45 protein-coding genes, 4 tRNA genes and 6 pseudogenes (2 of these 55 running past the window's edge) are annotated in these 57,671 nt (G+C 73.0%); 42 read left to right on the top strand and 13 right to left on the bottom strand.

The annotated features are described in order from the left end of the window. From E4N63_RS13520 to E4N63_RS13475, 10 genes and pseudogenes are all read left to right on the top strand, one after another. Positions 1–337 (top strand): annotated as a pseudogene (locus E4N63_RS13520) (ATP-grasp domain-containing protein); its annotated part reaches 881 nt to the left of the window's first position; the annotation flags it as partial. Positions 338–800: 463 nt separating this feature from the next. Further along, positions 801–1,994 carry an FAD-dependent oxidoreductase gene (locus E4N63_RS13515; RefSeq protein WP_125622917.1) on the top strand — a complete coding sequence of 398 codons (1,194 nt, stop codon included), beginning with the start codon at positions 801–803 and terminating at the stop codon, positions 1,992–1,994. Positions 1,995–2,267: 273 nt separating this feature from the next. Next, the gene (locus E4N63_RS13510; protein WP_125622918.1) at positions 2,268–3,278 is read left to right on the top strand and encodes a polyprenyl synthetase family protein; all 1,011 of its coding nucleotides are present in this window, start codon (positions 2,268–2,270) and stop codon (positions 3,276–3,278) included. A gap of 385 nt (positions 3,279–3,663) precedes the next feature. After that, positions 3,664–5,031, top strand: a complete 1,368-nt coding sequence (locus E4N63_RS13505; protein WP_230240779.1) for a DUF2092 domain-containing protein — start codon at positions 3,664–3,666, stop codon at positions 5,029–5,031. Between the two features lie 156 nt (positions 5,032–5,187). After that, on the top strand, positions 5,188–6,303 hold the full coding sequence (locus E4N63_RS13500) for an ABC transporter ATP-binding protein (RefSeq protein ID WP_125622920.1): 1,116 nt from the start codon (positions 5,188–5,190) through the stop codon (positions 6,301–6,303). Between the two features lie 247 nt (positions 6,304–6,550). Then, the gene (locus E4N63_RS13495; RefSeq protein WP_230242468.1) at positions 6,551–7,387 is read left to right on the top strand and encodes an ABC transporter permease; all 837 of its coding nucleotides are present in this window, start codon (positions 6,551–6,553) and stop codon (positions 7,385–7,387) included. A 159-nt stretch (positions 7,388–7,546) separates the two neighbouring features. Then, complete coding sequence (locus E4N63_RS13490; RefSeq protein ID WP_230240777.1) at positions 7,547–8,767, top strand: FAD/NAD(P)-binding oxidoreductase; 1,221 nt, start codon at positions 7,547–7,549, stop codon at positions 8,765–8,767. A 224-nt stretch (positions 8,768–8,991) separates the two neighbouring features. After that, a complete protein-coding gene (locus tag E4N63_RS13485) occupies positions 8,992–10,380 on the top strand; it encodes a rhodanese-like domain-containing protein (RefSeq protein ID WP_230240776.1) in 1,389 nt (462 codons plus the stop codon). A gap of 274 nt (positions 10,381–10,654) precedes the next feature. Then, positions 10,655–11,251, top strand: a complete 597-nt coding sequence (locus E4N63_RS13480) for a rhodanese-like domain-containing protein (RefSeq protein ID WP_125622923.1) — start codon at positions 10,655–10,657, stop codon at positions 11,249–11,251. Beyond that, positions 11,248–12,309, top strand: a complete 1,062-nt coding sequence (locus E4N63_RS13475) for a sulfite exporter TauE/SafE family protein (RefSeq protein WP_308188688.1) — start codon at positions 11,248–11,250, stop codon at positions 12,307–12,309. The genes E4N63_RS13480 and E4N63_RS13475 overlap by 4 nt, the downstream gene beginning before the upstream one ends. Before the next feature lie 175 nt (positions 12,310–12,484). On the opposite strand, the gene E4N63_RS13470 is transcribed toward E4N63_RS13475, so the two are convergent. Further along, positions 12,485–13,759: a M28 family peptidase gene (locus E4N63_RS13470; protein ID WP_230242467.1), complete on the bottom strand. Its 1,275-nt coding sequence runs from the start codon at positions 13,757–13,759 to the stop codon at positions 12,485–12,487. A 538-nt stretch (positions 13,760–14,297) separates the two neighbouring features. On the opposite strand from E4N63_RS13470, the gene E4N63_RS13465 reads away from it, so the two are divergent. The 3 genes from E4N63_RS13465 to E4N63_RS13455 all read left to right on the top strand — a co-directional run bounded on the left by E4N63_RS13465 (position 14,298) and on the right by E4N63_RS13455 (position 16,200). After that, entirely contained in the window at positions 14,298–14,960 is a 663-nt protein-coding gene (locus tag E4N63_RS13465) for an alpha-ketoglutarate-dependent dioxygenase AlkB (RefSeq protein WP_230240775.1), read from the top strand. A 151-nt stretch (positions 14,961–15,111) separates the two neighbouring features. After that, positions 15,112–15,711: a Uma2 family endonuclease gene (locus E4N63_RS13460; RefSeq protein WP_230240774.1), complete on the top strand. Its 600-nt coding sequence runs from the start codon at positions 15,112–15,114 to the stop codon at positions 15,709–15,711. A gap of 78 nt (positions 15,712–15,789) precedes the next feature. Then, positions 15,790–16,200 carry an ester cyclase gene (locus E4N63_RS13455; RefSeq protein ID WP_230240772.1) on the top strand — a complete coding sequence of 137 codons (411 nt, stop codon included), beginning with the start codon at positions 15,790–15,792 and terminating at the stop codon, positions 16,198–16,200. A 61-nt stretch (positions 16,201–16,261) separates the two neighbouring features. Here E4N63_RS13455 and rarD read toward each other — a convergent pair whose 3' ends face one another. From rarD to E4N63_RS13425, 6 genes and pseudogenes are all read right to left on the bottom strand, one after another. Beyond that, positions 16,262–17,344: an EamA family transporter RarD gene (gene rarD, locus E4N63_RS13450; protein WP_230240771.1), complete on the bottom strand. Its 1,083-nt coding sequence runs from the start codon at positions 17,342–17,344 to the stop codon at positions 16,262–16,264. A 182-nt stretch (positions 17,345–17,526) separates the two neighbouring features. Next, positions 17,527–18,666 (bottom strand): 2-oxoacid:ferredoxin oxidoreductase subunit beta, encoded by a 1,140-nt coding sequence (locus tag E4N63_RS13445; protein WP_374112757.1) that lies wholly within the window; start codon positions 18,664–18,666, stop codon positions 17,527–17,529. Beyond that, positions 18,659–20,608: a 2-oxoacid:acceptor oxidoreductase subunit alpha gene (locus E4N63_RS13440; RefSeq protein ID WP_230240769.1), complete on the bottom strand. Its 1,950-nt coding sequence runs from the start codon at positions 20,606–20,608 to the stop codon at positions 18,659–18,661. The genes E4N63_RS13445 and E4N63_RS13440 overlap by 8 nt, the downstream gene beginning before the upstream one ends. 625 nt (positions 20,609–21,233) lie before the next feature. Beyond that, positions 21,234–21,893 carry a response regulator transcription factor gene (locus tag E4N63_RS13435; RefSeq protein ID WP_039820580.1) on the bottom strand — a complete coding sequence of 220 codons (660 nt, stop codon included), beginning with the start codon at positions 21,891–21,893 and terminating at the stop codon, positions 21,234–21,236. Between the two features lie 220 nt (positions 21,894–22,113). Beyond that, a pseudogene (locus tag E4N63_RS13430) lies at positions 22,114–23,450 on the bottom strand (sensor histidine kinase). A 274-nt stretch (positions 23,451–23,724) separates the two neighbouring features. Further along, a pseudogene (locus tag E4N63_RS13425) lies at positions 23,725–25,001 on the bottom strand (sensor histidine kinase). 258 nt (positions 25,002–25,259) lie between these two features. Here E4N63_RS13425 and E4N63_RS13420 point away from each other — a divergent pair. The 13 genes and pseudogenes from E4N63_RS13420 to E4N63_RS13360 all read left to right on the top strand — a co-directional run bounded on the left by E4N63_RS13420 (position 25,260) and on the right by E4N63_RS13360 (position 39,940). Further along, positions 25,260–25,670, top strand: a complete 411-nt coding sequence (locus E4N63_RS13420) for an NADH-quinone oxidoreductase subunit A (RefSeq protein ID WP_019707791.1) — start codon at positions 25,260–25,262, stop codon at positions 25,668–25,670. Beyond that, positions 25,661–26,407: pseudogene (locus E4N63_RS13415) on the top strand (NADH-quinone oxidoreductase subunit B); the annotation flags it as partial. The gene E4N63_RS13420 and the pseudogene E4N63_RS13415, both read left to right, overlap by 10 nt. 151 nt (positions 26,408–26,558) lie before the next feature. Then, the gene (locus E4N63_RS13410; RefSeq protein ID WP_230240768.1) at positions 26,559–27,905 is read left to right on the top strand and encodes an NADH-quinone oxidoreductase subunit C; all 1,347 of its coding nucleotides are present in this window, start codon (positions 26,559–26,561) and stop codon (positions 27,903–27,905) included. Further along, positions 27,902–28,867 carry a complex I subunit 1 family protein gene (locus E4N63_RS13405; protein ID WP_230240766.1) on the top strand — a complete coding sequence of 322 codons (966 nt, stop codon included), beginning with the start codon at positions 27,902–27,904 and terminating at the stop codon, positions 28,865–28,867. Before E4N63_RS13410 ends, E4N63_RS13405 begins: the two co-directional genes overlap by 4 nt. Further along, positions 28,867–29,448: an NADH-quinone oxidoreductase subunit I gene (locus E4N63_RS13400; protein WP_125626566.1), complete on the top strand. Its 582-nt coding sequence runs from the start codon at positions 28,867–28,869 to the stop codon at positions 29,446–29,448. The genes E4N63_RS13405 and E4N63_RS13400 overlap by 1 nt, the downstream gene beginning before the upstream one ends. Continuing rightward, the gene (locus E4N63_RS13395) at positions 29,445–30,191 is read left to right on the top strand and encodes an NADH-quinone oxidoreductase subunit J (RefSeq protein ID WP_230240764.1); all 747 of its coding nucleotides are present in this window, start codon (positions 29,445–29,447) and stop codon (positions 30,189–30,191) included. Before E4N63_RS13400 ends, E4N63_RS13395 begins: the two co-directional genes overlap by 4 nt. After that, positions 30,191–30,592 (top strand): NADH-quinone oxidoreductase subunit NuoK, encoded by a 402-nt coding sequence (gene nuoK, locus E4N63_RS13390; protein WP_230240762.1) that lies wholly within the window; start codon positions 30,191–30,193, stop codon positions 30,590–30,592. Before E4N63_RS13395 ends, nuoK begins: the two co-directional genes overlap by 1 nt. Next, positions 30,589–32,750: pseudogene (locus E4N63_RS31485) on the top strand (NADH-quinone oxidoreductase subunit L). Before nuoK ends, E4N63_RS31485 begins: the two are co-directional and overlap by 4 nt. Before the next feature lie 30 nt (positions 32,751–32,780). After that, entirely contained in the window at positions 32,781–34,406 is a 1,626-nt protein-coding gene (locus E4N63_RS13380; RefSeq protein WP_230242466.1) for a NuoM family protein, read from the top strand. Further along, positions 34,403–36,034: an NADH-quinone oxidoreductase subunit N gene (locus tag E4N63_RS13375; RefSeq protein ID WP_230240761.1), complete on the top strand. Its 1,632-nt coding sequence runs from the start codon at positions 34,403–34,405 to the stop codon at positions 36,032–36,034. Before E4N63_RS13380 ends, E4N63_RS13375 begins: the two co-directional genes overlap by 4 nt. A gap of 442 nt (positions 36,035–36,476) precedes the next feature. After that, positions 36,477–37,334: a zinc metalloprotease HtpX gene (gene htpX / locus E4N63_RS13370; protein ID WP_228429321.1), complete on the top strand. Its 858-nt coding sequence runs from the start codon at positions 36,477–36,479 to the stop codon at positions 37,332–37,334. Between the two features lie 628 nt (positions 37,335–37,962). Beyond that, positions 37,963–39,348, top strand: a complete 1,386-nt coding sequence (locus E4N63_RS13365; protein ID WP_308188780.1) for an SGNH/GDSL hydrolase family protein — start codon at positions 37,963–37,965, stop codon at positions 39,346–39,348. Between the two features lie 199 nt (positions 39,349–39,547). Then, positions 39,548–39,940: a YccF domain-containing protein gene (locus E4N63_RS13360; RefSeq protein WP_125623117.1), complete on the top strand. Its 393-nt coding sequence runs from the start codon at positions 39,548–39,550 to the stop codon at positions 39,938–39,940. Positions 39,941–40,034: 94 nt separating this feature from the next. Here the strand turns inward: E4N63_RS13360 and E4N63_RS13355 are convergent, their stop codons facing one another. Continuing rightward, entirely contained in the window at positions 40,035–40,682 is a 648-nt protein-coding gene (locus E4N63_RS13355) for a GNAT family N-acetyltransferase (RefSeq protein WP_230240759.1), read from the bottom strand. A 349-nt stretch (positions 40,683–41,031) separates the two neighbouring features. Here E4N63_RS13355 and E4N63_RS13350 point away from each other — a divergent pair, with 349 nt between their 5' ends. Further along, the gene (locus E4N63_RS13350; protein WP_230240757.1) at positions 41,032–41,925 is read left to right on the top strand and encodes an AAA family ATPase; all 894 of its coding nucleotides are present in this window, start codon (positions 41,032–41,034) and stop codon (positions 41,923–41,925) included. A gap of 180 nt (positions 41,926–42,105) precedes the next feature. Here E4N63_RS13350 and E4N63_RS13345 read toward each other — a convergent pair whose 3' ends face one another. Then, positions 42,106–42,594: a YajQ family cyclic di-GMP-binding protein gene (locus tag E4N63_RS13345; RefSeq protein WP_125623149.1), complete on the bottom strand. Its 489-nt coding sequence runs from the start codon at positions 42,592–42,594 to the stop codon at positions 42,106–42,108. Positions 42,595–42,786: 192 nt separating this feature from the next. Between E4N63_RS13345 and E4N63_RS13340 the strand changes: the two genes are divergently transcribed. Beyond that, positions 42,787–42,868, top strand: a tRNA-Tyr gene (locus E4N63_RS13340). A gap of 97 nt (positions 42,869–42,965) precedes the next feature. Here the strand turns inward: E4N63_RS13340 and E4N63_RS13335 are convergent. Both E4N63_RS13335 and E4N63_RS13330 read right to left on the bottom strand, forming a co-directional pair. Continuing rightward, positions 42,966–43,628, bottom strand: a complete 663-nt coding sequence (locus E4N63_RS13335) for an NAD(P)H-binding protein (protein WP_125623134.1) — start codon at positions 43,626–43,628, stop codon at positions 42,966–42,968. 122 nt (positions 43,629–43,750) lie between these two features. Next, positions 43,751–45,066 (bottom strand): annotated as a pseudogene (locus tag E4N63_RS13330) (amidohydrolase family protein). Between the two features lie 235 nt (positions 45,067–45,301). Here E4N63_RS13330 and E4N63_RS13325 point away from each other — a divergent pair. From E4N63_RS13325 to E4N63_RS13300, 6 genes are all read left to right on the top strand, one after another. Then, positions 45,302–45,374: transfer RNA gene (locus tag E4N63_RS13325), tRNA-Thr, on the top strand. A 46-nt stretch (positions 45,375–45,420) separates the two neighbouring features. Further along, a tRNA-Met gene (locus E4N63_RS13320) sits at positions 45,421–45,493 on the top strand. Between the two features lie 83 nt (positions 45,494–45,576). Further along, complete coding sequence (gene rpmG / locus E4N63_RS13315) at positions 45,577–45,741, top strand: 50S ribosomal protein L33 (RefSeq protein WP_003948671.1); 165 nt, start codon at positions 45,577–45,579, stop codon at positions 45,739–45,741. 158 nt (positions 45,742–45,899) lie between these two features. Further along, positions 45,900–46,352, top strand: a complete 453-nt coding sequence (locus E4N63_RS13310) for a MaoC family dehydratase N-terminal domain-containing protein (protein ID WP_125623136.1) — start codon at positions 45,900–45,902, stop codon at positions 46,350–46,352. 1 nt (position 46,353) lies between these two features. Next, positions 46,354–46,788 (top strand): MaoC family dehydratase, encoded by a 435-nt coding sequence (locus E4N63_RS13305; RefSeq protein WP_230240755.1) that lies wholly within the window; start codon positions 46,354–46,356, stop codon positions 46,786–46,788. Positions 46,789–47,020: 232 nt separating this feature from the next. Further along, positions 47,021–48,076 carry a UDP-N-acetylmuramate dehydrogenase gene (locus E4N63_RS13300; protein ID WP_125623137.1) on the top strand — a complete coding sequence of 352 codons (1,056 nt, stop codon included), beginning with the start codon at positions 47,021–47,023 and terminating at the stop codon, positions 48,074–48,076. Between the two features lie 177 nt (positions 48,077–48,253). Here the strand turns inward: E4N63_RS13300 and E4N63_RS13295 are convergent, their stop codons facing one another. Next, positions 48,254–49,312 (bottom strand): adenosine deaminase, encoded by a 1,059-nt coding sequence (locus E4N63_RS13295; RefSeq protein ID WP_125623138.1) that lies wholly within the window; start codon positions 49,310–49,312, stop codon positions 48,254–48,256. A gap of 111 nt (positions 49,313–49,423) precedes the next feature. Then, positions 49,424–50,665: a pyridoxal phosphate-dependent aminotransferase gene (locus E4N63_RS13290; RefSeq protein ID WP_230240753.1), complete on the bottom strand. Its 1,242-nt coding sequence runs from the start codon at positions 50,663–50,665 to the stop codon at positions 49,424–49,426. Positions 50,666–50,891: 226 nt separating this feature from the next. On the opposite strand from E4N63_RS13290, the gene E4N63_RS13285 reads away from it, so the two are divergent. The 8 genes from E4N63_RS13285 to rpoB form a co-directional block, all read left to right on the top strand. Next, positions 50,892–50,964, top strand: a tRNA-Trp gene (locus E4N63_RS13285). 107 nt (positions 50,965–51,071) lie between these two features. Continuing rightward, positions 51,072–51,365, top strand: a complete 294-nt coding sequence (secE, locus tag E4N63_RS13280) for a preprotein translocase subunit SecE (protein WP_019707807.1) — start codon at positions 51,072–51,074, stop codon at positions 51,363–51,365. A gap of 73 nt (positions 51,366–51,438) precedes the next feature. Beyond that, entirely contained in the window at positions 51,439–52,326 is an 888-nt protein-coding gene (nusG, locus tag E4N63_RS13275) for a transcription termination/antitermination protein NusG (protein ID WP_125623140.1), read from the top strand. Positions 52,327–52,529: 203 nt separating this feature from the next. Then, positions 52,530–52,964 carry a 50S ribosomal protein L11 gene (gene rplK, locus E4N63_RS13270; RefSeq protein WP_019707809.1) on the top strand — a complete coding sequence of 145 codons (435 nt, stop codon included), beginning with the start codon at positions 52,530–52,532 and terminating at the stop codon, positions 52,962–52,964. A 91-nt stretch (positions 52,965–53,055) separates the two neighbouring features. Continuing rightward, a complete protein-coding gene (rplA, locus tag E4N63_RS13265; RefSeq protein ID WP_030542552.1) occupies positions 53,056–53,772 on the top strand; it encodes a 50S ribosomal protein L1 in 717 nt (238 codons plus the stop codon). A 435-nt stretch (positions 53,773–54,207) separates the two neighbouring features. After that, positions 54,208–54,768, top strand: a complete 561-nt coding sequence (rplJ, locus tag E4N63_RS13260; RefSeq protein WP_019707811.1) for a 50S ribosomal protein L10 — start codon at positions 54,208–54,210, stop codon at positions 54,766–54,768. A gap of 99 nt (positions 54,769–54,867) precedes the next feature. Next, positions 54,868–55,257, top strand: a complete 390-nt coding sequence (rplL, locus tag E4N63_RS13255; RefSeq protein WP_125623145.1) for a 50S ribosomal protein L7/L12 — start codon at positions 54,868–54,870, stop codon at positions 55,255–55,257. Positions 55,258–55,870: 613 nt separating this feature from the next. Further along, on the top strand, positions 55,871–57,671 hold the 5' portion of the coding sequence (gene rpoB / locus E4N63_RS13250; protein ID WP_019707813.1) for a DNA-directed RNA polymerase subunit beta. It continues 1,682 nt past the right edge of the window; the window shows 1,801 of its 3,483 coding nt (coding positions 1–1,801); its start codon is at positions 55,871–55,873; its stop codon lies beyond the right edge, outside the window.

Here is a 57,671-nt window from a genome sequence, read left to right as displayed (position 1 = left end):
GCTCGACTTCAACCCGCGGATGGGCGCCCAGTTCCGGCTCTTCGAGAACACCGCCGGTGTCGACGTGGTCCGCGCCCTCCACCTCGACCTCACCGGCCGCCCGGTGCCCGGCGCCGCACAGCGCTCCGGGCACCGCTTCGTGGTGGAGAACATCGACCTGCCGGCGCTGCTGGCCTACCGGCGCAGCGGCTACACCACCCCGCACGCCCCGGCGCGGCCGGCCGGTACGGAGCTGGCCTGGCTCGCCCGGGACGACCTCAGGCCGTTCTTCACCATGCTCGCCCGCTTCGTCGGGCCCGGCGCCCGGCATCTGCTGCAGTGGCGGCGCGCGAGACGGCGGCGGGCGGAGGAACTGCGCGCGGAACGGCGGCGGGGTGGCGCGGGGACGGGGGCACTGGACGGTGGCCCACCGGTGGGGAGTTCGTCCGCCGGGAGCCCGGCGGCCGGAAGCCCGTGCTCCCCTGGCGGCGGGCCGCGGGGCCCGGCGGTCCCGAGCCCGGCGGTCCGCAGCGTGGCGGTCCGGCAGATGCGGACGGCCGCCGTCCGGGCGGTGTTCGGCCGCCGCGCCGCCGGCAGACCCCGGCGGAAAGCCGGATGACGTACCAGCAGCAAGCGGCCCCGCGGTGTCCTCCGCCGGTGCCGAGCCCCGTCGTGTCCCCGGGAGGGAATCGTCCGTGACCAGTCCCGCAGCCTCCTCCGCGCCGTCGCCGTCCGGTGAACCGTCGGGCCCGCACGGTCCGTCCGGCGCCCCGTCCGGTGGGTCCGGCCGGCCCGGCACCCCGGCGTCGTATCCCGGTCCCGTGGCCGTCATCGGGGCCGGCCCGTACGGTCTGTCGACCGCCGCCCATCTGCGGGCCCGCTCCCTTCCCGTGCGGGTCTTCGGTTCCCCGATGTCCAGTTGGCGTGAGCACATGCCCGCCGGGATGCTCCTCAAGTCCACCCCGGCCGCCTCCACCATCGACGCGCCGCAGGCCGGGCACACCCTCGCCGACTACTGCGACGCGGCGGGCATCCGCCGGCTCGTCACCGACGAGGACCTGGTCCCCGTGGAGACCTTCGCCGCCTACGGGGACTGGTTCCGGGAGCGGCTGGTGCCCCGGCTGGAGCAGGTCCGGGTGGTCTCCGTGGAGCGGCGGGCCGGGGGCCGGGGCTACGAGCTGAAGCTGGACTCCGGAGAGCGGTTCACCGCCCGGGCCGTGGTCGTCGCCACCGGCCTCAGCGGGCTGGCCCGGCTGCCCGCGGCGCTGGCCTCCGCCGTTCCCGGGGGCCCCTCGGCCACCGGCCCCGTCTCGCACAGCTCCCACCACCGGGATCTGAGCGGCTTCGCCGGACGGTCGGTGCTGGTCGTCGGCGCCGGGCAGTCGGCGCTGGAGAACGCGGCGCTGCTGCGGGAGGCGGGGGCCGAGGTCCGGGTCGTCGCCCGCGGCCGGGGCGCCGTCGGCTTCGGCTCCCCGCCCTGGCGGCAGCCCCGCCTCCGCCCCGATTCGCCGTTCGGACGCGCCTGGTCCCTCCACGTCGTCAGCCACTACGCGGACGCCTACCGCCTCCTGCCCGCCCGCGCCCGCCACCACCTCGTGCGCCGGGTGCTCGGCCCGCTCGGCGCCTGGTGGCTGCGGGAGCGGTTCGAGGGCCGCGTCCCGGTGACGCCGGTGCGCGCGATCCGGGCGGTCCGGATCGAGGACGGCCGCCCGGTCCTCGCCGTCGCCGGTCTCGACGGCGCCACCGCGGAGCTCTCCGCCGACCACGTCATGGCCGCCACCGGCTACCGCGTGGACCTGGCCGCGATGGACTTCCTCGGGCCCGGCCTCCGCACCGAACTGGCCGCCGACCGCGGCTCCCCGGCACTTCGCGCGGGCTACCGCTCCTCGCTCCCCGGCCTCTACTTCACCGGGCTGCCGGCGGCGTTCTCGTACGGGCCGGTGATGCGCTTCGTCTGCGGTACGGAGTACGCCTCGCCGCGGCTGGCGAAGGCGGTGGCCACCGACTGCTGGTGACGGGCGCGGGCCCCGTGACCGGCGGGCCGGGGCGGAGTGCGGGGCCCGTCCGGCGTGACCAAGAACACATCGGGGGCCGTCCGGTGCGGCGGAGTGCCGGGAGCGGGCGCGGGAAGGCGTCCCCAGCGGTCTTTCCCGGTGAACGGGCGCCCGCTGTGATCGTCGGGCGACCGGATACGCTGCGCGTGATGGTGATGGCCGTGACAGCGATACATCGACATTCCGCGGGTCGCACATGAGCCGCGGGGTCGTCCGCAGACAGGAGAACCCCTCGTGACCGTCGTCGGGCCCTTCGGGCTGAGCGTGCGGGACCAGGCTCTGGAAGCCGATGTCCAGGCCGGGTTGACGGCTGTCGAGGAGGGCCTGCTGGAGGCCACCAAGAGCGGTGTGCCGTTCATCACCGAGGCCGCCCAGCACCTCGTCCGCGCCGGGGGCAAGCGGTTCCGCCCGCTGCTGGTGACGCTCGCCGCGCAGTTCGGCGACCCGCACGCGCCGGGCGTCGTGCCGTCCGCCGTCGTCGTCGAGTTGACGCACCTCGCCACGCTCTACCACGACGACGTCATGGACGAGGCCGATGTGCGCCGGGGGGTGCCCAGCGCCAACGCCAACTGGGACAACTCGGTGGCCGTCCTCACCGGCGACTTCCTCTTCGCCCGCGCCTCGCACCTGTTGGCCGACCTCGGCCCGGAGGCCGTCCGCATCCAGGCCGAGGCGTTCGAGCGGCTGGTCACCGGTCAGATCCTGGAGACCGCCGGACCGGGCGCCGGGCGCGATCCGATCGCCCACTACCTCGACGTGATCGCCGGCAAGACCGGTTCGCTGATCGCCGTCGCCGGCCGCTTCGGCGCCATGATGGCGGGCGCCGACGAGCGGGTCGTGGACATCCTCACCCAGTACGGCGAGCGGCTCGGCACCGCCTTCCAGCTCGCGGACGACGTCCTCGACATCGCCAGCGACAGCCGCGAGTCGGGCAAGACCCCGGGCACGGACCTCCGCGAGGGCATCCCCACCCTGCCGGTACTGCATCTGCGGGCGGCGGCCGAGAGACACGGCCGCCCGGAGGACCGCGAGCTGTGCGCACTCCTGGACGGCGACCTCACGGACGACGCGGTGGTGACCGAGGCCCTGCGACGGCTGCGCGAGCACCCCGCGCTGGAGCAGGCGCGCCAGGACACCGTGCGCTACGCCGAGGAGGCCCGCGCCACCCTCCTCCCGCTGCCGGACGGCCCGGCGAAGGCGGCGCTGGAGAGCCTGTGCGACGCGGTGGTGCACCGGGCGGGCTGAGGCCGCGCGCCCGGCGGAACACCGCACGGGCGGGCCCCCGGACGCCGGCTCCGGACTCCGGACTCCGGACTCGGATCCCGGCCCCAAGCCCGGCCCGGACTCCGGGGCCCGGTCCGGGAGCGGACCCGGTCACCCCTACGGGTGGCTGCGCCTCCGGTGGTACGGAACCCGGCCGGTGGGGGAGCGTTCTCCTCCCCTGGGACTACCCGAAGTTGATGCCGCCGGTTGACGCCCCGCTCCGTTCTCTTTGATGTGATGGGAGTACGAACGCGGCGGACTCGGGAGACAATGGACCGGGTGGGCAGCGCCCCGACCGGCCGGGAAGCCCGGACGGCAGGGCCCGAAGGTGTTACGCGAACCGCCGCCGACCACGGAGGTAGGGCACATGCCAGGAAAGCGACCGACACAGGTCACCGACGAATGGGACGGCGAGGGCGCCCCGGCGGCGCCGGCTCGCGGACTGGTGCGCTGGGGGGTGCCGGTCGCGGTGGCGGGAGTGGCGGTGGCGGGCATCGGTCTCGTACCGGCCCTCGCCAGCTCGGGCAGTCCGGATCTGCCGGAGATCACCGCGGCCGAACTCATCGAGCGCATGGCCGAGTCGGACACCGAGCGGCTGTCCGGCACCGTCAAGATCAGCACCGACCTGGGCCTCCCCGCGCTGCCCGGGATGAGCGGCGGGGGCGGTGGCTTCGGCATGGGGCCGGGCCACGGTGACGATTCCGCCGAGGGCCGGGGAGACGCGGGCCGGGGGAAGGGCGGCGACGAGCAGGGCTCGCCCGCCGATCCGCAGGCGAAGCTGATGGAGCTGGCGTCCGGCACGCACACCCTGCGGGTTGCGGCCGACGGCCCCGGCAAGCAGCGCCTGTCGGTCATGGACGAGGCCGCGGAGTACAGCGTCATCCGCAACGGCGAGGACCTCTGGGCCTACGACTCGGGCAGCAACTCCGCGTACCACGCGACGCTTCCGGAGCACGACGCCGACCTGCACGCCGAGCACCACGGCAAGGACAAGGACGGCGAGCACGGCAAGCACGACCTGCCGGAGGGGCTGGCGGACGCCACCCCGCGCGAGCTCGCCGAGCACGCGCTGAAGGCCGTCGACGAGACGACCGCGGTCACGGTGGACGGCACGGCCCAGGTCGCCGGCCGCGACGCGTACCAGCTCGTGATCACGCCGAAGGCCGGGGAGTCCACGGTCGAGGCGGTCCGGATCTCGGTGGACGCGGAGAACGGCGTGCCGCTGAAGTTCACACTGACGCCCAAGAGCGGCGGCAAGGCCGCGGTCGACGTGGGCTTCACCTCCGTGGACTTCGGCAAGCCCGCGGCGGAGACCTTCGCGTTCAAGCCGCCGAAGGGCGCGAAGGTCACCGAGGAGGACCTGAGCGAGCGCGCGGACAAGCACGCCGAGCACCGGAAGAACGGCGAGCACGGCGAGGACGGCAAGCCCGGCTCCGCGGAGACGCGGGGGAACGGTCCCGCCGGGCTGAACGTCATCGGTGAGGGCTGGGCGAGCGTCGCGCAGCTCCAGGCCCCGGCCGGAAAGCGCGGCGCCGGTGCGGAGGAGCTTCCCGCCGAGGCGGAGCAGCTGCTCAACAGCTTCGGCGAGCGGGTCAGCGGCGACTTCGGCACCGGCCGGGTCTTCAGCACCCGGCTCGTCAACGTCCTGCTGACGGACGACGGCGGGGTCTACGCGGGCGCGGTCGACAAGGCCGCGCTGGTGAAGGCCGCCGAGAAGGCCGAGAAGGCGGAGTAGGGACGCGCGGTCCCGGCACCGCCGGCGCTGCTCGTCCGGATCCCGGGCGGGCAGCGCGCCGTTGACCGGGTACGGGGCGCCGGGCAGGGGCCGCCCGTCGTCCCGTACGTCCCCCGGCCCGTGCGCCGGACTCAGCCGCAGCCGGACAGGAGAACGATGAAGCAGCCGCCCGCCGCCGAGACCGGGACCGGGGCCGTGAGCCAGGACGGGACCGAGACCGGAACGGCCGCCCCGACCGCCGCCGAGAACGCCGGCGGAACGGCCGCCCGGCCCGCGGCCGCCGGACCCGCCGCCGAGGACGCGGGCGGAGCCGCCGCCGGGAGCGTCATCGTGACCCGCGGTCTCACCAAGCGGTTCCGCGGCGGGCAGCTCGCCGTGGACGGGCTCGACCTCACCGTGCCCGCCGGCTCGGTCTTCGGTTTCCTCGGACCCAACGGCTCCGGCAAGACCACCACCATCCGGATGCTGATGGGCCTGATCCGGCCCACGTCCGGCAGCGCCCGCGTACTCGGCGCCCCCATGCCGGGCGCCGCGCGCCGGGTGCTGCCGCAGGTCGGTGCGCTGATCGAGGGCCCCGCCCTGTACGGCTTCCTCTCCGGCCGGGACAACCTCCGGCGCCTCGACGCCGCCGACCCGGACGCCGACCCCCGCACCCGCGACGCCCGGATCGCCGCGGCGCTGGAGCGGGTGGGGCTGGCCGCCGCCGGGAGCAAGAAGGCGCGGGCCTACTCCCTCGGCATGAAGCAGCGTCTCGGCCTGGCAGCGGCGCTGCTGCGGCCGCGCCGGCTGCTCGTTCTCGACGAGCCGACCAACGGCCTGGACCCGCAGGGAATGCGGGAGATCCGGGCCCTGGTGCGGGAGGTGGCGGACGGCGGCACCACGGTCTTCCTCTCCTCCCACCTCCTGGACGAGATCGAGCAGGTGTGCACCCATGCCGCGGTGATGGCCCGCGGACGGCTGGTGGTGCAGGGCCCGGTCGCCGAACTGGCGGCCGGGGCGCGCGGCCGGCTCTCCGTCACCACACCGGACACGGCGGACGCGGCCCGGGTGCTCGGGGAGCACGGGGTGACGAACCTGGTGGTGGCGGGCGGCAGGGTGACGGGCGAGCCGCCGGCCGGACCGCCGGGTCCGGCCGGGGCGTTCGACCCGGCCGACCTCAACGCCGCACTCGTCCGGGACGGCGTGCGGGTCCGGGGCTTCGGGCTCGAACGGGCTTCGCTGGAGGACGCGTTCGTGGCACTGACCGGGGAGGGTTTCGATGTCGCGGGCTGACGGCAACGGGCGGGACGAGCGGACCGAACAGGCCGAACAGGCCGGACACGCCGGACACGCCGAACGGACGGGCCGGGCCCGGGGACCCGGGTCCGCCGGGACGGCGGCCGGCACGGTGGCCCGCACCACCCCGGGGCCACGGAGTACCATTCCCGCCGCCCCCGGGACGTCCACGGCACCCGGGACGTCCCCGTCCCCCGAGCCGTCCGCGGCGGACGGCTCGCGGCGCCGCACCCGGCCCAGCCCGTTGTGGACCCTCGGCCTCTTCCGCAGTGAGCTGGTGACGGTCTTCCGCCGCTGGCGGACGCTCGCCCTGCTCGGGGTGCTCGCCGCCGTGCCGCTGCTGATCGGGATCGCGGTGCGGATCGAGACCGGCGACGGCGGCTCCGTCGGCGGCGGCAACGGGGGCGGCGGTCCGGCGTTCATCGCGCAGATCACCAACAACGGCCTTTTCCTGGTCTTCACCGGCCTGGCGGCCACGCTCCCGCTCTTCCTCCCGATGGCCGTCGGCGTCGTCGCGGGGGACGCGATCGCGGGCGAGGCGAACGCCGGCACGCTGCGCTATCTGCTGGTGGCCCCGGCCGGCCGGACCCGGCTGCTGCTCGCCAAGTTCGCCGCCGTCCTGGCCTTCTGCCTGGTCGCCACGGTGACGGTGGCGGTTTCGGCGCTCGCGGTGGGGGCGCTGCTGTTCCCGCTCGGCGAGGTCACGCTGATCTCGGGGACGACCGTCTCCCTCGGCGAGGGCCTGCTGCGCGCGCTGGCCGTGGCGGTCGCCGTCGCCGCGTCGCTGACCGGGATCGCGGCGCTGGGCCTGTTCGTCTCGACGCTCACCAACAGCGGGATCGCGGCGATGGCGGCCACGGTGGGTCTGCTGATCACCGTCCAGATCGTCAACACCATCCCGCAGCTCGACGCGGTGCACCCCTACCTCTTCCCGCACTACTGGCTCAGCTTCGCGGATCTCCTCCGCGCCCCCGTGTACTGGGAGGACCTGCTGCGGAACCTGGGCCTTCAGGCCCTGTACGCGGCGGTCTTCGGCTCCGTAGCTTGGGCACGCTTCTCGAATCGGGACATCACGGTGTAGCGGCGTCCGCCGTTCGCCGGGGTCCCGGACGGCCGGACGCCGGGCCGCTGCGACAACGCCGGGCCTGTATACCCCCTGAGGTATTTGCCAACCCTGCCGCGAGTGGTTTACGCTCCCTGTCATGGATACCCATAGGGGTATCGAGAGGAGGTTCTGGACTTGTCCCCCCATTCCGCGGAGCCGACAGGCTCCGCCGGCCACCACCACGTGGTCGTCGTCGGTGGCGGAACGGCCGGCATCAGCGTCGCCGCCCGGCTCCGTCGCGCGGGCGTCGGTGACATCGCCGTACTCGATCCCTCCGATACCCACTGGTATCAGCCCCTGTGGACCCTCGTCGGCGGCGGTCAGGCCCCGCTGGAGACGTCACGGCGCTCCGAGGAGTCCCTGATCCCGGACGGCGTGCGGTGGATCCGCGACTCGGCCGTGGCGGTCGACCCGGACGCCCGTACGGTCTCCGTCGCCGGCGGCGGCCGGATCGGCTACGACTACCTGGTCCTGGCCCCCGGTCTCCAGCTCGACTGGGACAGGATCCCGGGCCTCGCCAAGGCCGTCGGCCGCGACGGCGTGGCCAGCAACTACGCGCCCGAGTACGCCCCCTACACCTGGGAGCTCATCAAGGGCATGCGCTCCGGCACCGCGGTCTTCAGCCACCCGGCCACCCCGCTGAAGTGCGGCGGCGCCCCGCAGAAGATCGCCTACCTGGCCGCCGACTACTGGCGCAAGCAGGGTGTCCTGGACGCCATCCGCATCGTCTTCGTGCTGCCCGACCCCAAGCTCTTCAAGGTCCCGGTCTGGACCAACGCGCTGGAGAAGGTCGTCGAGCGGTACGGCATCGAGGTCCGGTACGAGTCCGAGGTGACCGCCGTGGACGGCGCGGCCCGCGAGCTGAGCGTCACCGACCTCAAGACCGGCGCCGAGGAGACCCTCGCCTATGACATGGCGCACCTCGTCCCGCCGCAGAGCGCCCCGGACTGGGTGAAGGCGAGCCCCCTCGCCGAGGGACCCTACGGCTTCGTCAAGGTGGACAAGCACACCCTGCGCAGTCCGGACCACCCGGAGATCTTCGCGCTCGGGGATGTGGCGAACCTGCCCACGTCCAAGACCGGCGCGGCCGTGCGCAAGCAGTCCCCCGTGGTGGTGGAGCACCTCGTCGCCGCCATGAAGGGCGCCGAGGCCGGGGCGCGGTACGACGGCTACACCTCGTGCCCGCTGGTGACCGCGCGCGACAGGATGCTGCTCGCCGAGTTCGACTACGACCTGAAGCCCAAGCCGAGCTTCCCGCTGATCAACACCTTCAAGGAGCGCCGCGACATGTGGGTGTTCAAGCGGTACGTCCTGCCCGTCATCTACTGGCGCGGCATGATGTCCGGCCGCGTCTGATCCGGCCGTGCGGCGGTCCGGTCGCCGGTGCCCGTGGGCTCCGGCTTCCGGCTCGCCCGTTCCCTTGCCGTTCCTTGCTCCGCCGGCCTTCCCGGCCTGTTGATCCGCCGATTTTCCGCATGACCGGCCGCGGGCCGGAAATATACCCAACTGGGTATCGCTTACCTTGGTATATACCCCCCAGGGTATGAGAGTTCCGAGAGATCCCGACACGGAGGCTCCGCATGTTCTTCGCCCAGTACTACCTCGACTGCCTCTCCCAGGCCTCGTACATGGTCGCCGACGAGACCAGCGGCAAGGCCGTCGTCGTCGACCCCCGCCGCGACGTCACCGAGTACGTGGCCGACGCCCAGGACCGCGGCTTCACCATCGTGGGCGTCATCAACACCCACTTCCACGCCGACTTCATCGCCGGCCACCTGGAGCTCGCCGACCGGACCGGCGCCTGGATCGGCTACGGGCAGCGCGCGGAGACCGAGTACGAGAGCCGCAAGCTGGCCGACGGCGAGCGCATCAGCCTCGGTGACGTGACCCTCCAGATCATGGAGACCCCCGGCCACACCCCGGAGTCCGTCAGCGTCCTGGTCTACGAGCACGCCGGCGACGAGGTCCCCTACGGCGTCCTCACCGGTGACGCGCTCTTCATCGGCGACGTCGGCCGCCCCGACCTGCTCGCCTCCATCGGGGTCACCGCCGACGAGCTCGGCCGGATGCTCTACGACAGCGTCCACAACAAGCTGATGGCGCTCCCGGACGAGGTGCGGGTCTTCCCGGCCCACGGCGCCGGCTCCGCCTGCGGCAAGAACCTTTCCACCCAGCGGCAGTCCACCATCGGCGAGCAGCGCGCCACCAACTACGCCTGTGCCCCGATGGGCGAGGACCAGTTCCTGGCCGTGGTCACGGCGGGCCAGCCCTCCGCCCCCGGCTACTTCGTCTACGACGCGATCCTCAACCGCAAGTCGCACGAGCTGTTCGACCCGAGCACCACGGCGCCCTCCCTCTCCGTGGAGGAGTTCCTGGCCCGCCGGGACGCGGGTGCCGTGATCGTCGACGGCCGCGACCCGCAGGAGTTCGCCGCGGGCCACCTGCGCGGCTCCGTCAACGTCCCGGCCGACGGCCGCTTCGCCGAGCAGGCGGGCTCCGTGGTCGCCCCGGACGCGGAGATCATCGTCGTCGCCCCGGAGGACCGCGAGGAGGAGCTCGTCACCCGGCTCGCCCGGATCGGCTTCGACCACGTGGCCGGCTACCTGCGCGACCCGGAGGGCGTCTTCCCCGGCCTGGCCGCGGAGATGACCCAGGCCAGCCGGGTCACCGCGGACGAGCTCCGCAAGGTGCTCGCCTCCGGGCAGGCACCGGTGGTCGTGGACGTGCGCGGCGGCGGCGAGCGCGAGGAGGGCTTCATCGAGGGCTCCCTGCACATCCCGCTGGCCGAGCTGGCCAAGCGGCAGGACGAGATCCCGGCGGACCGCCCGGTCGTCGTCCACTGCGCGGGCGGCCACCGCTCCTCCATCGGCGCCAGCCTGCTGCGGCACGCCGGCCGTGAGGACGTCTCCGACCTGCTCGGCGGCTACGGTGCCTGGCTGCTGCTGCCCGAGCCCGCGGCCCGTTCCTGACCCGGGCCCCCAGCGCGGTCCGCGCCCGTCCCCCCGGGGCGCGGCCCGTACCGGGCGCCGGCGGCGGAGATGTCCTGCCCTGACGACACCGCCGCCGGAGCCCGCCCGGCTCGCAGGCCCCCCCATGACCGGGCGAGCCACAGGCGGGCACCCGGCCCCCGGGCGGGGTGCCCGCCCCCGGAAGACCTCCGGAGACCCGAGACCACTGGTCACCACCCCAATGACCCGGTGCATCCCCAGTGCACCCACGCCCCCGAACAGTGAGGATCCAGATATGAGCCCCAACTCCACGGGCGACACCACCACCGCGAAGCTCGGTCCGGACGCCCTGCAGGCGCTGATCCGGGACGGCGGTGGCCCCCGCCTGCTGGATGTTCGGACTCCGGGCGAGTTCCAGAGCGTCCACATCCCCGGCTCCTACAACGTCCCGCTCGACACCCTCAAGGAACACCGCCAGGAGCTGCTGTCGCACCTGGACGAGGACGTCGTGCTGATCTGCCGTTCCGGCGGCCGTGCGGCCCAGGCCGAGCAGGCGCTGGCCGAGGTCGGCCTCCCCAACCTGCGGGTGCTCGACGGCGGCATGGTCGCCTGGGAGACGTCGGGCGGCGACGTCAGGCGCGGAGCGGACCGCTGGGACCTGGAGCGCCAGGTCCGGCTGGTCGCCGGCCTGATCGTCCTGATCAGCGGCATCGCCGGGATCTTCTTCCCGGGCTGGCACCTCGTCGGCACCTTCGTCGGCGCGGGCCTGACCTTCGCGGCGCTCAGCAACACCTGCGCCATGGGGATGATGCTCTCCAAGCTCCCCTACAACCGCGGACCGAAGACGGACCTCAAGACCGTCATCCAGTCGTTGCGGGGTGACCGCGCGTGATAGCACTTGTCATCGCCGGATCGCTGCTGATCGGGATCAGCCTCGGCATCCTCGGCGGCGGCGGTTCCATCCTGACCGTCCCGATCCTGATCTACCTGGCCGGCATGGACGCGAAGGAGGCCATCGCCACCTCGCTGCTGGTCGTCGGCGTCACCTCGCTCGCCGGTCTGGTCTCGCACGCCCGTGCGGGCCGGGTCCGCTGGCGGACCGGACTGCTGTTCGGTGTGGCGGGTATGACCGGTGCCTACGCGGGCGGCCGGCTGGCCGAGTTCATCCCCGGGACCGTGCTGCTCATCGCGTTCGCCCTGATGATGCTCGCCACGGCGGTCGCCATGCTGAAGGGCCGCAAGAAGGAACTCAAGAGCAAGCACGAGGAGATGCCGGTCCTGCACGTCCTGGTGGACGGTGTGGTCGTCGGCCTGGTCACCGGCCTCGTCGGCGCCGGCGGAGGCTTCCTCATCGTCCCGGCCCTGGCCCTGCTGGGCGGACTCCCGATGGGCGTCGCCGTGGGCACCTCGCTGCTGGTGATCTCCATGAAGTCCTTCGCGGGACTGGCGGGCTACCTCTCCAGCGTGCAGATCGACTGGGGTCTGGCGGGCATCGTCACCGCCGCGGCCGTGGTCGGCAGCCTGGTCGGCGGACGGCTCGCGGGACGCATCCCGCAGGACACGCTCCGCAAGGGCTTCGGCTGGTTCGTGGTCGTCATGGGCGTCTTCGTCCTCGGCCAGCAGGTCAGCGCGGACATCCGTGAGACCGTGCTGACCAGCCCGGTCACCTGGGCCGCGGTCGCCGTCCTGGCGGCGTTCCTGATCTTCGGAATCCGGCGCAGGAACTGCGCCGCCGGTACCGCCGCCGGCCAGGACGGCCCCGGCTGCCCGGCGGAGCGCGACATCGCCGCGCGGGAGGACGCCAAGGCCGCGCGGGCTGCGGAGGACGCGAAGCCCGGCGCGGAGGGCAAGGGTCCGGACGCCGGCGAGCACGGTGCCGGCGCCGGTGCCGCCGAGGCGCGGCGGCGCGAGCGGCAGCGGGCCGGGAGCACCGGCTCCCACCGGACCTGACCCCCGGCTCCACCGGGCCCCGCCCGCCGCCGGGCTGAGATTCCGGCGGCGGGAGCCAGGGGCTCCGGACCGCACCGCCCCACGCGGCAGCCCGCGGTGGCACGGTACGCACCGTGCCACCGCGGGCTCGTGCGTGCCGGGGCGGAGCCCGGCCGGGGGTCCCGCGCCGCTCGGCTCAGAAGGTGAGCTTCCAGCTGTCGATGTAGCCGCTGTCCTGGCGGTACACGTCCCGGACCCGCAGCTTCCAGGTGCCGTTCGCCGTCTCACCGGAGACGTCGGCCGTGTAGGTGGCGATCACGTCGTCGGCGCCGTCCCAGCTGCTGGAGTCCTTCAGCCGGTACGCGGTGCCGTCCGGGGCCAGCAGGTCGATCACCAGATCGCCCCGGTAGCTGTGCTTGATGTCGACCCCGATCCTGAGCGCCGCCGGGGCGCTGCCCGGACGGTCGGCCACGGCCACGGGGGAGACCGCCTCCGAGGTGCCGTCGGGGATGGTGACGTCCTCGGTGTTCTCGTAGACGACGGACGGGTCCGTACCGCCGCCGTCGGCCGCGCCGAGCGTCCAGACGGCGTGGGCGAGGGCGTCGCTGTTGCGGTCCAGGGCGGTGTCGTCGACGTTCGCCAGGGTGTCGCAGGACGAGTGGTAGCAGCTGTCGAACGCCCGCCCGGCCGTGCCGCCCCACTTCTGCGCCTGCGCCGACGACTTGGTGCGGCTCGCGCCGGTGAACAGACCGCCGACCGGGATGCCGTAGTTCTTGAAGGAGGCGTGGTCGGAGCGGCCGTCGCCCTCGGTCTCGATCTCCGTCGGCACGCCCTTGGCGGCGAAGAAGTCCTTGAAGACCTTCTCGATGGCCGGGTCGTCGTCGTAGACGAAGTAGCCGGGGTTCGGCGAGGCGATCATGTCGAAGTTGAGGTAGCCGCCGATCGCGGACCGCTGGGTGCTCGTCAGGTTGCGCACGTAGTGGTTGGAGCCGACCAGGCCCAGCTCCTCCGCGCCCCACCAGCCGAACCGCAGGTGCCGGTCCGGCTGGTGGCCCTCGCGCGCCACGGCGAGCGCGGTCTCCAGGACGGCGGCCGAACCGGAGCCGTTGTCGTTCATCCCGGGGCCGCTGCTCACGGAGTCGAGGTGGGCCCCGGCCATGAGGACGTTCCCGGTGTCGCCGCCGGGCCAGTCGGCGATGAGGTTGTAGCCGGTGGAGCCGTTCGAGGTGAACTGCTGGACGGTGGTGGTGTACCCGGCGGCGTCCAGCTTGGCCTTGATGTGGTCGACGGCGGCCTTGTACCCGGGCCGGCCGTGGGCGCGGTTGCCGCCGTTGGCGGAGGCTATCGACTGCAGATCGGAGAGATGCGCCTTGACGGCGGAGAGCGGGATGTCCGGGGCCGCGGCGGCGGACGCCCGGGGCGCGGACTCCGCGGCGGACGCGGCCGACGCGGCGGCGGCCGGGGCGAGCAGCGCGACGGCAGCGGCGGTGGCGAGGGCGGCCGTGGAGGCCCGGCGGGGACGCGGACGTGGTCTTCGGCGGGGCGGTGCTCGCGGTGCGGGGAGTGAGGCGCATGGGGGCTCCGTTTCCGGACGTGGGTGCGAACGGTTGGATGACGGACCGCGCGGGCCGCCCCGCGCTGGGTGGGCGCGGGGCGTGAGGTTCAGCTGAACGTTCGATTGACGTGGGCATGATGGTCGGCTCCGCGTCACTGTCCCGTCAAGACGCAATCCGGACTGGGGTGTTCGGAAATCGGACACACCCTGGGCGTCGGACAGTCGGACAGTCGGGCAGTCGGGCAGTCGGGGCCGGTCGACCGGCCGTGCCCGGGGAGGAGAGGGCGGGGCGCCGGGTGCCGGCCGCCCGGAATCCGGGATGCGGTCGTCCCGCCCCGCCGCCTAGGGTCGCCCGTGGCGGAGCCGTTGAGCGGCGGAGCCGCTGAGCCGCAGAGCTGCCGTCGGCAGGAACAGCCCGGAGCAGAGGACAGGGACGGAAACGGTGAGGCCCCGCATGACCGACGCCCTCTTCCCGCCCGCCCGCCGGGAGATCGCGCCCGGTGCGGTCCATGTGCCCGGCTGGCTGGACCCGGCCGCGCAGCGCCGTCTGGTCGCCGCCTGCCGCGCGTGGGCCCGCGGCCCGGTACCGATCCGGCACACCCGGCTGCCGCGCGGCGGTGTGATGTCCGTGCAGACGGTCTGCCTGGGCTGGCACTGGTCCCCGTACCGCTACACCCGCACCGCCGTGGACGCGGGCGGCGGACGGGTCGCGGAACTGCCGGAGTGGCTGGCCGGCCTGGGCCGCCGCGCGGTGACCGAGGCCTACGGGGACCCGGCGGCCGGCGCCGCGTACGCCCCCGACACCGCGCTGGTCAACTTCTACGACGGCGCGGCCCGTATGGGCATGCACCAGGACAAGGACGAACGCTCCGCCGCCCCCGTCGTCTCCCTCTCCCTCGGCGACACCTGCGTCTTCCGCTTCGGCAACACCGAGACCCGCACCAGGCCGTACACCGATCTCGAACTGGCCTCCGGCGACCTCTTCGTCTTCGGCGGCCCCTCCCGCTACGCGTACCACGCCGTCCCGAGGACCCTGCCGGGCACCGCCGACCCGGCCCTCGGCCTCACCGGCCGCCTCAACATCACCCTCCGCGAAACGGGCCTCCCGGCGGACTGAACGCGTGGCAGGCGTCAAGCCGCCGCTGACCGCAGTAACCCGTTCGGGCGTTCCGTGCGTATCGGCCCTCGCGGATATGTCCGAAGGCCGAGACTCGGCGGGGTACAGACCTGCATGGGATGCTGTTGCCGAGACACGCGAGGAGGCGGTGATGACGACGATGAGCGTCATGAAGCACAAGTGCGTGGACGACCACGAAGGTCCCTGGACCGTGGAAGACGTCCTCGCCCTCCCCGAGCACCCGGCACGCGCCCGCTATGAGTTGGTGGACGGTGTCCTGATGATGTCCCCCGCGCCCAGTTTTGCGCACCAGATCGCTTCCTCGGCGCTCAACCGCCAGATCCGTGGAGCCATCGCTGCCGCCGGTGCGCCTTTCCTCGTCGTCGAGGCATCCAACGTGATCGGCGAGTCCCGGCTGTTCATCCCCGACATCATGGTGGTGGACCGGTCGGCCGTGCTGCGGGACACCGTCGCGGTTCCCCTGGAGGCCGTGCTGCTGCTGGCGGAGATCGTCTCACCCCACAACCGGGCGGCCGACCGCATCCTCAAGCCCGCCCTCTACGCCCAGGCCAAGGTGCCCGCTTACTGGCGGATCGAGCTCGAACCGGAGCCGGCCGTGCTGGTGCACGAGCTCTCCGGGGACACCTACCGCGAAGTCCAGCGCGTCACCGGCAAGCAGGGCGTCGAGGTCGCCGGGGCGTTCCCGGTGGATCTGGACGTCGCGGCCCTGCTGGACGACCTGGAGGACTGAGGTGAGGGGCCGAAGTGTCCCGCCCCGGTGGTGTCTCCCGGGGTGACGCGGCCCTCCGTCCGCCCCAGACTGGGCTGTATGGACCATCTCGAACAGCTCTACCGGCACTGGCTGCAGGACCTCTGGGGCGGCGACTACGACCTGGCGCCCGAGATTCTGACCCCCGGCTTCACCGGCCACTGGCCCGACCGCGAGGTGCACGGCCCGGACGGTGCCGTCGAAGCGATCCGCCGGTCCCACGCCCTCTTCGGCGACATCAACACCACCCTTGACGTCGGCCCGGTCATCGACGGGGACCGGCTCGCCGCCCGCTGGACCTTCCACGGCACCTACCGGGGCGGAATCCCCGGCACCACCGCCCCGCCCGGCACTCGTATCAGCTTCACCGGCCACGACATCTTCCGCGCCGAGGGGCGCCGCTTCGCCGAGTACTGGGTGGTCTCCGACGTCCTCGGCATGATGACCCGCCTCGGCGCGGTCGGCGGCTGACGGGCCCCGCCCCGCCCGCCCGTACGAGGCCGCGGGTGTCCCGGTCCGCCGTCCCGGCGGCTCAGGAACCCGTGGTCCCCGGGCCCTCCGCGCGGGCGGTGGCCGCCGCCTCGGTCTCCGTGACCGGGCCCGCCAGGGGGAGATCCGTACGGGGGCGGTCCGCGCCGCCGGGCCCGGTGCCCGTCCTCGCCGCCGCTTCCGCGGCCGCCGCCGCCTCGGCCGCGGCCTTCTCCGCCGCCGCGGCGCCCGCCCGGCGGAGGTCGCCCCGGGTCCGGTGCGCGGTGCGGAGCGCGTCCCAGGTCAGCAGGGACAGGGCCAGCCAGACCAGGGAGAAGCCGGCCCAGCGCTCCGGCGGCATCTCCTCGTGGAAGACGGCGACACCCAGGACGAACTGGGTGAGCGGGGTCAGGTACTGCAGCAGGCCGATCGTGGACAGCGGCAGCCGGACGGCGGCACCGCCGAAGCAGACCAGCGGGAGCGCGGTGACCGCGCCGGCGCTGATGAGGAGCACGGCGTGCCCGGTTCCCTCGGTGGTGAAGGTGCTCTCGCCGCGCGAGCCCAGGAAGAACAGGAAGCCCAGGGCCGGCAGGAACTGCAGGGAGGTCTCGGCGGCCAGGGACTCCAGGCCGTCCAGCCCCACGTGCTTCTTGACCAGGCCGTAGAGGGCGAAGGACAAGGCCAGCGAGAGGGCGATCCACGGCAGCTCGCCGTAGCCGATGGTGAGCACGAGCACCGCGACGGCGCCGATGCCGACGGCCGCCCACTGCGCGGGCCGCAGCCGCTCGCGCAGCAGCAGGACCCCGAAGGCGATGCTGACCAGGGGGTTGATGAAGTAGCCGAGGGCGGCCTCGACGACATGGCCGGAGTTGACGCTCCAGATGTACAGGCCCCAGTTGGCCGAGATGAGAGTGGCACCCAGGGCGATCAGCCCGATCCGCCGGGGCTGCCGCAGCAGCGGACGCAGCCAGGACCAGCGGCGCAGCACCAGCAGCACAAGCCCGACCACGGCCAGCGACCACACCATGCGGTGCGCCAGGATCTCCACCGCGTCGGCGGGTTCCAGCAGCGGCCAGTAGAGCGGGAAGAGGCCCCAGATCCCGTAGGCGGCGAATCCGTAGGCCAGCCCGGTCCGGTGCTCGCTCATCGGTTTCAAGGGGTTCCTCCTGGGGCGCACGGCGACAGCAACGACGGTAACGCCGCCGGGGGGCACCTGTCATGTCCGTATCGCTCCATGGTCATGACGGGAGAGGCGGGGCCCGGCACGGGTAAGGGCCGCTGCCCAGGGGCAGCGGCCCTTACCTCGGAGCCCGGTTCGGGGCGGGCGGGTCAGCCCGCGACCGTCCAGGTGTCGTTGCCGTGGAGGAGGGCGGACAGGTCGCCCTTGCCGTGGCGCTCCACGGCGGCCTCCAGCTGGTCGGCCATGAGGGTGTCGTAGACCGGGCGCTCGACGCTGCGCAGCACACCGATGGGCGTGTGGTGCAGGGTGTCCGCGTCGGCCAGCCGGGAGAGGGCGAAGGCCGTGGTCGGGGACGTGGCGTGGGCGTCGTGGACCAGGACGGCGGCGGCGTTCTCCGCCGTCACGTCGACGACCAGGAGGTCGCCGGTCGCCTGGTCGCGGACGACGCCCTTGGAGCCGAGGCCGTCGCCGCCCTCCTCCTCGCTCCACGGGAGGCCGAAGCGGATCGGCCGGCCGTGTTCGAGGCGGATGACGGCTTCCTGCGCCTGCTGCTTGTCCTTGAGCACCTCGAAGGCGCCGTCGTTGAAGATGTTGCAGTTCTGGTAGATCTCCACCAGCGCGGTGCCCGGGTGGGCGGCGGCCTGGCGCAGCACCTCGGTGAGGTGCTTGCGGTCGGAGTCGACCGTGCGGGCGACGAAGGACGCCTCGGCGCCGATCGCGAGCGAGACCGGGTTGAAGGGCGCGTCCAGCGAGCCCATCGGCGTCGACTTCGTGATCTTGCCGAGCTCGGAGGTCGGGCTGTACTGGCCCTTGGTCAGCCCGTAGATCCGGTTGTTGAAGAGCAGGATCTTGAGGTTGACGTTGCGGCGCAGTGCGTGGATGAGGTGGTTGCCGCCGATGGAGAGCGCGTCGCCGTCGCCGGTGACGACCCAGACGGACAGGTCGCGCCGGGAGGAGGCGAGGCCGGTCGCGATCGCGGGCGCGCGGCCGTGGATCGAGTGCATCCCGTAGGTGTTCATGTAGTACGGGAAGCGGGAGGAGCAGCCGATGCCGGAGACGAAGACGATGTTCTCCTTGGCCAGCCCCAGCTCGGGCATGAAGCCCTGCACGGCGGCCAGCACGGCGTAGTCACCGCAGCCGGGGCACCAGCGGACCTCCTGGTCCGACTTGAAGTCCTTCATCGACTGCGGGGCCTCGGCGCGGGGCACCAGGGAAAGCGCCTCGAACGGGGTGGCGGACCTCCCGTTCGCCGCCCCCGCGGCGGCCCCCTCCGTCGCTGTCTCAGTCATCGATGGCCTCCTTGACCACGCCGGCGAGCTGCTCGGCCTTGAACGGCATTCCGTTCACCTGGTTGTACGAGCGGGCGTCGACCAGGTACTTCGCCCGCAGCAGGGCGGCGAGCTGGCCGAGGTTCATCTCCGGTACGACCACCCGGTCGTACCGCTTCAGCACCTCGCCCAGATTCCGCGGGAAGGGGTTGAGATGGCGCAGATGGGCCTGGGCGACGGAACGGCCCCCGGCGCGGACGCGGCGCACCGCGGCCGTGACGGGGCCGTAGGTCGAGCCCCAGCCCAGGACCAGCACCTTCGCCTCACCGGACGGGTCGTCGACCACGAGGTCCGGGACCTCGATGCCGTCGATCTTGGCCTGGCGGGTGCGGACCATGAAGTCGTGGTTGGCCGGGTCGTAGGAGATGTTGCCCGTGCCGTCCTGCTTCTCGATGCCGCCGATGCGGTGTTCGAGACCGGGGGTGCCGGGAACGGCCCAGGGGCGCGCGAGGGTGTGCGGGTCGCGCTTGTACGGCCAGAACACCTCGGTGCCGTCGGCCAGTTCGTGGTTGGGGCCGGAGGCGAAGCGCACGGTCAGATCGGGCAGGTCCTCGACGTCGGGGATGCGCCAGGGCTCGGAGCCGTTGGCGAGGTACCCGTCGGAGAGCAGGAAGACCGGGGTGCGGTAGGCGAGCGCGATCCGGGCGGCGTCGATGGCGGCGTCGAAGCAGTCCGCCGGGGTCGCCGGGGCGACGACCGGCACCGGGGCCTCGCCGTTGCGGCCGTACATGGCCTGCAGCAGGTCGGCCTGTTCGGTCTTGGTGGGCAGGCCGGTGGAGGGGCCGCCGCGCTGGATGTCGACGATCAGCATCGGCAGTTCCAGGGAGACGGCGAGCCCGATGGTCTCGGACTTGAGCGCCACCCCGGGGCCGGAGGTGGTGGTCACCGCCAGCGCCCCGCCGAAGGCCGCGCCGAGCGCCGCGCCGATGGCGGCGATCTCGTCCTCGGCCTGGAAGGTGCGCACACCGAAGTTCTTGTGCCGGGACAGCTCGTGCAGGATGTCCGAGGCCGGGGTGATCGGGTACGAGCCCAGGTAGAGCGGGAGGTCCGCCTGCTGAGACGCGGCGATCAGCCCGTAGGACAGCGCGAGGTTGCCGGAGATGTTGCGGTACGTGCCGGTGGGGAACGCGGCGGCGGCCGGGGCCACCTCGTAGGAGACCGCGAAGTCCTCGGTGGTCTCGCCGAAGTTCCAGCCCGCGCGGAAGGCCGCGACGTTCGCCTCGGCGATCTCCGGCTTCTTGGCGAACTTGCTGCGCAGGAAGCGCTCGGTGCCCTCGGTCGGCCGGTGGTACATCCACGACAGCAGGCCCAGCGCGAACATGTTCTTGGAGCGGCCGGCGTCCTTGCGGGAGAGGTCGTAACCCTTCAGGGCCTCGACGGTCAGGGTGGTCAGCGGCACCGGGTGCACCCGGTACGCCTCCAGGGAGCCGTCGTCCAGCGGGCTGGCGGCGTAGCCGACCTTGGCCATGGCGCGCTTGGTGAACTCGTCGGTGTTGACGATGATCTCCGCGCCGTGCGGCAGGTCGGCGAGGTTGGCCTTGAGGGCGGCCGGGTTCATCGCGACCAGGACGTTCGGCGCGTCACCCGGGGTGAGGATGTCGTGGTCGGCGAAGTGCAGCTGGAAGCTGGAGACGCCGGGCAGGGTGCCGGCGGGGGCGCGGATCTCGGCGGGGAAGTTGGGCAGCGTGGAGAGGTCGTTGCCGAAGGAGGCGGTCTCCGAGGTGAAGCGGTCACCCGTCAGCTGCATCCCGTCGCCCGAGTCACCCGCGAAGCGGATGATCACACGGTCGAGGCGGCGGACTTCCTTGCCCGACGTGCCGGACGCACCGGCCGCGCCGGCCGCCTGGTCCCCGGCGGCTGCCCCGCCGTCCTGCTCGGCTGGGCTACTGACCTGGCTGGTCACTGAACTGGACCTCCCTTGAGGCGGCGACTCCGGGATCCGGACACGTCGGCCGGCCGTCCCGCTGGCCACTCTACGTCGGTAAGGGTGGCCTTCCCTGGATAGTTCATATGGTGGACATGATTATGAGACGGACATGAGAGGTCAGCATCGGTCATTTCCGCCATTCCCCCGTACCTTTCCGGGCTTTCTCCGGTGGTGCACCTGGCCGACTGCCTCCGCCTCTCCTTTCTCTCCCGCCGCGGTCCCTCTTCGTGCTTCCCGCGGCCGTTCCCGGCCCGTTCCGTCCCCCGCCGGGGCTCGCGCGGACCGGCCGGCCGACGGTACCCGTCCGTCCCCCCGGGACCGCGGCTCGGGCGAACCGTTTCACCGCCCCGCCCGGCCCATGGTCCAACACTCCGCTGACCGCCTCTCTTCCGCCCCCGCCGGGCGGCCGGACCGGCGGGGCGTGCGGGGCCCCGCCCGAGGGCCGCCCGGAGGGCCCGGCCGGGGCCCGCACGCCCGTACGGCCGCGCCCGGAGGCCCGCGCCGCGAACCCTCCGGGAGTGCGCCGAGGGCGCTCCCGCTCGACCTCCGAGAGGCCGCGGCGGCCTCCGGGAGACGGCCGGGACTTCGGACCGGGAGACGGTCAGGACTTCAGATAGGTGAGCACCGCCAGCACCCGGCGGTGATCCCCGTCACTCGGCGAGAGGCCGAGCTTCAGGAAGATGTTGCTCACATGCTTCTCCACCGCGCCGTCGCTCACCACCAACTGCCGCGCGATGGCCGAATTCGTCCGCCCCTCGGCCATGAGCCCGAGCACCTCCCGCTCGCGCGGGGTGAGGTTCGCCAGCACGTCCTGCTTGCGGCTGCGGCCCAGGAGCTGGGCGACGACCTCCGGGTCCAGGGCGGTGCCGCCGGCGGCGACGCGCACCACCGCGTCGACGAACTCCCGCACCTCGGCGACCCGGTCCTTGAGCAGATAGCCGACGCCCCGGCTGCTCGCCGCCAGCAGCTCGGTCGCGTACTGCTCCTCCACGTACTGCGACAGCACCAGCACCCCCACCCCGGGGTGCTCGCGGCGGAGCCGCACCGCCGCCCGCACGCCCTCGTCGGTGTGGGTGGGCGGCATCCGCACGTCGGCGACGACCACGTCCGGCAGCGCCCCGTCCGCCGCCAGCTCCCCGATGACCTTGAGCAGCGCCTCCGCGTCCCCCACCCCGGCGACGACCTCGTGGCCCCGGTCGGTGAGCAGCCGGGTCAGGCCCTCCCGCAGGAGGACCGAGTCCTCGGCGATGACCACGCGCACCCCGGTGTTCTCCCGTTCCCGCGTCCGTACCGTGCTGTCCCTGTCGTTCACGTCCTCGTCCCCCAGCTCCGCGATCCCCCGACGGTCGGCACCAGCATCCCAGGTATCGGATACGGGCGCGCGGCTGTCGCCGGCCGGACACGGAGCCGAGGGGCGGGCGGGGCCGCCGGGACGGAACGCCGCCGGGGCGGGATGACCGCCGCGGCGGACCCGCCGCCGGTCAGCCCCTCCAGGGCAGCTCGGCGGTGACCACGGTGCCGCGGCCGGCGGGGGAGTCCACGGCGAGGACCCCGTCCACCGCCTCGACCCGCTCCGCCAGCCCGGCCAGCCCCGTCCCCGGAGCCGGGCCGTCGGCGCTCATGGCCGCCGTCGCGCCGCCGGTCCCGTCATCGGAGACCTGGAGCATCAGCCGCCCGCCGGCGCGCCAGATGTCGACGGTGGCCCGGCGCGCTCCGCTGTGTTTGCTGATGTTCTGGAGGAGTTCGGAGACGGTGAAGTAGGCGATGCCTTCGATGGCGGGTGCGGGGCGGTGGGGAGGTCGGTGGTGACGGTGACGGGGACGGTGCAGCGGGCGGCGAGGTGGGAGAGGGCGGGGCCGAGTCCGCGGTCGGTGAGGATGGCGGGGTGGATGCCGCGGGCGAGGTCGCGGAGTTCGCGGAGGGCGGTTTTCACTTCGCCGTGGGCTTCGTCGACCATTTTGGCGGCGGCTTGGGGGTCTTCGAGGAGTTTTTCCTTGGCGAGGCCGAGGTCCATGGCGAGGGCGACGAGGCGGGCCTGTGCTCCGTCGTGCAGGTCGCGTTCGATGCGGCGCAGGTCGGCGGCGGCCGTGTCCACGACCCTCCCCCGGCCCGACTCCAGCTCCGAGACCCGGGCGGCCAGCCGCGAGGGCCCCAGCAGACCGCCGACCAGCCCCCGGTCCACCATCGTCATCCCGCGGAACACCCACGGCGTCGCCAGGACGACCAGCAGGCCGACGGCGCCCGTCAGCAGGATTTCGAACGGGGTGTCGAGATAGAAGGTGTTGCCGCGCCCGTCGCCGTAGAGCTGGATGCCCGACGGCCCGGCGCCGTCCGGCAGGAACCGGAACCAGACCGGGTAGAGCAGCAGCGACCAGCCGGACGTCCACAGGGAGACCGCGACGGAGAAGCCGAACACCGCCCACGGGAAGTGCACCACGGCGTAGAGCAGGTGCCGCCAGGAGACCCCGCTCTTGAGGAGTGCCCCGACCCACGCGAACATCCCGGGACTCTCCGGACGCACCGGCGCCGGCGCCCCGACGTCCAGGTCCAGCAGCATCCGTGCCCGGCCGCGCTCCACCGCGCCCAGCGCCCGGCAGCCGGCCAGGGCGGCGGCGAGCACGGGGATGCCGAGAAAGGTGACGAGCAGCCCGAGACCGGTGGCCGTCATCGAGACCGCGAAGACGAACATCACCAGCGCCATCGGCAGATTGAGCAGCAGATAGAGGAATTCGCGCCAGGTCCGGCCCTCCAGCGGCGCGCGCAGCGCCGCCGGCAGCCTGCGGACGCGGGTCTCCGATGCGTCGTACGCGGTGGCCATGGTGTCGTCCGTCCGTTCTGCCGTGGTGGCCGCGGGGCCGGTGCCGCGCGGTCCGCCGGGTGGGGGTGGTTCCATGCTGCGGCGGCGGGACCCGTCGGGACCATGGAGCGGGTCGGCGTCCGCCGGTGGGGTTTTCCCCACCGGCGGGGAGAGGCGGGCCGGGGAGACGGGTGAGGAGGCGGCCGGGGAGCGCCTCGGCCGCCGGTCCGGAGCGAGCCGGAGAGCCGGAGAGCCGGAAGGGAACCGCCGGGCCGGGCGGGCCGGTCGGGCGCGCTCAGCCCACCGGCCGCTCGCGCCACGGCAGTTCGGCCGTCACCGTGGTCGGCCCGCCCGGCGGCGAGTCCAGGACGAACAGCCCGTCCACGGCCTCCAGCCGCTCCGCCAGCCCGGTCAGGCCGCTGCCCCCGTCCGGGCTCGCGCCGCCCTTGCCGTCGTCCCGCACCTGGACCAGCAGCCGGTCGCCGCTCCGCCACATCTCCACCCGGGCCGTCCGCGCTCCGCTGTGTTTGCTGATGTTCTGGAGGAGTTCGGAGACGGTGAAGTAGGCGATGCCTTCGATGGCGGGTGCGGGGCGGTGGGGAGGTCGGTGGTGACGGTGACGGGGACGGTGCAGCGGGCGGCGAGGTGGGAGAGGGCGGGGCCGAGTCCGCGGTCGGTGAGGATGGCGGGGTGGATGCCGCGGGCGAGGTCGCGGAGTTCGCGGAGGGCGGTTTTCACTTCGCCGTGGGCTTCGTCGACCATTTTGGCGGCGGCTTGGGGGTCTTCGAGGAGTTTTTCCTTGGCGAGGCCGAGGTCCATGGCGAGGGCGACGAGGCGGGCCTGTGCTCCGTCGTGCAGGTCGCGTTCGATGCGGCGCAGGTCGGCGGCGGCCGTGTCCACGACCCTCCCCCGGCCCGACTCCAGTTCGGCGATGCGCCGCTCCAGTTCGTCCGAGGGTGACAGCAGCCCCCGCACCATCGCCCGGTCACCGTGCGTCAGCAACCGCGCCGTCCACCCCAGAACGGGCCAGGCGGCGAAGAGCGAGACGAGGGTGACGGTGAAGGTGAGCACCCCCCACGGCAGCCTGATCAGCGAGTACAGCACGGTCCGCCAGCCCACCGGGTCCTTCAGGCTGCTCCACAGCCAGGGGAAGAAACCGCCGTGCGCGCGGCCGCGGATGGGGCTGGGCTCCTCGACCGGCAGGGCCAGCAGCACCCGTGCGCGGGCCCGCTCCAGCTTGCCGAACTGGCGTGCTCCCAGAAGCCCGAGGGCCAGCATCGGCAGACCGATCACCGTCACCGAGAGCGCCGCGCCCGCGTACAGCCACACCGACACATAGGTGAACCCCGCGACGCCCAGCGGCAGATTGGCGAGGAGATGCGCGATCTCCCGCCAGGTCTGCGCCCCGTACGCGAAGCCGGGCGACGGGAGCCGCTCGCCCTCTCCCGGGTCCGCCGGGGCGCGGCCCGTGCGGCCCGCGCGGCCGCGTCCGTCCGTCCGGCCCGTCCCGTCCGCGCGTCCTCCCCGCGGCCCGGGGCGGCCGGCGGCGCGGGGAGCGGAACTCTCGGTCATGCGCTCAGCCTGCCGGAGGGAGGGGCCCGCGCCATGGGGACGCCCGGGGGCCGGGGTGGGGACAACCCACCGTTCCCCCACCAGGTGCGGTACGGGCTGCTCACACGCGGGCGGGCAGGGCCTAGACTCCCTGCGTACAGATCGTCGGACGGACGGCCGGGAGGGCGCCCGTGCGGACGTCGTGAAGAGAGTGTGGACGGCGTCGGGCAGACGTTCGGACGACGTGGAGAGAACGCAGCCGAGTAACGAGGGGCGGACGTGCTGGAGCCGACCGTACGCACGGCACCTGTCCAGTTGGCGGCGGATTACTTCGAGGGCTACGCGGTCGTCGGCGTGCTCGCCGCCGTCGGGGTGCTCTTCGTCGTCGTGGCGTTCACGGCCGGGCGGTTGCTCCGGCCGGTGGTGCCGACACCGGAGAAGCTGCTGACGTACGAGTGCGGGGTCGACCCCGTGGGCGAGGGCTGGGCGCACACCCAGGTCCGCTACTACGTCTACGCCTTCCTGTACGTGATCTTCGCCGTGGACTCGATCTTCCTGTTCCCGTGGGCGACGGTCTTCGCCGCGCCGGGCTTCGGCGGCGTCACGCTGGTGGAGATGTTCGTCTTCCTCGGCTTCCTCGCCGTCGGCCTGCTGTACGCCTGGAAGAAGGGCGTCCTGGAATGGACGTGACGAACACGACCGACGGCCCCGGCGAGCACGGAGTCCCCGCCGAGCACGGAGTCCCCGCCGGCCCCGAGTTCCTGCCGGAGCCGCGCCGTCTCGGGGTGCTCTCCCGGCTCGCGCCCGAGCCGATGAAGGTGGTCCTCAACTGGGGCCGCCGCTACAGCCTCTGGGTCTTCAACTTCGGACTCGCCTGCTGCGCGATCGAGTTCATCGCCGCGTCGATGGCCCGGCACGACTTCATCCGGCTCGGCGTGATCCCCTTCGCGCCCGGCCCGCGCCAGGCCGACCTGATGGTGGTCTCCGGCACGGTCACCGACAAGATGGCGCCCGCGGTCCGCCGGTTGTACGAACAGATGCCCGAGCCGAAATACGTCATCTCCTTCGGCGCCTGCTCCAACTGCGGCGGCCCGTACTGGGACTCGTACTCGGTGACGAAGGGCGTGGACCAGATCATCCCCGTCGACGTCTACGTCCCCGGCTGCCCGCCCCGGCCGGAGGCGCTGCTCCAGGGCATCCTCAAGCTCCAGGAGAAGATCGCGCGGGAGTCGCTGGGCGAGCGGTACGGACCCGGAACCGGGCCGGCCGCCGGGCGCCGCCCCACGGCGGCCCAGCTCCGCAGCGGACCGGTCCAGGCACCGCCCGGCCCCGCGGGGGACGGTACGGACCCCGGCGCGGGAGCGGGCGCCACGGCCGAGCCCACCCCGGCGGCAGCGGCGGCGGAGACGGCCGCCGGCGAACCGCGCTCCGGCGGCGGCACCGCTGCCAACACCACCCGCCCGAGCCGCCCGCCGACCGCCCGTCCACCACCTCCCCGGCGGACGAGAGTCCGGCGGCCGGACCCGGGCACCCCGGCAGCGCACCGAAGCCGCCGGCCGCCCCCGAGGAGGGCGACCGATGACCGAGCCGAACCGGCCCGACGAGACCGCCAGGCCCGACGAGGCCGACGGCGGCGCCGCCGGACAGCCGCCCGTCGGCTGGCTGCCCGGGGCCGCCGAAGAACTGTTCGGCGCCGGGGCGACGGCCTCGGACGCCTACGACCTGCTCACCGTCGATGTGCCGGCCGCCTCCTGGGTGCTCGCCCTGGAGATCGCCCGGGACGCGCTCCGCTGCACGTACTTCGACTGGCTGAGCGCCGTGGACGAGCCCGGCACCGGCTTCCGGGTGGCCGCGCACCTCGTCTCCCTGCCCGACGCCGCCTCCGGCACGGGCGTGCGGCGGCTGCTCGTCCGGACGACCGTCGCGCACGACGCCGCCGAACTGCCCACCGCCACCGGCGTGTACGCGGGCGCGGCCTGGCACGAGCGCGAGACGCACGAGATGTTCGGCATCGGCTTCACGGGCCACTCCGGACTGGAGAAGCTGCTGCTCCCCGAGAACTTCGAGGGGCACCCGCTGCGCAAGGACTTCGTCCTGGCGGCCCGGGTCGCCAAGGCGTGGCCGGGAGCCAAGGAGCCCGGCGAGTCCGGGCACGGCGGGCCCAAGCGGCGGCAGATGCTGCCGCCGGGCGTGCCGGACCCGAACGAGTGGGGTCCGCTGAAGGGCCAGTTGCCCCCGGCGCCCACCCGCGCCGCCCGCGGTGCGCGGGCGGCCGGTGCGGCGGGCCGGGCCGGTGCGGCGGGCGCCGCCGCCCCGGCGGGCGCGGCCGAGCGCAGGCCGCGCCGGGCCCGCAGCGCGAGCGCGGGCTCCGCGAGCCAGCGGGCGGCGGAGCGGGAGGGAACGCCCCCGGACGGCGCGGCGGCCCCGCCCGCGGCGGGAACGGATGAGCCCGCCCGGGACACCGGCACGCCGGAGAGCGGCCCGCGCGACAGCGGCCCGCGCGAGACCGGACGCGCGGCCGGGAAGCGCCCGGCGGGGGAGTCCGCCGGGCGGAAGCCGGCGCCGCGCTCCCCGGACGCGCCCTGGCTCAACCCCGGCCCGGCTCCCGCGGAGCCGCAGCCGCCGGGCGGCGAGGGCACGACCGGCGAGGGCACGGCCGGCGGTGCCGCGGCCGGAGGCGGCGGCGACTCCGGGGCGGCCACGGGAACCGGGAAGACGGCCGGTTCCACGGAGGCGGACCCCGGCAGCGCTGGGACCCCGGATTCCGGCGGGGGACCCGGCCGGAGCCCCGAAGACGGGACCGGCCGTGAACCCGGGCGCGGGGAGTCCGGTCACGGGAAGCCCGACCACGGCGAGCACGGGCGGGATCCCGGCCGGGCACCCCGCCCCGACTCCGACTCCGACTCCGCGGGAGGCGACTCGTGAGCGACGTGCTCGACGTCGTATGGCGGCTGCTCGCGGTCTTCCTGGCGTTCCTCGTCCTGCCGCTCGTGGTCGGCCAGACCGAACACAAGGTCATGGCCCATATGCAGGGCCGGCTCGGCCCGATGTACGCGGGCGGCTTCCACGGCTGGGCCCAACTGGTCGCGGACGGCGTCAAGTTCGCGCAGAAGGAGGACATCGTCCCGGCGCGGGCCGACCGGCGCGTCTTCCAGCTCGCGCCCGCCGTCGCGCTGCTGCCGTATCTGCTGGTGCTGGTCGCCATCCCGATCGGTCCGGGGGACGCCGTCGGCCAGTCCCTGGACGCGGGAATCTTCTTCGTGCTGGCGGTGCTGGGCGTCGGCGTGCTCGGCTCGCTGATGGGCGGCTGGGCGTCGGCGAACAAGTTCTCGCTGCTCGGCGGGCTCCGCACGGCCGCCCAGCTGCTGGCGTACGAGCTGCCGATGCTGCTGGCCGCCGCCTCCGTGGCGATGGCCGCCGGGACGGTGTCGCTCACCGGCATCGTGGACGGCTTCCAGTGGTGGTGGGTGCCGTGGCAGATCACCGGCGCGCTGGTGTTCTTCACGGCCGGGCTCGCGGAGCTGCAGCGGCCGCCGTTCGACATGCCGGTGGCCGACTCCGAGATCATCTTCGGCGCGTACACCGAGTACACCGGTCTGCGCTTCGCGCTGTTCCTGCTCGCCGAGTACGCGGGGATCGTCGTGCTCTGCGCGCTGACCGCCGTGCTCTTCCTCGGTGGCTGGCACGGGCCGTTCGCGGCCGACGGACTCGGCTGGGTCTGGACCCTGCTCAAGGCCGGGCTGCTCGCGTTCGTCGTCGTCTGGCTGCGGGTCAGCTACCCGAGGCTCCGCGAGGACCAGTTGCAGAAGCTCGCCTGGACCGTGCTCGTCCCGCTCGCGCTCGCGCAGATCGCGCTCACCGGTGTCGTCAAGGTGGTGATTTCCTGATGTCCCCCATGCCGGGCAGCGGCCTCGCCAAGGGGCTGGCCGTGACACTGCGGACGATGACGCGGCGCGCGCACACCGCCCGTTACCCGGATGTGCAGCCCGAACTGCCGCCGCGCTCGCGCGGTGTGATCGGGCTGTTCGAGGAGAACTGCACGGTCTGCATGCTCTGCGCCCGGGAGTGCCCGGACTGGTGCATCTACATCGACTCGCACAAGGAGACGGTGCCCCCGGCCGCGCCGGGAGGGCGTGAACGCAGCCGCAATGTGCTCGACCGGTTCGCCATCGACTTCGCGCTCTGCATGTACTGCGGCATCTGCATCGAGGTCTGCCCCTTCGACGCGCTGTTCTGGTCACCGGAGTTCGAGTACGCCGAGACCGACATCCTCGAACTCACCCACGAGCGCGACAAGCTCCGCGAGTGGATGTGGACGGTGCCCGCTCCGCCCGCGCTCGACGCGGCGGCCGAGGAACCGAAGGAGATCGCGGCGGCCCGCAAGACCGCCGACAAGATCGCGGCGGCCGAGCAGGCGGCCGGACAGCAGCCGGGGCAGCCGGAGCAGCGGCGGGAGGGCGGCGCATGACCGGGACCGGTCCGGCGCTTCTCGCCGCCGGAACCCTGGCCGCCTCCGAGCAGACCCGGGGCTTCCTGTCGACCTCCGGCGTGGAGATCGCCTTCCTGCTGGTCGGCCTGGTCACCCTGGGCGCGGCCGTCGTCACCGTCACCACCCGGCAACTGGTGCACGCCGCACTCTGGCTGGTGGTGGCGCTCGGCGGACTGGCCATCGAGTACCTGCTGCTGACGGCCGAGTTCATCGCCTGGGTGCAGGTGCTGATCTACGTGGGCTCGGTGGTGGTCCTGCTGCTCTTCGGGCTGATGCTGACCAGGGCGCCCATCGGCCGTTCCCCGGACGCGGATTCGGGCAACCGCCCGGTCGCCCTGGCGGTGGCGTCGGTGGCCGCGGTGACCCTGGTCTGGGTGGTCGTGGACGCCTTCCGCACCACCTGGATCGACCTCGGCGGGCCCGCGCGGGGCAGCACGGAGGCCTCCGGCCGGATGCTGTTCAGCCACTGGGTGCTGCCGTTCGAGGCGCTGTCCGTGCTGCTGCTCGCCGCCCTCGTCGGGGCGATCGTCCTCTCCCGCAGAAACGGCACCCCGGCCACTCCGCCGGCCGGTCCCGGCACCCCGCCCCCGGGCCGGCCCGGAGACACCACCGGCAGTGGCGGCGGCGCCGGCGGCAGTGCCGGCAGCACGCGGGGCAGCAGCGCCGGGAACGGCAGCGGCACCGGCCGGAACGGCGACCGGGACGACAAGGAGCAGGGCTGATGCATCTCGCCTATCCCGCCGTGCTGGCCGCCCTCCTCTTCTGCACCGGCCTCTACGGGGTCCTTGCCCGGCGCAACGCGATCCTGGTCCTGATGTCGGTCGAGCTGATGCTCAACGCCGTCAACCTCAACCTGGTCGCCTTCGACGTCTGGCTCCGCGACACCCTGCACGCCGGGCAGGCGCTGACCCTCTTCACCATCACCATCGCCGCCGCAGAGATCGGCATCGGCCTCGCCATCGTCCTCCTCGTGTACCGCAACCGGGGCGGCTCCGACATCGACCGGCTCCGGGACACCGCCGAACCCGGCGGACCCGGCCCGGGCACCGACCCGGACGGGACCGCCGCGGCGGCGGACGGCACTCAGCAGGCACCGGAACAGAAGGCAGAGGCCGCCGCGTGACGACCACGACCCTTGCCGTCCTCGTCCCCCTCCTGCCGTTCCTCGGCGCCGCGGCGATCCTGCTCACCGGCCGGCGGGCCCCCGGCTTCGTGCAGCCCCTCGCCGTGCTGCCGACCCTCGCGGCCGCGATCCTGGCCGGGTTCACCGCCGTGCGCCAGGGCGGCGGCGAGGCCCTGGACGCCGGGACCCGGCTGACGCCCACCGGATCCGTCCCGATCGATCTCGCCCTGCACCTGGACGGGTTCGCGGTGCTGGTCGCCGTGCTCGTCGGCACCGTCGCCACCTGTGTGCAGCTCTACTCGACCGGCTACCTCCGGGACGACCCCCGCTACGCCTCCTACGCCGCCCTGGTCTCCCTCTTCACCGCCGCGATGCTGCTCGTCGTCTACTCCGGCGATCTGATGGTGCTGCTGGTCGGCTGGGAGATCATGGGCATCTGCTCGTACTTCCTGGTCGGCCACTACTGGGAGACGGAGGCCGCCCGCGCCGCCTCCCTCAAGGCGTTCCTCGTCACCAAGCTCGGTGATGTCCCCCTCCTCATCGGCCTGTTCGCGCTCGCCGACGAGGCCGGCACCTTCCGCATCAGCGGCATCCTCACCACGGCCTCCTCCGGTGACGGGCTCGCCCATCCCACCCTGATCGCGCTGCTGCTGCTGGCGGGCGTGGCGGGCAAGTCCGCGCAGTTCCCGCTCCACACCTGGCTGCCCGACGCGATGGCCGGCCCCACGCCGGTCTCCGCGCTGATCCACGCCGCGACGATGGTCGCCGCCGGTGTCTACTTCGTCGCCCGGCTGCTGCCGGTCTTCACCTCCTCCGCCGTCGCGCTCGTCGTTCTCGGGCTGATGGCCGCCGTGACGATGGCCGGCTCCGCGCTCGCCGCGCTCGCCCAGGACGACATCAAACGCGTCCTCGCCTACTCCACCCTCGGCCAGCTCGGCTACATGACCGGGGCCCTGGCCGTCGGCGAGCGGGGTGCCGCCGTCTTCCACCTCCTCACCCACGGCGCGTTCAAGGCCCTCCTCTTCCTCGGCGCGGGCGTGCTCATCCACGTCGCCGGGACGAACTCGCTCGCCGCCATGTCCCGTATGCCGGAGCTGCGCCGACGCGCGCCCGACGCGTTCTGGACGATGACGGTCGCGCTGCTGGCCCTGGCCGCCGTCCCGCCGTTCAGTGGCTTCTTCTCCAAGGAGGCCGTGCTGGGCGCCGCCGAACACACCGCCCTCGGCGCCACCCCGGGCATCCCGGCCGCCGCGGGCTGGATCGTGCTCGCCGCCGGCCTGCTCACCGCCCTCCTCACCGCCGCCTACGCCACCCGTCTCTGGCTCCTCATGGGCGTCCCCGGCGCCCGCGCGTCCGCCGCCGCCCCGGACACGGCCTCGGCCGTCCCGGACTCCACCCCGGCCGCGGGCCGTGGCGCGGTGCTGGCCGCGGCCGCCGTACCGGACGATGGCGAGGACCCGCCGCCCGGGACCGCCGGCGCCCCCGGTCCCGCCCCGGTGCCCCGCACCACGGCCGTACGCCCGTGGTCATGAACGCCGTGCTCTGGGTGCTGTTCCTCCCCGCGGCCGGGCTCGGCGCCGCCGTGGGGTGGCTGCCCCGCTGGTTCGACGGCGACTCGCTCGCCCCGACCCTGGTCACCTCCGTCCTCGGTACCGGTCTCGCCCTCGTCGGCATCCTCCTCACCTACGCCACCTGGCGGCACACCACCGCGCTGGCCCGCCCGGCGGTCCGCCCCTTCCCGGCGGCGGCCGTGCCGGCGCACCCCGGGACCGGGGAGCCCGCCCGCTCCGAGGCGGAGGCCATCGCCACCCACGAACCGGCCTACGGGGACATCGCCTCCGCCCCCGACCCCGCCGACCCCGGACGGCTCCTCCTCGGCCCGCTGCACCGCCACGCCGCCGCCGGCTTCCACCTCGACCGGCTCTACTCCGCGGTCTTCGTCCGCCCCGTCCGCGCCGCCGCACGCCTGGTGGGCTTCCTCGACCGCGAGGTCGTCGAGACCTACGTCCGCGGTGCCGCCGCCGGACCGGGCCTCCTGGGCGCCGCCGTCCGCCGTGCCCAGACCGGCAATGTGCAGACCTATCTGGGCGCCCTGCTCGCGGGCTCCGTCGTCTTGGCCGTAGCCGCCGTCCTCGTCGCCACCGGAACCGGAGCGTGACCCGTGAGTGGCCTGCTCAATGACACCGTGATGCGGTACCTCCTCGTCGCGATCGTCCTTCTCCCCCTGCTCGGCTCCGCCGCCGCCCTGCTCCCCGCGCCCCCCGGACTCAGGGGCCGCGACCCGGAACAGGCCGTGCTCCGCCACGGCGTCACCGTCACGGGCGCCGTCCTGCTACTGTCCATCGCCCTGGCCGCGGGCTTCGACCGCGGTGACCCGGCGCGCATGCAGGCCACCACGGACGTCAGCTGGATCCCCGCCCTGGACACCCGGATCCACCTGGGCGTCGACGGTGTCTCGCTCCCCCTTCTCGTGCTGACCTCGCTGCTGACCTTCCTCTGCGCGGTCCACGCCTACTACCGCGGGCCCGGCGGAACCCCGGACGCCTCCGCCACTTCCGCTCCCTCCGGCACTTCCGCCGCTTCCTCTGCTTCCTCTGCTTCCGCCAAGGGGTATGTGGCGCTGCTCCTCCTCCTGGAGGGCGGCACCCTCGCCACCTTCGCCGTCCTCGACCTCCTCCTCTTCTTCCTGGCCTTCGAGACCGTCCTCATCCCGATGTACTTCCTCATCGCCCGCTGGGGCGGCGAGGGCCGGGAACGGGCGGCCTGGAAGTTCATCCTCTACACGCTGCTCGGCTCCGTCGTGATGCTGCTCGGCCTCCTCCTCCTCGGACTCCGCGGCGGCACGTTCGACATGGTGGCACTCGCCACTGACAACGGGTCGTCGATCGGTCACACCACGCAACTGATCGCGGTCCTCGCCATCGGCATCGGCCTCGCCGTGAAGACCCCGATGTGGCCGCTGCACAGCTGGCTCCCCGACGCCCACACCGCCGCCCCCACCACCGGCTCGGTGCTCCTCGCCGGCGTCCTGCTGAAGATGGGCACCTACGGCTTCGTGCGCATCGCGCTCCCCATCGCCCCCGACGGGATGCTGACCCTCGCCCCGTATCTGGCCGCCTTCGCCGCCGCCGGCATCGTCTACGGGTCCCTGGCCTGCCTGGCCCTGGCACGCAGCGGTGCGGGCGGCGACCTGAAACGCCTGATCGCCTACTCCTCCGTCGGCCACATGGGCTTCGTGCTGCTCGGCATCGCCACCCTCACCCCCACCGGCGTCAACGGCGCCCTGTTCGCCAACGTCGCCCACGGCCTGATCACCGGCCTCCTCTTCTTCCTCGTCGGCGCGGTCAAGGAGCGCTACGGCACCGCCGACCTGGACCGTCTCGCCGGCGTCTCCGGGGGCGCCCTCTACGGCCGCGCCCCCCGCCTCGGCGGGCTGCTCGCCTTCGCCGCCGTCGCCTCCCTCGGCCTCCCCGGACTCGCGGGATTCTGGGGCGAGATGCTGACCCTGTTCGGGGCCTTCCGGCCCGCCGAGGGACTGAGCCGCCCCGCCTTCCTCGTCTTCATGTCGGTGGGGGCCTTCGGCACCCTGCTCACCGCCGCGTACCTGCTCGTCGTCGTCCGCCGCGTCTGCATGGGCGACGGGCCCGACGGCGGCGAGGCCGCGCCCGCCGTGTTCACCGACGTCCGGGGCCACGAGTTCGCCGCCTGGACCCCGCTCGTCGTCCTCACCGTCCTCGCCGGCCTCTGGCCCGCCGTCCTCCTCGGCCTGACCGATCCGGCCGTGCAGACGCTCCTGACCGGAGGCAGCCGATGACCTCCCTCGTCCAGTCCGTCGACTGGCTCGCGATCGCCCCGCCCGCCATCGCCGCCGGTGCCGCCCTGGTGGTGCTCGTCGCCGACCTCTTCCTCTCCGAGCGCCGCAAGCCGCTGCTCGGTGCCCTCGCGCTCGCGGGCCTCGTCCTCGCGGCGCTGTCGCTGCTGCCGCTGCTCGACGGCGACCGGCGCACCTTCTGCCTCACCACCGCGCCGGACACCTGCAGTTACGCGGCCGACCCGTTCGCGCTCGCCATCCAGTTCCTCGTGCTGGGCGGGGCGCTGCTGACGGCCCTGCTGTCCGTGCACACCGTCCGGGACCTCGGCCTCCCCGCCGGCGAGTACTGGTTCCTGCTGCTCGCCTCGGCCGCCGGTGCCGCCCTGCTCCCCGCCTCGCGCGATCTGGCGACGCTGGTCGTCGCCCTGGAGGTCGCCTCCCTGCCCGCCTTCGCCCTCGTCGGCCTGCGCCGCGGGAGCCGGCTCTCCTCGGAGGCGGCGCTCAAGTTCTTCCTGTCGTCCGTGGCCGCCACCGCCGTCATGCTGCTCGGCGTGAGTTTCGTCTACGCGGCCACCGGCTCGATGCACCTCTCGCGGGTCGCGGACGGCCTCGACGCGGTGCCCGCACAGCTGTCCACCCTCGCCACCGCGGGCGTCGCCCTCACCCTCGTCGGCTTCGCCTTCAAGACGGCCGCCGCGCCCTTCCACTTCTGGGTGCCCGACACCTACGTGGGTGCGCCGGTGCCCGTCGCGGGCTATCTGTCGGTGGTCGGCAAGGCGGCAGGGTTCTCCGGGCTGATCCTGGTGACCGTACTGGCGTTCCCCTCGCACGCGGAGGTCTGGGGCCCGGTCGTCGCCGTGCTGGCCGCGCTCACCATGACGGCCGGCAACGCGGCCGCGCTGCGCCAGAACCCCGGCCGCGCGCACAGCGCCGTCCGCCTGCTGGCCTGGTCGTCCGTCGGCCAGGCCGGTTACCTCCTGGTGCCGATCGCCGCCGCCGCGTACACGGACGACCCGAACGACGCCATCGGCACCACCGTCGCCTACGCCCTGATGTACGCGGTGGTGAACCTCGGCGCCTTCGGCGTCACCGCCCTGGTCGTCCGCACGCACCCGGAGGGCCGGATCACCGACTTCCGGGGCCTGTGGGCCGCCCGGCCGCTGGCCGCGCTGTCCCTCGGCTTCTTCCTGCTCGCCCTCGCGGGGCTGCCGCCGGGGATCATCGGGCTCTTCGCCAAGGTGGCGGTCTTCTCGGCGGCGGTCGAGGCCGGGCTCGGCTGGCTCGCGGTCGTCATGGCCGTGAACGTCGTGATCGCGCTCTACTACTACCTCCGCTGGACGGCCGTCCTCTTCCGCGCCCCCGCCCCGGAGCCGACCGCGGAGCCGGTCCCGGCCGGGGCTCCGGGGGGTACGGCGGAGCCGGCGGCCGCGGCGGCCCCGGAGCCTGCTGCCGGTGGGCCCGCGGCCACCCCGGCCACCGCTTCCGCCGCCGCGCCGGCCGTCACACCGGCCCGGCCGTCGAGGGCTCCGGCTCCCCTCGCCGCCGCCATCGGCCTCGCCGCCGTCCTGGGCGTCGCTCTCTCCGGCGCACCGCAGCTCGTCCTGCGCTTCGCCACCGCCGCCCTGCTGTGAGCTGACGCAGACCCGCCCGGCCCCGCCCGGCACGGCAGGCGGGTGGGACGCGGCCGCCCCCGCACGGCCCCGCGCGGGCAGCGCACGGCAGCCGCGCGGGCCACCGGCCGCCACGCCGGCAGACCCGGCGGCCCGGCGCCCGTACGGCCCTCTCCGGCGCGTCCCGGAGCGGCCGTGAAGGGCTCCGCACGCCCGGGCACCGGGCTGTCCGTCCTGCTCCCCGGGGGCGCACGCCGGAGCGCGCTCCCCGCGGTCACGGGCCCGGAGAGCCGCGGTCCCGGGCGGCCGGACGCCCCCGCGCTTGCCCGGCGGTGCCCGTGCACCCCCGCGGCCACCTGGGAACTCACCACCCCCGCCCGGCGTTGACCGGGAAGGACAGGGGCCACTGGAAGGTGGAGCACAGAGCGGCAAGTTCCCCACCACAGCACCAGGAGGGCGTACCGTGCACCGCCGGCACAACGGGCTGAAGACCGCCGTACTCCTCGGCGCGCTGTCGGCACTGATCATCGCCATCGGTGGCCTCTTCGGCCGTACGGGCCTCGCCGTCGCGGTGCTCGTGGCGCTCGGTACCAACGCCTACGCGTACTGGAACAGCGACAAGCTCGCCCTGCGCGCGATGCGGGCCCGGCCCGTGAGCGAGTTCGAGGCCCCGCAGCTCTACCGCATCGTCCGTGAACTCTCCACCGCCGCACGGCAGCCCATGCCGCGGCTCTACATCTCCCCGACCCAGGCACCGAACGCGTTTGCAACCGGCCGCAATCCGCGCCATGCGGCCGTCTGCTGCACCGACGGGATCCTCCGCATCCTCACCGAGCGCGAGCTGCGCGGCGTCCTCGGCCATGAGCTGAGCCACGTCTACAACCGCGACATCCTGATCTCCTCGGTCGCCGGTGCCCTCGCCTCCGTCGTGATGTTCCTGGTGAACTTCGCCTGGCTGATCCCGTTCGGCCGCACCGACGACGACGAGGGCCCCGGCCTCTTCGGCTTCCTGCTGATCATGCTGTTGGGCCCGCTCGCGGCCTCCCTCATCCAGCTCGCGGTCAGCCGGTCCCGCGAGTACGAGGCCGACGCGTCGGGCGCCGGGATGACCGGTGACCCGCTGGCCCTGGCCAGCGCCCTCCGCAAGCTCGACGCGGGGACGAAGCAGCTGCCGCTGCCACCCGAACCGCGCCTGGAGACGGCGAGCCACATGATGATCGTCAACCCGTTCCGCCCCGGCACGGTGTCGAAACTCTTCTCGACCCATCCGCCGATGGCCGAGCGCGTGGCCCGGCTGGAGCGCATGGCGGGCGGCCGCTGACGGGCCGCCCGCCCCCGCCCCGCGCGCCCGGATCCCGGTGCCACATCCCCAAGCGCACACCGAGGCCGGAGCGGAGGCGGGAATCCGCGAAGACGCCCACCCCGCGAGCGGGCCCGGGCGGCACCGGCCCGCTCCCCGCGCGTACCGATGAGCCGGACCCCGGGAACGTCCTGGGACGAGCCGCCCGGCCCGCCCGGGGAGCCGTGCGTTCCGGTCCCGGAGACCCCGGCTCTCTGCCCGGAGCGCGGGCAACCTCCGACGCCGGAACCGGAACGGCGGAACCGGGACGGCGGCCGGTGCCCTGCTCCGTCCCTCCGCCGCCACCGCAATCGGCCGGTCGCGGGCCTGCGCCGGGTCCCTGCAGCGGCCGTGGCTACAGGACGCGGGGGCAGCCGGACGGCCGGGCCCGGCGGCGAACGGGCATGACCGGCTGCCCCGCCGTGGAGGGTCGCCCTTTTTCGCGTGGATGACCCCGGCGTACGATCCCGAATTGCGCCGCGCTGCCCCGTAACTCCGTACGGGCCGCGACAGGCCGGGAGAAGTCGCACCGCGTACTCGGCGCCGCGGCCGCGCCGCCGGCACCGGTTCCGGGGCGCCTCTTCCACGCCCCGCTCGACCGCGATCGCGACTGCCACCGCCACCGCCACCGAAGGAAGTTTCAGCTGATGACACTGATACGGCGGCTCACCCGTTTGTCCCGCGCCGCCCGCCCCGCGGCCTCCGCGCCACCGCCCGCCCCGGCCCCGCCGCAGGCCGCCGGGAACCCCGATGGCGACGCACCTCTCCCGTCCCCGGGCTCCGGGGCGGCGGACTGCTCGCCGCCGCCACCGCGGCCGTCCTGTTCAGCGCCTCCGGCGCGGCCGCCGCCGACTGCGCGGACGGAGCGGACGGCGGCAAGTCCGGCCGGGGCACCACCTATTACGTCTCCCTCGGAGACTCCCTCGCCTCCGGCTACCAGCCGGATGCCGGCAAGGACACGGACGTCGCCTACACCGACAAGCTGTTCGAGACCCTCAAGAAGAGCAACCCCGGTCTCGAACACATACGCCTCGGCTGCTCCGGGGAGACCACCGAGACGTTCATCAGCGGCGGCAAGTGCGACTACCCCGACGCGTCCTCCCAACTCGACGCCGCCCTCCAGGCCCTGTACGAGCACAAGGGCAGCGTCGCGTACGTGACCATCGACATCGGCGCCAACGACATCAGGGCCTGCTCCGGCGCCACCGGCGCCATCGACCCCGGCTGCATGGCCGAGGCGTCCCGGACCATCGGCACCAACCTCACCGAGATCACCGGCAAGCTCCGCAAGGCCGGTTCGGCGAGCACCCAGTACGCGGGCATGACGTACTACAACCCGTTCCTGGCCGCCTGGCTCCTCGGCGAGTCCGGGCAGCAGACCGCCAAGAGCTCGGCCGCCGTCGTCAAGGCGGGCAACGAGGCCATCGCCGGGGTCTACCGCACCGCCGACTACAAGGTCGCCGATGTGGCCGCCGCCTTCGGCTCGGACGACTTCGACACCCGCGTCGAACTGCCAGGCATGGGGTCGGTGCCCGCCAACGTCGCCAGGATCTGCGAGCTGACCTGGCAGTGCACCCATCAGGACATCCACGCCAACGCCGCCGGCCACGAGCTGATCGCCGCCACCTTCGCCGGGGTTCTGCCGCGGACCGCGCCCGGCGACGACTGCACGGCCCCGGGCGGGACCCCGTCGGCGGAGCCCTCCGGGGACGGTAACGCCCCGGGCACCGAGACGGACGGCAAGAAGCCCGCCCCGGACGGCACCGACGACGGCAAGGGCGGCGACGACGACAAGGCCGGAACGGCCGGCTCCGGCGAGGACTCCGGACCCGCGCCCGACGGCGGCCTCGCCACCACGGGCTCGTCGAGCACCACCCCGATCGTCGCGGGGGCGGCCGCGCTGGTGCTGGCGGCCGGTACCGGCATGGTCCTCGCGGTACGCCGTCGCGGCGGCCGGTCCGCCGGCAGCGGACCGACGGAGTCGCAGACCGGATGAACGCCAACGCGGCGGTCCTGCCCGTCGAATGACGTGTGGGGGCGCGTCCCGCACACCGAGTGAGCGCGCCGAGGGCGCCCGTGCACCGCGCGGGCGCCCTCCGTACGCACCCCCGCCGCCGTGCCCGCCGTGAGCACCGGCCGGGCAGGGACCGAGCGGGGACCGAGCACAAAAGCGGCACCCCTGGCAGGCTGGAGGGGTGAAGACACTTCTGAACCTGATCTGGCTCGTGCTCTCCGGCTTCTGGCTGGCCCTCGCCTATGTGCTGGCGGGGCTCATCTGCTTCGTCCTGATCATCACGATCCCGTTCGGCATCGCGTCGTTCCGGATCGCGGGCTACGCCCTGTGGCCGTTCGGCAAGACGACCGTCGAGCGGCGTGACGCGGGCGCGGGCTCGCTGATCGGCAACGTCCTCTGGATCCTCTTCGCGGGCTGGTGGCTCGCCCTCGGGCACATCGTCACCGGCCTGGCCCTCTGTGTGACGATCATCGGTATCCCGTTCGGTATCGCCAACTTCAAGATGATCCCGATCTCCCTGATGCCCCTCGGCCGCGAGATCGTCCCCTCGGACCGCCCGTTCGCCACCCGCTGAGGCGGCGGCCGCCGAAGCGGTGACGCGCGGCCGCCCGTATCACCGGCCCGAACCCGCCGCCCGCCCCGGCGTTTCCGGTCAGCGGGGCGGCGGCTCAACTGCCGGAGCCACCGGAAGCCGGAGATTCCGGAGTACCACCCGGACCACCGGCTGAACCGGCCGAACCGGCCGAACCGGAGCGTGCCGCCCCGTCTCCCGGCGCCTGGAGCAGCCGCGGCGAGGCCACGAACCCGTGCCGGCGATATGCCGGGACCGCCCGGGAACTGGAGTGCACCGTCACCCGCTCCAGCCCCGCCTCCCGCGCCAGCTCCCGCAGGGCGTCGATGAGCCGCCCGCCCAGCCCGCGATCCCGCTCCGCCGGTACGACGTACACGCACTGCACATCGCCGGACGCACGTGCCGGCGCCCGCGGGCTCGGTACCCGCCGCACGACCGCCAGCCACGCCATCCCGATGACCTCGGTGCCCCGCAGCACGACGAGACAGCGGTGCGACCCCGCGTTCTCCCGCGCCCAGCCCACGAAGTACCGCAGGAATTCCTCGCGCGTGGTGACGGGCGTCCCCTCGTTCTCCAGCACCCACTCCCACCGCAGCGCGGCGACGGCGGCCAACTCCTCGTCCCGAGCTTCCCGGACGACGACACCGCCGGGAAGGCCGTCCGCCGCCGCGCCGGGACGACCGCCCGCCGTGCCGCGGGCCATGCCGTTCATGCCGTCCGCCGGGGTGCCGTCCATGCCGTCCATGCCCGTCATTCTGACGCACCGTCGGAGCCCGTCCACAGGCCTCACCAGCCACGGAACCCTTCCGCACCCCCGCCGGGGGTTCAGGGTCCCGACAAGGGTTTTCCCCGTATCGGGTCCGCGAGCCCGAACCTACGCTCGGAGAACCGGTCACCGCCTCCCCCTCTGTGGTGACCCGGTCCGGCTGGTCCCCCGCGCTCCGCGATCCCGTCTCCACCCCAACTCCCCAACGGGACACGGGATCGCGGCCCGTGGATCACGATGCGGCGACGCAACGACGCGCGAAGGCGGTGGACGTGTCATGCGGTCGACAGTGCACGGCGGAGCACCCGTCGGACGACCCGGAGCCCCCGTGGGACGCTCGGAACTCCTCGACCGGCTCCACCAGACCCTGCGCAGCCACGGCCGCGCCGTGCTCACCGGTGCGCCCGGAGCCGGCCGGTCCGCGATCCTGGACGTGGTCGCCGCGACCGCCGAGTCGCGCGGCGAGACCGTGCTGCGCCTGGCCCCGGCCGAACGCGACCGTACGGTGCCCGGCGCCGCCGCCACCGAACTCCTCGCCGCCATCCCGACCGCGGCACTCGCCCCCCTGCCCGGCATGTCCTTCCGCGCGGGCCCCGGCAGTCTGCCCGCCCTCGGCGCGGTCCCCGGCACCGGCCTCCGCCCCGGCAGCGGTACGCATCCGGGCGCCGCCGCAGCCGGAACCACCCGCGCCACCCCCCGTACCGGCGGCGGCCGGAGCACCCGGAGCACCCGTACCGCCGGAGCCCGCCGCACCACTACTGGCGCGGGCACCGGCCGGTCCCGCGGAAGCGGCCCGCTCGGCGCCGCACCCGCCGCCTCCGTCCCGGCGCTGCTCCGCAGACTGGCGGGGGAGTGGCCGGTGCTCCTCGTCATCGACGACGCCCAGTGGCTGGACGAGGAGAGCGTGCTCCTGCTCCGCTCCGTCCTGCACCCGGGCGCCGGGACCGTACCGGCGGAGCTGCGCCTGCTGATCGCCGAACGCACCACGCCCGGCGACCCGCGTGAACCCGTCGCCCACGCCCTCTGCGGCGCCACCTCCCGGGACACCATCCCCGTGCCGCCGCTCGACCCCGCCTCGACCGCCGAACTCCTCGCCCGCCACCGGCTGCCGCGCCGGCTGACCGACGCGGTGCACCGGGCCTCCGGCGGCAACCCGGCCCGCGCCCTGGCCGTCGCCCGCACCCTGACCGCCACCCCACCCGCGGAACTCGCCGCCGGCTGACCCCCGGCGTGCCCGCCGTCCACGACCCGCGAGCGCCGGAACGCGAACGGAAGCTCGTCACGGCCCGGACCTACGTCACCCGGGCACACAACGAGGGCAGTGCGTCGGACGGCGATTCCGACGTACTGCCCTCGCTGTGTCGCAGCCGACCGCGCGGACGCGGACCTCAGGCCACGGGGCTCACCGGTAGTTCACGAACTGCACCGCGAAGTCCAGGTCCGCGCCCTTGACGAGCTGCTGTACCGCCTGCAGGTCGTCCCGGCTCTTGGACGACACCCGCAGCTCGTCGCCCTGCACCTGCGCCTTGACGCCCTTGGGGCCCTCGTCGCGGATCATCTTCGCGACCTTCTTCGCGTTCTCCTGGGAGATGCCCTCCTGGATGGTCGCGAAGATCTTGTACTCCTTGCCGGAGAGCTGCGGCTCCCCGGCGTCCAGCGCCTTGAGCGAGATCCCGCGCTTGACCAGCTTGGACTGGAAGACGTCCAGGATCGCCTTGACCCGGTCCTCCGAGTTCGCCTGCATCAGGATCTTCTCGCCCGACCACTCGATCGACGCGCCGACGTTCCTGAAGTCGTAGCGCTGCGAGATCTCCTTGGAGGCCTGGTTGAGAGCGTTGTCGACCTCCTGCCGCTCGACCTTCGAGACGATGTCGAAACTGGAGTCGGCCATCGTGAGTTGGCTCCTCATCCCTAGATCATCCGGTACCGCGGAACCATCCCGGTCCGCAGCGCCCAGCCTAGCCATCCGATCCATGATCCAACCGCGATCAACAGGGTGGCGGACCACCCCGGTTCATCGGGTATGGTTGACGACGTTGCCACCGAGCACCGCCACCGAGCGGGACGGCGGCGACACCTCCTAGGCGGTGTGCCCGAGCGGCCAAAGGGAGCAGACTGTAAATCTGCCGGCTCAGCCTTCCCAGGTTCGAATCCTGGCGCCGCCACAGGAACCGAGAAGGCCCCCGGTCCGCGAGTACGCGGACCGGGGGCCTTCTCCGTGCCGTGGTTCGCATCCCTTCCCCGGGCCTTCCCCCGTCTCGTTCAGTCCGACGCGGCGGCCTTCACCGCCTCCGCCACCGGTACCAAACCGCTGATCAGTTCCAGCGTCCTGCCGATGGTGCCCGGCTCGTCCAGCAGCGCGGCCAGCACCGCCGCCACGTCGTCCCGCGGCACCGCGTCCCGCCCGGTGCGCTCGGCGAGTGTGACCAGCCCCGTCCCGGGATCGTCGGTGAGCCGGCCGGGCCGCAGGATCGTCCAGTCCAGCTCGGTACGCGCCCGCACGGCCGCGTCCGCCGCGCCCTTGGCCCGCAGATAGGCGGCGAAGACCGGGTCGGTGTCCGGCGGCGGCTCGCTGTCGGCGCCCATCGACGAGACGACGAGAAAGCGCCGCACCCCGGCCCGCTCGGCCGCCTCGGCGAAGAGCTCCGCGGCCGCCCGGTCCACGGTCTCCTTCCGGGCGACGCCGCTGCCCGGTCCGGCGCCGGCCGCGAAAACGGCCGCGTCGGCGCCCTGCAGGTGGGCCGCGACCTCCTCGGTGATGGCCGACTCCAGGTCGCACAGCACGGGTTCGGCTCCCGCTTCCCGCAGGTCGTCGCCCTGCGCGCGGTTGCGGATGAGGCCCGCGACCTCGTCACCGCGCCCGGCGAGCAACCGCTCCAGCCGCAGCGCGATCTGACCGTGTCCTCCAGCGATGACAATGCGCATGGTCCCGACCGTACGCCGAGGGCACGAGCCGCAGACAGAGGGCGCGCTGGCCATACCTTGCGCCGGCCTGAACCCCCGTCATACCCGAGGGCCCGCCCCCGCCACGTCAACAGAGCCACCGCCTAGGGGACTTCGCCCCCCGGTCCCTGCCGCGCCTGCCGGGGCAGGTCGAGCGCGGCCACCGTCTCCGAGTCGCAGTACTCGCGCACCGCGCTGGTACGCGCCACGATCCGCCCCCCGTGCACCACGATCCGGCTGTACGCCAGCGACAGCGCCCCGGCCACGCTCTCCCCGCGCACCGCCAGCAGCTCCGCCGGGAAGCCGGCCTCCAGCCGCACCGGCCGCAGCCCCATCACGGCCCGGGCCCGGTCGCTGACCGCCGCGTACGCCGCCTCGGGGCTCTCCCCGCCCTGTGCGGCCAGCAGATACGCGGCCTCCAGCGGATCGCCGCGCCCCACCGGATTGGCCGCGTCCCGCAGTGCCCCGCTGCCCGCGGCCACCCGCACCCCGCCGCCCGCAGCAGCCGCACCGGAGCGGCCGCGGGCGCCGGCGGTCCCGGGCGCACCGCTCCGTCGCACTCCATGGCCGCGCAGTCGCCCTGCGGCAGCAGGACGACGGAGACGCCCGCGGCCGCGAGCCGGTCGGCGGCCCGGCGCGCGTCCGGCCGGGGAAGCAGGGAGAGCCCCGCGCACGGTCCGATGGACACCCCGGGCCGCAGCCCGCCGGCCATCGCCGCCAGCCGCGCCAGCCGGGCCGGGTCGTCACCCTCCGTGTGCAGGTCCACGGGGCACCCGTGCTCCGCCGCCACCCCCAGCACGGCCTCGACGTAGCCGGAGGGGTCCGGGTCGAGATCCGGACAGCCGCCGACGACCGTCGCGCCCATCTTGACCGCGTCCCGCAGCATCGCCAGTCCGTCCGCGCCCGCGGCCCCGGTCAGCACCCGCGGCACGGCGACGGTCGTCAGTTCGGTCAGCCCGGTGAGCGCCCGCCGTGCCTGGAGCGCCCCCTCCAGTGCGCGCAGCCCGTGCACCCCGCCGACGCGGATGTGCGCCCGGAGGGCGGTGGCGCCGTGACCGAGATGGAGCAGCGCGGCCTCGATGGTGCGGCGCTGCACGTCGTCGGCGCCGTACGGGGCGGGGCCGTCCCCGCCGGCGGTGAGTGCGGTGTCGGTGTGGGCGTGCGGTTCGGCCGGCGCCGGGAGCAGGAGATAGCCGCTGAGGTCGATCCGGGCGGGCTCGCCCGCGCGGCCCCCGGCGCGCTCTCCCGCCGGGGCGGACCGGGTGAGGCTGCCGGCCGTGCCGACCGCCTCGATGCGTCCGCCGCTGATCCGGACGTCCACGTTCCGGCCGTCGGGGAGCCGGGCGCCGGACAGGACGAGCGCGGACGGCTCCGGAGCGCTCTCGCTGCCGGAGGGCTGCGGTCGGCTGCTGTCGGGCATCGCGCTCCTGCGGGCTTCTGCGGGCGGTTCCGTTCCGGGTTCCGGGGGAAAGATCACGAAGCGTGAACCGAGCCTAGGCCGCCTCCACGGCGGTCACGAGCAGGAGCGCAATAGTCGTACCGGCGGGGTCGCGGGCACGCGTGGGAGGGGAGTGCCGGGCGGTGAGCGGCGGGCCGGGCGAGGGCCGATACGGATTTCACCTTCGGCCGTTCAGCGTGTAATGTCTTCATCGCTCGCCCCAATAGCTCAGTCGGCAGAGCGTCTCCATGGTAAGGAGAAGGTCTACGGTTCGATTCCGTATTGGGGCTCTGGTGTGGGAACAATCCGTCCGACGGGCGGGTTGTCCGACATCGAAGCGGTGTAGCTCAGTCGGTAGAGCAAGCGGCTCATAATCGCTGTGTCACCGGTTCAAGTCCGGTCACCGCTACGAACAGTAGCCGATTGCAGGCTAAGTCCTTCGATCGGCTACTCTTTCTGCGTTCATCCACTGTTCGTCCAAGGAGCACTCACGTGGCTGCCACCGACGTCCGCCCGAAGATCACGCTGGCCTGCGTGGAGTGCAAGGAGCGGAACTACATCACCAAGAAGAACCGGCGTAACAACCCGGACCGACTGGAGATGAAGAAGCACTGCCCGCGCTGCAACGCGCACACCGCGCACCGCGAGACGCGATAACAACAGGCTCGTCCATGAGGCCGTCCCCACCCGGGGGCGGCCTCATGGCGTTGCCGGGACCACCGGAACCACCGGGTCCACCAGGCGGCCGGGCCGGTCACCCGGGACCGGTCTGGTAGACCGATCAGCATCAGCCCCGAGCAGGAGGTGCCGAGCAGATGGCGCTCGACCAGTCCTTCGTCGGCCGGGCGTACCCGCCCACCGCGCCGTACGAAGTCGGACGCGAGAAGATCCGCGAGTTCGCCGAGGCCATCGGCGACCCGAACCCGGCCTACACCGAGCCGGACGCGGCCAGGGCGCTCGGCCACCCGGATGTGATCGCCCCGCCGACCTTCGTGTTCTCGCTCACGTACCGGGCGGCCGGACAGGTGGTCGACGACCCGCAGCTCGGCCTCGACTACAGCCGGGTGGTCCACCGCGACCAGCGGTTCGTCTACAGCCGCCCCGTGCGCGCCGGCGACCGGCTCTCCGTCACCACCACCATCGACGAGGTCAAGACCCTCGCGGGGAACGACATCGTCGACATCCGCGGTGACGTGCACGACGCCGCCGGTGAACACGTCGTCACCGCCCACACCAAGATCGTGTCGCGCGCACCGGAGGAGAACTGACATGGCGGCCGTCATCTCCTACGACGACGTCGAGCCCGGCACGGAGCTGCCCTCCCGGAGCTTCCCGGTCACCCGTGCCGACCTCGTGCGCTACGCGGGCGCGTCCGGCGACTTCAACCCGATCCACTGGAACGAGCGCTTCGCGAAGAGCGTCGGCCTGGAGGACGTCATCGCGCACGGCATGTTCACCATGGCCGAGGCGGTCCGCGTCGTCACCGACTGGGCGGGTGACCCGGCGGCGGTGGTCGAGTACGGGGTGCGCTTCACCAAGCCGGTGGTGGTCCCGGACGACGACAAGGGCGCCGTGATCGAGGTCTCGGCGAAGGTCGCGGCGAAGCTGGGCGAGGACACCCGCAGGGTCCGGATCGACCTGACCGCGACGAGCACGGGCGAGAAGGTCCTGGGCATGTCCCGGGCGGTGGTCCAGCTCAGCTGACCCGAGCGGGGCGGGCGACGGACGGGCTCCTGGCCCACCGCCACCGGCTCGGAGCACCGCACCCGCCCACTCGCTTCTCCGCACCGGAGACATGGGTGGGCGGGAGGGAGAACACCCGAGCGAAGCGCGGAAAGCGGAGCCGCACCGCCACAGAAGCGCACCCCGAGCCGGAGGCACCCGGGGCAGCAGGGCGGACACACCACCGCCGGAGGCGGCCCCGTACGCTGGGCCCGTGCAGGTACTCCACGACGCCCCGCTGGCCCCGCTCACCACCTTCCGCCTCGGCGGCCCGGCCAACCGCCTGGTCACCGCGGTGACGGACGAGGAGGTCGTCGAGGCCGTCCGCGAAGCCGACGCCGCCGGCACCCCGCTGCTCCTCATCGGCGGCGGCAGCAACCTCGTCATCTCCGACAAGGGGTTCGACGGCACGGTCCTGCGGATCGCGACCCGTGGCTTCGACCTCGCCGGCACCCGCCTCGAACTGGCCGCCGGCGAGAACTGGTCCGAGGCCGTGGCCCGGACCGTCGAAGCGGGCCTGGCGGGCGTCGAGTGCCTGGCCGGCATCCCCGGCTCCGCCGGCGCGACGCCGATCCAGAACGTCGGCGCGTACGGCCAGGAGGTCGCCACCACCATCACCGAGGTGGTGGCGTACGACCGGGTGTCCGGCGAGACGGTCACCGTCCCCAACGCGGACTGCGGCTTCTCCTACCGCCACAGCCGCTTCAAGTCCGACCCGGACCGCCATGTCGTCCTGCGCGTCCGCTTCGAACTGGAGGACGCCGGCGGTTTGTCGGCGCCCCTGAAGTACGCCGAGACGGCCCGCGCCCTGGGCGTCGAGCCGGGCCAGCGCGTCGCCGCCTCCGCCGCACGCGAGACCGTCCTCGCACTCCGGGCCGGCAAGGGCATGGTGCTGGACCCGGGGGACCACGACACCTGGTCCGCGGGGTCCTTCTTCACCAACCCCGTCCTGGACGCCGACGAGCACGCCGCCTTCCTGGCCCGCGTCGCCGAACGCCTCGGCCCCGGCACCGAGCCGCCCGCGTACCCGGCGGGCGACGGGCGGATGAAGACCTCCGCCGCCTGGCTCATCGACAAGGCCGGCTTCACCAAGGGCTACGGCACCGGCCCGGCCCGCATCTCCGGCAAGCACACCCTGGCGCTCACCAACCGCGGCGAGGCCACGACCGAGGACCTGCTCGCCCTGGCCCGGGAGGTCCGCGACGGTGTGCGCGAGGCCTTCGGGGTGACCCTCGTCAACGAGCCGGTGACGGTGGGCGTCAGCCTCTAGAACACCCGCGCGCCACCGGGCGCGGCACGCGCAAGCCGCCGCGACGCCCGGCAGCCAACACCCGCCGGCCGGCCCACGGCGCACCAGGACGCCTCCCCCCCGGCGGGCCGGGCACCGTACGCCGGCCCGAGCCCGCACGGGCCGGCCACCGCGACCCGGCGGGGAACACCGCCCCGGCTACTCCGCCGCCAGCCAGTCGTCGATGCCGCTCAGCATCTGCTTGCGCACATCCTCCGGCGCCTGCGAAGCCCGCACCGACTGTCGTGCCAGCTCGGCCAGTTCGGCATCGCTGAACCCCAGCACGGACCGCACCAGCGCGTACTGGTCCGCCAGCCGCGACCCGAACAGCAGCGGGTCGTCGGCGCCCAGCGCCACCGGCACCCCCGCGTCGAACAACGTCCGCAGCGGCACGTCCTCCGCCTTCTCGTAGACACCGAGCGCCACATTGGACGCCGGGCAGACCTCGCAGGCCACCCCCCGTTCGGCCAGCCGTTCCAGCAGCCGCGGGTCCTCCGCGGCCCGCACCCCGTGCCCCACCCGGTCGGCGCGCAGATCGTCCAGGCAGTCCCGTACGCTGCCGGGCCCCGACAGTTCACCCCCGTGCGGGGCGGCGATCAGCCCGCCGGCCCGGGCGATGGCGAACGCCCGGTCGAAGTCCCGGGCGAATCCGCGCCGCTCGTCGTTCGACAGCCCGAAACCGATCACCCCGCGGTCCGCGTACCGCACCGCCAGCCGCGCCAGGGTGCGCGCGTCCAGCGGATGCTTCACCCGGTTCGCCGCGACGAGCACCCGCATCCCGACCCCCGTCTCCCGCGACGCGGCGTCCACCGCGTCCAGGATGATCTCCATGGTGGGGATGAGCCCGCCGAGCCGGGGCGCGTACGAGGTCGGGTCGACCTGGATCTCCAGCCAGCCGGAGCCGTCCCGCGCGTCCTCCTGCGCGGCTTCGCGCACCAGCCGCTGGATGTCCTCGGCGGTCCGCAGGCACGACCGGGCGATGTCGTAGAGCCGCTGGAACCGGAACCAGCCCCGCTCGTCCGTCGCCCGCAGCTTCGGCGGCTCGCCGCCGCTCAGCGCCTCCGGCAGGTGCACGCCGTGCTTGTCGGCGAGTTCCAGCAGCGTGGTGGGCCGCATCGACCCGGTGAAGTGCAGATGCAGATGAGCCTTCGGCAGCAGCCGGACATCACGCGCGGCGGTGCGGGGGAGCGGGGGATTCCCGTGGTGGTACGGCGACATTCCAAAATCCTGCCGTATGACCCGCCCACCACGGTAGAGGATTCGGAATCCCCCTCCCCGGACGTTCTCGCCTCCCGGACCGCCCGGCCCATTCCGCCTCGTTCCGCCCCGCTACGCCCGCGCCTCGCCCAGCAGGCTCTGCAGGCGCGAGACCCCCTCGGCCAGGTCCTCGTCCCCCAGCGCGTAGGACAGCCGCAGATAGCCCGGGGTCCCGAAGGCCTCGCCCGGGACGACGGCCACCTCCGCCTCGTCCAGGATCAGCTCGGCCAGTTCGGCGGAGGTCTTCGGCCGCTTCCCCCGCAGCTCGCGCCCGAGCAGCGCCTTGACCGAGGGGTACGCGTAGAAGGCGCCCTCCGGCTCCGGGCACTCCACCCCGTCGATCTCGTTCAGCATCCGCACGATCGTCCGCCGCCGCCGGTCGAAGGCCTCCCGCATGGCCGCGACGGCCTCCAGGTCACCGGAGACCGCCGCGAGGGCCGCCACCTGCGCCACATTCGACACGTTGGACGTCGCGTGCGACTGCAGGTTGGCCGCCGCCCTGATCACGTCCCGCGGGCCGACGACCCAGCCGACGCGCCAGCCGGTCATGGCGTACGTCTTGGCCACGCCGTTCACGACCACGCACCTGTCCCGCAGCTCCGGCACCACCACGGGCATCGAGGTGAACTCCGCGTCCCCATACACGAGGTGCTCGTAGATTTCGTCCGCCATCACCCACAGGCCGTGTCCGGCCGCCCAGCGGCCGATGGCCTCCACCTCGGCCCGGCTGTGGACGGCTCCGGTCGGGTTCGAGGGCGAGACGAACACCAGCATCCTGGTGTTCTCGGTGCGCGCCGCCTCCAGCTGCTCCACGGAGACCCGGTAGCCGCTGGTCTCGTCGGCGACGACCGGCACCGGCACCCCGCCGGCCAGCCGGATCGACTCCGGATAGGTGGTCCAGTACGGAGCGGGGACGATGACCTCGTCGCCCGGATCGAGCAGCGCCGCGAACGCCTCGTGGATCGCCTGCTTGCCGCCGTTGGTGACGAGCACCTGGGAGGCGTCGACCTCGTAGCCGGAATCGCGCCGGGTCTTCCCGGCGATGGCGGCCCTCAGCTCGGGGAGGCCGCCGGCCGGGGTGTAGCGGTGGTACCGGGGGTCCCGGCAGGCCTCGGCCGCCGCCTCGGTGATGTAGCCGGGCGTCGGGAAGTCGGGCTCGCCGGCACCGAAGCCGATCACCGGCCGCCCCGCCGCCCGGAGAGCCTTGGCCCTGGCGTCGACCGAGAGGGTCGCGGATTCGGAGATCGCGGCGATACGGGCGGACACCCGCCGGCCGGTCCCGGGCGGTGTGGGAGGAGTGGCAGCAGTATTCATGGGCGGCATTGTTCCGGACCGGACCCCGCCGGGGGCGAGGGTGACGGGAAGCGGAGCGCGGCCGCCGGGGGGAAGGGCCCGGCCGATCCCCCGTGGCCGCCGGAACCGGTACCTGTTCGACGCCCGGCCGCAGAACACGTACACTCACTGGGCGTTGGCCCTCACGGCCGCTCCGGTCACGCCCACTCCATGGGTTGCCCCGGATGCGGTAGGTTGAGGGGGACAAAGGGTCGTAGCTCAATTGGTAGAGCACTGGTCTCCAAAACCAGCGGTTGGGGGTTCAAGTCCCTCCGGCCCTGCTACACGCATCTTCGCCAGGATGTGTGCGCAGGTACGTACGACAACGCACCGCCGTGCGGCTCCACCGGGCGCGGCACGGCCACGACCCGGATTCAGGTGAGGACGAGTGACGGACGCCCTGGGCTCCATCGACACGCCTGAGAGCGGTCGGTCCGACGGCGAGACGGACGAGCAGAAGAAGGTCCGGCGCGGCGGCAAGCGCGGCAAGAAGGGCCCGCTGGGCCGGCTCGCGCTCTTCTACCGGCAGATCGTGGCCGAGCTGCGGAAGGTCGTCTGGCCGACCCGCAACCAGCTCACGACCTACACCACCGTGGTGATCATCTTCGTCGTCATCATGATTGCCCTGGTGACTGTGATTGACTTTGGATTCGCCGAAGCCGTCAAGTACGTCTTCGGCTGATCCCGCGTCGGCGTCGCTCTCGGCGCCCCACGACGCATGTTCAACCCCTTGAAGCCAGGAAGAAGCAGCCACCGTGTCTGACCCGAACCTGAACGACGCCATCGAGCCCGACCAGGGCGAAGAGGCTGCGGCGACGGCCGAGGCGGCCCAGGCTGCACCGGACACGGTCGGCGACGGCACCGAGGACACCGCACCGGCCGCGGAGGCCGGGGAGACCCCGGAGCCCGCCGCCGCGGAGGAGCCCGCCGAGCCGGCTGGGCCCGCGGAGTCCCCCGAGCCCGCCGAAGCGGAGGGCGCGGAGGACGAGACCTCCGCCGAGCCCGCCGCTGCCGAGGAGCCCCAGGCCGACCCGGTTGAGGAGCTCCGCCGTGAGCTGCGCGCCCTCCCCGGCGAGTGGTACGTGATCCACACCTACGCGGGCTACGAGAAGCGCGTGAAGGCCAACCTGGAGCAGCGCGCCGTCTCGCTCAACGTCGAGGAGTTCATCTACCAGGCCGAGGTCCCCGAGGAAGAGATCGTCCAGATCAAGAACGGGGAGCGGAAGAACGTCCGCCAGAACAAGCTCCCCGGCTATGTGCTGGTGCGCATGGATCTGACGAACGAGTCCTGGGGCGTCGTCCGGAACACCCCCGGCGTCACGGGCTTCGTGGGCAACGCCTACGACCCCTACCCGCTGACGCTCGACGAGATCGTCAAGATGCTCGCCCCGGAGGCCGAGGAGAAGGCCGCCAAGGCCGCGGCCGAGGAAGCCGGCGTCCCGGTGCCCAGCCGCAAGGTCGAGGTCCAGGTGCTGGACTTCGAGGTCGGCGACTCGGTCACCGTCACCGACGGCCCGTTCGCCACCCTCCAGGCCACCATCAACGAGATCAACGCCGACTCCAAGAAGGTCAAGGGCCTGGTCGAGATCTTCGGCCGGGAGACCCCGGTCGAGCTGAGCTTCGACCAGATCCAGAAGAACTAGGCAGCCGGCCCCCCGGGGCCGCGCCCGGCAGCTTCCGAACAGGTCGGACGGCTCTCCGGACATCCCGCACGCGGGATCACGGAGAACCGTCTGACCTGCTCGGTTTTTGGCCGCACTGTCATACCCGTTATCGTGGTGCGGTATGCCTCCGTCCGGATGACCGGACCGGGGCGGAAACCTCTCACTAGGACCCGGAGAGAGCAATGCCTCCCAAGAAGAAGAAGGTCACGGGGCTGATCAAGCTCCAGATCCAGGCCGGCGCCGCCAACCCGGCCCCGCCGGTCGGCCCCGCGCTGGGCCAGCACGGCGTCAACATCATGGAGTTCTGCAAGGCCTACAACGCCGCGACCGAGTCGCAGCGCGGGATGGTCGTGCCGGTGGAGATCACGGTCTACGAGGACCGCTCCTTCACCTTCGTGACGAAGACCCCGCCGGCCGCGAAGCTGATCCTCAAGGCCGCGGGCGTGGACAAGGGCTCCGGCGAGCCGCACGTCAAGAAGGTCGCCAAGATCACCCGCGACCAGGTGCGCGAGATCGCCACCACCAAGATGCCCGACCTCAACGCCAACGACCTGGACGCCGCCGAGAAGATCATCGCCGGCACCGCCCGTTCCATGGGCGTCACGGTCGAGGGCTGACGCCCGTCCCGGTCGAGGGCCCCCTCGCACCGTCACCGTGGAAGGGCCGGCGCGGCCCGCACCACGACTCCCAAGAACCCGAGGAGCAGCAGTGAAGCGCAGCAAGTCCCTCCGCGCTGCGGACGCCAAGATCGAGGCGGGCAAGCTCTACGCCCCGCTCGAGGCCGTCCGTCTGGCCAAGGAGACCTCTCCCACCAAGTTCGACGCGACCGTCGAGGTCGCCATGCGCCTGGGTGTCGACCCGCGCAAGGCCGACCAGATGGTGCGCGGCACCGTGAACCTGCCGCACGGCACCGGCAAGACCGCCCGGGTCCTGGTCTTCGCGACCGGTGAGCGTGCAGCGGCCGCGGAAGCCGCGGGCGCCGACATCGTCGGCTCCGACGAACTGATCGACGAGGTCTCCAAGGGCCGTCTGGACTTCGACGCCGTCGTCGCCACCCCGGATCTCATGGGCAAGGTCGGCCGCCTGGGCCGCGTGCTCGGTCCCCGTGGCCTGATGCCGAACCCGAAGACCGGCACCGTGACCCCGGACGTGGCCAAGGCCGTGACGGAGATCAAGGGCGGCAAGATCGAGTTCCGTGTCGACAAGCACGCGAACCTCCACTTCATCATCGGCAAGCTCTCCTTCGACGAGAAGCAGCTCGTGGAGAACTACGGCGCCGCGCTGGAGGAGATCAACCGCCTCAAGCCGTCCGCCGCCAAGGGCCGCTACATCAAGAAGGCCACCCTGAGCACCACGATGGGCCCCGGCATCCAGCTGGACTCCAACCGCACCCGCAACCTCCTGGAGGAGGAGGCCGCCGTCTGACCGACGGTGGCAGCGACGCGCTGTGAGCGACCGGGCCCCGCACCTCTTCGGAGGCGCGGGGCCCGGCCCGTGCGCCGCCGCGAACCGCCCGTCCGGTGCCGGCACGGGAGCCGGTGACGTTCCGATTTGCCTGGACGCGTGCCGTCCGCGTACGCTACTCCCGTAGCCAAAGACCGCTGGTCGTTGCCGTGCGCTCCCGAGTGTGCGGTGGCCGAAGGATCCGCTTCCGCGGACGGCCCGTGCAGGTGAATGAGGAGAGACTCCCCCGGAGCCCGATGGGCTTTCGTGGTCGAGTCACGCCCCGTGCGCCTGCACCGGGGCGTTTCGTTTTTGTTGAGCCCCCTTCTTCGCGTGCCCGATGCGGGCGGTCCGGCGACGTGTGCGGCTGATCGTGAGGTCAGTCGAGGATCATCACCCGGAAGGAGGCCGAGGCTCATGGCGAGGCCCGACAAGGTCGATGCCGTCGAGGAGATGAAGGACAAGTTCCAGAACTCCAACGCGGCCGTTGTGACCGCGTACACCGGTCTCACCGTGGCTCAGCTCAAGGAGCTGCGCCGTTCGCTCGGTGAGAACGCTCAGTACCGTGTGGTGAAGAACACGCTGACCAAGATCGCGGCTAACGAAGCCGGGATCACGACGATCGACGACCTGTTCGCGGGTTCGTCGGCCGTGGCCTTCGTGACCGGTGACCCGGTCGCGGCGGCGAAGGGTCTCCGTGACTTCGCCAAGGACAACCCCAGTCTCGTCATCAAGGGCGGTGTCCTTGACGGCAAGGCGCTGTCCGCCGACGAGTTCAAGAAGCTTGCGGACCTCGAGTCCCGCGAGGTGCTGCTCGCCAAGCTGGCCGGTGGCATGAAGGCGTCCATGGCCAAGGCCGCGGCGACCTTCCAGGCCCCGCTCTCGAAGTTCGTCCGCACCGCGGACGCCCTTCGCAGCAAGGTCGAGCAGGGCGGTGCCGGTACGCCGGCTCCCGCCGAGGCCGAGTCCGCCGAGTAAGAGGACGCGGTCGCAGCGGGCCCGTGAAGTAACGCCGCCAGGCGCACGCCCGCCGAAATGTAGATCCGGCACCTGCCGAATGAGTGGAAGGACGCCATCATGGCGAAGCTGTCCCAGGAAGACCTGCTCGAGCAGTTCAGCGAGATGACCCTCATCGAGCTCTCCGAGTTCGTGAAGGCCTTCGAGGAGAAGTTCGACGTCGAGGCCGCCGCCCCGGTCGCCGTCGCCGCTGCCGGCGGTGCCGCCGCCGGTGCCGCCGCCGAGGCCCCCGAGGAGAAGGACGAGTTCGACGTCGTCCTCACCGGCGCCGGCGACAAGAAGATCCAGGTCATCAAGGTCGTGCGCGAGCTGACCTCGCTGGGTCTGAAGGAGGCCAAGGACCTCGTCGACGGTGCTCCGAAGCCCGTCCTCGAGAAGGTCAGCAAGGAGCAGGCCGACAAGGCCGCCGAGTCCCTCAAGGGCGCCGGCGCCTCCGTCGAGGTCAAGTGACCCCTGCGGCCTGAAGCGGACGCCTTGTGAGAGGCCGTCCGCTCCGGGTCCGTACACGAGGGCGGCCACCCGCACGGGTGGCCGCCCTCGGGCGTTCTCCGGCGCCGGTGTGGCGGGCGTCCTTGCCCTGCCGGGTCCTGCGGGTATGGTGATCACCGCTGCTCCGGCGGTGCCTCCGCAACGGTCTCCGCGGGGCGGGGGCCTTGACGTATGGCACCGAGGCACGCGATTCTCTCCACGCGCCGCGACATCGATCCCGGGTTCGATGCATGGATCGCGTACGAAGTGGGAAACCTTGCCGCAGGCGTTGGACAGCGTGAGGAACAACGAAGTGCGGCCCCTTTTCCGAGGGGGCGGCCGTCACTTCCCGGAGGGAGAGAGTGGTACTGCGCCGGTCTCCGGAAATCTGCTCTGGACATCAGTGTGCCTTGTGGCTACACTGACCCTTTGCGCTGCCTGTTAGCTGCCCTCTGCCCGTCACCAGGGGCATGACCCGTTCTCGAAAGCTGCTGAAGACTCCCCGGACCAGGGATCTGACCTGGGACGTCTTCTCCGCGCACGGAACGGGGCCGGTACGCGCGTAGTGAGTCCGAGCCCTCGGAAGGACCCCCTCTTGGCCGCCTCGCGCAACGCCTCGACCGCCAATACGAACAACGGCGCCAGCACCGCCCCGCTGCGCATCTCCTTTGCAAAGATCAAGGAGCCTCTCGAGGTTCCCAATCTCCTTGCGCTGCAAACCGAGAGCTTCGACTGGCTGCTCGGCAACGCCGCTTGGAAGGCCCGGGTCGAGTCGGCCCTGGAGAGTGGGCAGGACGTCCCCACGAAGTCCGGTCTGGAGGAGATCTTCGAAGAGATCTCCCCGATCGAGGACTTCTCCGGGTCGATGTCGCTGACCTTCCGCGACCACCGCTTCGAGCCGCCGAAGAACTCCCTCGAGGAGTGCAAGGAGCGCGACTTCACGTACGCCGCGCCGCTCTTCGTCACCGCCGAGTTCACGAACAACGAGACCGGTGAGATCAAGTCCCAGACGGTCTTCATGGGCGACTTCCCGCTCATGACCGACAAGGGCACCTTCTGCATCAACGGCACCGAGCGTGTCGTCGTCTCGCAGCTGGTCCGCTCGCCGGGCGTCTACTTCGACAGCTCGATCGACAAGACCTCCGACAAGGACATCTTCTCCGCCAAGATCATCCCTTCCCGGGGTGCCTGGCTGGAGATGGAGATCGACAAGCGTGACATGGTCGGTGTCCGCATCGACCGCAAGCGCAAGCAGTCCGTCACCGTCCTGCTCAAGGCGCTCGGCTGGACCACCGAGCAGATCCTGGAGGAGTTCGGCGAGTACGAGTCCATGCGCGCCACCCTGGAGAAGGACCACACCCAGGGGCAGGACGACGCGCTGCTCGACATCTACCGCAAGCTGCGTCCGGGCGAGCCCCCCACGCGCGAGGCGGCCCAGACCCTGCTGGAGAACCTCTACTTCAACCCGAAGCGCTACGACCTCGCGAAGGTCGGCCGCTACAAGGTGAACAAGAAGCTCGGCGGGGACGAGCCGCTGGACGCCGGCGTGCTCACCACCGCCGACATCATCGCCACCATCAAGTACCTGGTGAAGCTGCACGCGGGCGAGACCGAGACGGTCAGCGCCGAGGGCCAGGAGATCGTCGTCGAGACCGACGACATCGACCACTTCGGCAACCGCCGCCTGCGCAACGTCGGCGAGCTCATCCAGAACCAGGTGCGCACCGGCCTGGCCCGGATGGAGCGCGTCGTCCGCGAGCGGATGACCACCCAGGACGTCGAGGCGATCACGCCGCAGACCCTGATCAACATCCGGCCGGTCGTCGCCTCCATCAAGGAGTTCTTCGGCACCAGCCAGCTCTCCCAGTTCATGGACCAGACCAACCCCATCTCGGGGCTGACCCACAAGCGCCGCCTGTCGGCGCTGGGCCCGGGCGGTCTGAGCCGTGAGCGGGCCGGCTTCGAGGTCCGTGACGTCCACCCCTCGCACTACGGCCGCATGTGCCCGATCGAGACGCCCGAGGGCCCGAACATCGGTCTGATCGGCTCGCTCGCCTCGTACGGCCGGGTCAACGCGTTCGGCTTCGTCGAGACCCCGTACCGCCGGGTCACCGAGGGCATCGTCACCGACAGCGTGGACTACCTCACGGCCGACGAGGAGGACCGCTTCGTCATCGCGCAGGCCAACGCCCCGCTGACGGACGACTTCCACTTCGCCGAGGGCCGGGTCCTGGTCCGCCGCCGCGGTGGTGAGGTCGACTACGTCCCCGGGACCGAGGTCGACTACATGGACGTCTCGCCGCGCCAGATGGTGTCGGTCGCGACCGCCATGATCCCGTTCCTCGAGCACGACGACGCCAACCGCGCGCTCATGGGCTCCAACATGATGCGTCAGG

The sequence above is a fragment of the Streptomyces sp. MNU89 genome, assembly GCF_020982505.1.
GTDB lineage: Bacteria > Actinomycetota > Actinomycetes > Streptomycetales > Streptomycetaceae > Streptomyces > Streptomyces xinghaiensis.
The sequence above is the reverse complement of the archived record's forward strand: the minus strand, read 5'-3'. Positions and strand labels throughout refer to the sequence as shown.

Bases quoted from the DNA above. Each gene is read 5' to 3' on its own strand.
- E4N63_RS13305 (WP_230240755.1), top strand. From the start codon at position 46,354: ATGGCGGCCGTCATCTCCTACGACGACGTCGAGCCCGGCACGGAGCTG.
- E4N63_RS13290 (WP_230240753.1), bottom strand. From the start codon at position 50,665: ATGAATACTGCTGCCACTCCTCCCACACCGCCCGGGACCGGCCGGCGG.
- E4N63_RS13445 (WP_374112757.1), bottom strand. From the start codon at position 18,666: ATGACTGAGACAGCGACGGAGGGGGCCGCCGCGGGGGCGGCGAACGGG.
- E4N63_RS13295 (WP_125623138.1), bottom strand. From the start codon at position 49,312: ATGTCGCCGTACCACCACGGGAATCCCCCGCTCCCCCGCACCGCCGCG.
- E4N63_RS13480 (WP_125622923.1), top strand. From the start codon at position 10,655: ATGAGCCCCAACTCCACGGGCGACACCACCACCGCGAAGCTCGGTCCG.
- E4N63_RS13335 (WP_125623134.1), bottom strand. From the start codon at position 43,628: ATGCGCATTGTCATCGCTGGAGGACACGGTCAGATCGCGCTGCGGCTG.
- E4N63_RS13375 (WP_230240761.1), top strand. From the start codon at position 34,403: ATGACCTCCCTCGTCCAGTCCGTCGACTGGCTCGCGATCGCCCCGCCC.
- nuoK (WP_230240762.1), top strand. From the start codon at position 30,191: ATGCATCTCGCCTATCCCGCCGTGCTGGCCGCCCTCCTCTTCTGCACC.
- E4N63_RS13460 (WP_230240774.1), top strand. From the start codon at position 15,112: ATGACGACGATGAGCGTCATGAAGCACAAGTGCGTGGACGACCACGAA.
- rplJ (WP_019707811.1), top strand. From the start codon at position 54,208: ATGGCGAGGCCCGACAAGGTCGATGCCGTCGAGGAGATGAAGGACAAG.
- rplK (WP_019707809.1), top strand. From the start codon at position 52,530: ATGCCTCCCAAGAAGAAGAAGGTCACGGGGCTGATCAAGCTCCAGATC.
- E4N63_RS13380 (WP_230242466.1), top strand. From the start codon at position 32,781: ATGCGGTACCTCCTCGTCGCGATCGTCCTTCTCCCCCTGCTCGGCTCC.
- E4N63_RS13395 (WP_230240764.1), top strand. From the start codon at position 29,445: ATGACCGGGACCGGTCCGGCGCTTCTCGCCGCCGGAACCCTGGCCGCC.
- E4N63_RS13345 (WP_125623149.1), bottom strand. From the start codon at position 42,594: ATGGCCGACTCCAGTTTCGACATCGTCTCGAAGGTCGAGCGGCAGGAG.
- E4N63_RS13500 (WP_125622920.1), top strand. From the start codon at position 5,188: ATGAAGCAGCCGCCCGCCGCCGAGACCGGGACCGGGGCCGTGAGCCAG.
- rplL (WP_125623145.1), top strand. From the start codon at position 54,868: ATGGCGAAGCTGTCCCAGGAAGACCTGCTCGAGCAGTTCAGCGAGATG.
- E4N63_RS13485 (WP_230240776.1), top strand. From the start codon at position 8,992: ATGTTCTTCGCCCAGTACTACCTCGACTGCCTCTCCCAGGCCTCGTAC.
- E4N63_RS13455 (WP_230240772.1), top strand. From the start codon at position 15,790: ATGGACCATCTCGAACAGCTCTACCGGCACTGGCTGCAGGACCTCTGG.
- E4N63_RS13400 (WP_125626566.1), top strand. From the start codon at position 28,867: ATGTCCCCCATGCCGGGCAGCGGCCTCGCCAAGGGGCTGGCCGTGACA.
- rarD (WP_230240771.1), bottom strand. From the start codon at position 17,344: ATGAGCGAGCACCGGACCGGGCTGGCCTACGGATTCGCCGCCTACGGG.
- E4N63_RS13505 (WP_230240779.1), top strand. From the start codon at position 3,664: ATGCCAGGAAAGCGACCGACACAGGTCACCGACGAATGGGACGGCGAG.
- E4N63_RS13465 (WP_230240775.1), top strand. From the start codon at position 14,298: ATGACCGACGCCCTCTTCCCGCCCGCCCGCCGGGAGATCGCGCCCGGT.
- E4N63_RS13355 (WP_230240759.1), bottom strand. From the start codon at position 40,682: ATGGACGGCATGGACGGCACCCCGGCGGACGGCATGAACGGCATGGCC.
- E4N63_RS13410 (WP_230240768.1), top strand. From the start codon at position 26,559: ATGACCGAGCCGAACCGGCCCGACGAGACCGCCAGGCCCGACGAGGCC.
- E4N63_RS13310 (WP_125623136.1), top strand. From the start codon at position 45,900: ATGGCGCTCGACCAGTCCTTCGTCGGCCGGGCGTACCCGCCCACCGCG.